Origin of the sequence: Xenophilus azovorans DSM 13620 (assembly GCF_000745855.1) — a bacterium.
Taxonomy (GTDB): domain Bacteria; phylum Pseudomonadota; class Gammaproteobacteria; order Burkholderiales; family Burkholderiaceae_C; genus Xenophilus; species Xenophilus azovorans.
Genome location: NZ_JQKD01000003.1, coordinates 225,201 through 280,530, shown reverse-complemented (window position 1 = coordinate 280,530; position 55,330 = coordinate 225,201). Strand labels below are relative to the sequence as shown.

The following is a 55,330-nucleotide window of genomic DNA, read 5'->3' as shown; positions in this document are numbered from 1 at the left end:
CCGCGCCGGCCGGGCGCCGAGCGCTGCGCGCGAAGCTCTCCGACGGCCTGGCCGCCGGCAGCACGCAGCAGGCCGCGTGGGCCCAGGCGCTGGTGCCGCAGGCCGACTGCGAGTACACCGTGCCCTGCCGCGTCGGCGACTACACCGACTTCTACACCGGCATCCACCACGCCACCACCATCGGCAAGCTGTTCCGTCCCGACCAGCCGCTGATGCCCAACTACAAGTGGGTGCCCATCGGCTACCACGGCCGCGCCAGCTCCATCGTCGTCAGCGGCACGCCCTTCAAGCGCCCGCAGGGCCAGACCAAGGCGCCCGATGCGGCCGAGCCGAGCTTCGGCCCCTGCAAGCGGCTGGATTACGAGCTGGAACTGGGCTTCTACGTCGGCCAGGGCAACGCGCTGGGGCAGCCCGTCGGCATCGACGACGCGGAAGCGCACCTGTTCGGCGTGGGCCTGTTCAACGACTGGTCGGCGCGCGACCTGCAGGCCTGGGAATACCAGCCGCTGGGCCCCTTCCTGGCGAAGAACTTCGCCTCCACCGTCTCGCCGTGGATCGTGACGATGGAGGCGCTGGCGCCCTTCCGCGCGCCCTTCACCCGGCCCGCGGGCGACCCGCAGCCGCTGCCGTACCTCGACGGCGCCGCCAACCGCGAAGGCGGCCAGCTCGACATCACGCTGGAGGTGCTGGTCCAGACCGCGAAGATGCGCGAGCAGGGCGAGGCGCCCGCGCGCCTCACGCACGGGCTGGTGAAGGAAGCCGCCTACTGGACCGCCGCGCAGCTCCTGGCGCACCACACCGTCAACGGCTGCAACCTGCAGCCGGGCGACCTGCTGGGCTCGGGCACGCTGTCGGGCCCCACGCCCGACGCGGCCGGCTCGCTGATGGAACTGACGCTGGGCGGCAAGCAGCCCATCACGCTGCCGGGCGGAGAGCAGCGCACCTTCCTGCAGGACGGCGATACGCTGGTGCTGCGCGGCTGGTGCGAGCGCGCGGGCGCGGTGCGCATCGGCTTCGGCGAGGCCAGCGGGACGGTGCTGGCGTAGGCGCACGCCGACAGCCCGGCGCGGCGCCCGCGCAAGAAGTGCGTGAAAAATGCCTCATTCACGCACCGTTCATCCTCTTACGACAGTCAGAACCGGCGTCGTCCTACCGGATGCGGCAGGGCGCTGCTGGCACAACTGCCAGCGCACCAACACTTCGGAGTGGTGATCTGGAGATGCGCCAATGACATCCATCAGGAAGAGGAAGCTTTTTGTAGCGGCCGCCATCGCGCTCGGCGTGGGCGGCACGGCCTTCGCCCAGGGCGTCGAGCCGACGCTGCTGCCCGCCAACCCGGCCCTCGCGGCCGGCCAGCAGCTCATGTCGCCCTACGGCTCCACGCCGATGGGCGAGACGGGCATCTCGGCCCGCGAGCCCTGGCAGCCCGCGCCGCCCGTGGTCGTGGCCCCGCCACCGCCGCCGCCGCCCCCGCCGCCGGTCGTGGCACCCCCGCCACCACCGCCGCCGCCTCCGCCGCCCCCGCCGCCGAGGCCGCCGCGTTCCGACCGCAACTGACGGCCTTCGGCCGACCATCGCATCCCCTCGAAGAGGGGCTGTGAGACACTGGAGAGCCGGGTCGCCCCGGCTCTTTTTTCCGCCCCCGTCCGTTCGTCCACACCGCACGCCGCCGGCCATGCACCCACTGCTTTCCGCCACCGCGCCCGTGCTGCTCGCATGCAGCCTGGCCTTCGCGCCGCTGGCGCATGCACGCAGCACGGCCGGCAAACCCGTGCCGCCCGAACTGCGCGCCGCGACGGTGCAGGCCTCCCCCGAGGCGCTGGACCTGGCGGCTCGCGTCATCCGCGCCCGCAACAACGAGGGCAAGGCCTTCGCCGTCGTCGACAAGCCGCATGCGGCGGTGTCGGTGTTCGACGAACAGGGCCGCTTGCTGGGCACCTCGCCCGTGCTGCTCGGGCTGGCCAAGGGCGACGATTCGGTGCCGGGCATCGGCGAGCGGCCGATGCGCCTCATCAAGCCGCACGAGCGCACCACGCCGGCCGGCCGCTTCGTCGGCGAGCCGGGGCGCAACGCCAAGCGCGAGGACATCGTGTGGGTGGACTACAGCGTCGCCGTGTCGATGCACCGCGTGCGGCCGCTGGTGAAGGCCGAGCGCCGCCTGGAGCGCCTGGCCTCGGACACCAGCGAGGACAACCGCATCTCCTACGGCTGCATCAACGTGCCGGCCGACTTCTACGACGCGTGGGTCAAGCCCAACCTGAGCGACCGCGTCGGCATCATCTACGTCATGCCCGACCAGAAGCGCCTGGCGGAGGTGTTCGACTTCCTCCAGACGCCGCAGGCGGCGTCCGGGCAGTGAGCGCCGGCGGCGCTCATTGGAAGCCTTCGCGCTGACGCGCTGCGGTGCGAGCGCCTTCGGGCGGCCGGGCGGCGCTCAGGCCGCCGCCAGGAAGCGCTCCGCCAGCAGCACCCAGTAGGCGGCGCCCAGCGCGACGTTGTCGTCGTTGAAGTCGTAGCCCGGGTTGTGCACCATGCAGGCACCCGCGCTGTCGCCGTCACCGTTGCCGATCAGCAGGTAGCTGCCGGGCACCTTCTCCAGCATGAAGGCGAAGTCCTCGCTGCCGGTGAGCGGCGGCGCCTGCAGCGTGACGCGCTCGGCGCCCACCAGGTCGAGCGCCACCTGGCGCGCGAAGTCGGTTTCCTCCGGCGTGTTGACCAGCACCGCGTAGCCCTTGCGCCAGTCGACCTGCGCGCTGCAGCCGAAGCTCTCGGCCTGCGCGGCGACGATGGCCTTGATGCGCTGCTCCAGCAGCGCGCGCACCTCGCGGTCGAGCGCGCGCACGCTGATCTCCAGCGTGGCGGCGGCCGGGATCACGTTGTTGGCCTGGCCGGCATGCAGGGCGCCCACCGTCACCACCGCCGTGTGCAGCGGATCGACGTTGCGCGACACCACCGTCTGCAGCGCCATCACGATGCTGGCGGCCGCCACCACCGGGTCGGCGGCGCGGTGCGGTATCGCGCCGTGGCCGCCGATGCCGGCGACCGTCACCGTCGCGTAGTCCGACGAGGCCATGGTCGGGCCGTCGCGCAGCGCGAAGCGGCCTTGCGCCAGTCCGGGCATGTTGTGCATGGCGAACACGGCGTCGCAGGGGTACTTGTCGAACAGGCCGTCGTCGATCATGCGCACGGCGCCGCCGCCGCCTTCCTCGGCCGGCTGGAAGATCAGGTGCAGCGTGCCGCTGAAGCGCCCGCGCGCGGCCAGGTGGTGCGCCGCGGCCAGCAGCATGGCGGTGTGGCCGTCGTGGCCGCAGGCGTGCATCACGCCGTGGTGGCAGCTCGCGTAGGGCAGGCCGGTGGCCTCCTCGATCGGCAGAGCGTCCATGTCGGCGCGCAGGCCCAGGCGCCGCCGGCCGCCGCCGCGCACCAGCCGGCCGACCAGGCCGGTGCCGCCCAGGCCGGTCTCCACCTCGTAGCCCCAGGCCCGCAGCTTCTCGGCCACCAGCGCCGCGGTGCGGTGCTCGCCGAAGGCCAGCTCCGGATGGCGGTGGATGTCGCGGCGGATGTCGACGAAGGGCGCCGCCTCGCGCCGCAGGTCTTCCAGCAGGGGGTTCATGGCAGGATCCTCATTGCGGCTGCAGGTTGACGGATTTCGCGATCGCGCGGTAGCGGGCGATCTCGCCATCGTAGAACGCTGCCGACTCGGCCAGCGTCATCGGCGGCGCTGCCAGCGAGGTCTGCGCCGCGAGCTGCGCGCGCACCTCCGGGTCCTTGAGCGTCGTGCCGATGGCCTGGTGCAGGCGCTGCACGACGGCCTCGGGCGTGTTCTTCGGAACCATGAAGCCAGCCCAGATCTTGTACGAGAAGTCTTTCAACTCCTTGCCCTCGCTGACCGCGGGCACGTTCTTCAGCAACTCGGAGCGCTGCGCACCGAGCTGGCCGATCACCTTGATCCGGCCCTGCTCGGCCATCGCGCCCATCGCCGCGCTGTAGACCAGCACCGCGAAATCGACGCTGCCGCCGGCCAGGTCGTTCAGCAGCGGCGCATTGCCCTTGTAGGGCGCATGCAGCATCTTCGTGCCCGTGCGCTGCTGCACGTCTTCCAGGATCAGGTGGTAGAGCGAGCCGATGCCGACGCTGCCGTAGGTCAGCGGCTTGTCGCCCGACTTGCGCGCCAGCGCGATCAGCTCGTCGACGCTGTTGACCGGCAGATCCTTGCGGGTGAGGAAGACCATCACCGCGTCGGTGATCGGGTGCACCAGGCGGAAATCCTCGGCCTTGAGCTTCACGGCCGCGTTGGCCAGCGGCGCCAGGATCACTTCGTTGGGCGAGCCCTGGAAGATGTAGTGGCCGTCGGCCGGCGCCGCCAGCACCTTCTGCGCGGCCAGGGCGCCGCTCACGCCGCCGAGGTTGTCCACGATCACCGTCTGCCCCAGCGCCTTGCCCAGCGGCGTCGCGAAGATGCGCGCCATGGCGTCGGAGGGGCCGCCCGCCGGGTACGGGACCATCAGCGTGACCGGCTTGGCCGGATAGCCCTGCGCAAGGGCCAGGCCGGCTGCCGCCAGCAGGCCGGCGCCGAGGACCGCGACGCGCAGGGGCCGCAGCAGGTGCTTCATCATGGTGTCGTCTCCTGTGTCTTTGCTTCGGGAAAAAAGCGGCCCGGAGCCGGGCTGCGGGCGCATCCTAGGAGCCGCCGGATGCAAGGTCCAATGCATTGTTCTTTGATTTAGCATGAGTCGAATGCAGCTTTTCCCGGCCTGTCGCCCATGACCCTGGTCCAGCTCCGGCACCTGATCTCGCTCGCCCAGACCGGCTCCTTCAGCAAGTCGGCGCAGGCGCTGCACCTGACGCAGCCGGCGCTCAGCCGCAGCATCCGCGCGCTGGAGGACGAACTGGGCGTGCCGCTGTTCGACCGCATCGGCCGCCGCAACGAACTCACCCCCTTCGGGCACGAGGTGCTGCAGCGGGCGCAGCGCCTGGTGCTCGATGCCGGCGAGCTGCGCGACAGCGGCCGCCAGCTCCGCCAGGCCGAGGGCGGCGAGCTGCGCGTCGGCATGGGCTCCGGCCCCGGCGCCATGCTGATGACGCCGCTGCTGCTGCGCATGGCGACGCGCCATCCGGGGGTGCGGGTGGTGGTGGCGCGCGGCGGCACCGAGCAGCTCGTGCAGGCACTGCGCGCCGGCACGCTGGACGCGCTGGTGCTGGATGCGCTGTCGCTGCGGCCCGCGCCCGACCTGCGCCTGGCGATGGCGCGCGAGATGCGCGGCGTCTTCATGTGCCGGCCGGGCCATCCGCTGGCCCGGCTGCGCCGGGGCGTGCGCTTCGAGCAGGTGCAGCGCTACCCGATCGCCTCCACGCCGTTGAGCGACGAGGTGGCGCGCGCGCTGGTGGAGGCCTACGGCCCGCAGGCGCACCCGGCCGCCTGCGTCACCCTGCAGTGCGAGGAGGTGCCCAGCCTGGTCGACGTGGCGCGGCACAGCGACGCGGTGCTGCTGGCCATCCGCGCCGCGGCGCCGGACCTGGTCGAGCTGGACATGCGCCCGGCGCTGCGCCGCGTGGCGCGCTTCGCGCTGGTGACGCTGGAGCGGCGCACCGAGGCGCCGGCGATCGGCATCCTCGGCGAGCTGATCGACGCGCTGCTGAAGGATTGAGCCTTCTCATGCGACAGCGCGTTCGATCCACAAGAACCGTTCGGGCTGAGCTTGTCGAAGCCTCGCGCGGCGCTTCGACCCTTCGTCAGGCCCAGGACAGGCCAAGCTCAGCCTGAACGGTTGCCGGCATGCACGCGCTCACTCCTCGCGCCGGAACTGCGCCGCATCCAGCCCCTGCCGCTTGAGCTTGTCGTACAGCGTCGCCTTGGGAATGCCCAGGTCCTTCGCCGCCTGGCCCACGTCGCCGTGCCGGCGCCGCAGCGACTCGGCCAGCAGGGTGCGCTCGATCTGCTCCATGTGCTCCGGCAGCGAGACGCCCCGGCCGCCGGCGCCCAGCGCGTCCGAGAACGACTCGCCCAGCAGCCCGAGCACGAAGCGGTCGGCCACGTTGCGCAGCTCGCGCACGTTGCCCGGCCACGCATGGCCGAGCAGCGCCGACAGCGCCTGCGTGTCGGGCACCGGCGCGCTCTGCCCGTAGCGCTGCGCCGCCTGCAGCGTGAAGTGCTCGAACAGCAGCGGGATGTCCTCGCGCCGCTCGCGCAGCGGCGGCAGCTCGATGAAGGCCACGCCCAGGCGGTAGTACAGGTCGGCGCGGAAGCGCCCCGCCTCGCTGGCCTCGCGCAGGTCGGTCTTGCTGGCGGCGACCACGCGGCAGTCCACCGGCACGGCCTGGTTGGAGCCGACCCGCTCGATGCTGCGCTCCTGCAGCGCGCGCAGCAGCTTGACCTGCACCGCCAGCGGCATGCTCTCGATCTCGTCGAGGAACAGCGTGCCGCCGTCGGCGTGCTCGAACTTGCCGATGCGGCGCTTGAGCGCGCCGGTGAAGGCGCCGGCCTCGTGGCCGAAGAGTTCGCTGTCGACCAGGTTCTCGGGCAGGCCGCCGCAGTTGACGGGCACGAAGTGGCCGTCGCGCCGGCGGCTGCGCTCGTGCAGGCAGCGCGCCACCAGGTCCTTGCCGGTGCCGGTCTCGCCGTAGATCACCACGTCGGCCGGCGTGGCGGCCAGCGTGCGCACCGCCTGGCGCACGCGCTCCATGGCGGCGGAGCGGCCGATCAGCGCGGCCTGGATGCCGCTCCAGTCGTCCAGCTGCCGCCGCAGCGACGCCACTTCCAGCGCCAGCCGGCGCTGCTCGGCGGCGCGCCGCACCACCGCCACCAGGCGCTCGGAGGCGAAGGGCTTCTCGATGAAGTCGTAGGCGCCGTCGCGCATGGCCTGCACCGCCATCGCGATGTCGCCGTGGCCGGTGGCGAGGATGACGGGCAGCTGCCCGTCGAGCCGGTGCAGCTCGGCCAGCCATTCGGTGCCGCTCTTGCCGGGCAGCTTCACGTCGCACACGACGACGACCGGCGCGCCCTCGGCGACGGCGGCGCGCGCGGGCTCGACGGCGCCGAAGGCCTCGACCGCGAAGCCGGCCAGGTCCAGCGCCTGCGCGGCGCCCACGCGCACGTCCTCGTCGTCCTCGACCAGGATCACGCGGATGGGGTGCGGTGCGTCGGCGGCCATGTGGCGCTCATTCTGCCGCCGGCAGGTCCACCAGGAAGGCGGCGCCCATGCCGGGCGGCAGCTCCTCGCCGCGCGCCGGTCGTAGCGCGCCGCCGAAGGCCTGCACGATGTGCGCCGAGATCATCAGCCCCAGGCCCAGCCCGCGCCCGGCCGGCTTGGTGGTGAAGAAGGGCTCGAACAGGCGCGCCGCGACCTCGGGCGGGATCGGCGGGCCGCTGTTGGCGACGACGATGCGGCAGGGCGCGCCGGGCGGCGGCGCCGCGGCCTCGACGGCGATGCGCCGCGGCCTGTCCGGTGCGTGGGGCGCGCCCTCGGCCATCGCGTCCAGCGCATTGCCCAGCAGGTTGCCCAGCACCTGCACCAGCCGCGTCTCCTCGGCCAGCACGGCCAGCGTGGGCGGGTGCAGCGCCACGGCCACCGCCACGCCCATGTCGCGCACGCGCTGGGCGTGCAGCGCCAGCGCCTCGCGCACCGCCTGGTCCAGCGGCACCGGCTCGGGCGGCTCGGTGCGCTTGTGCGCGAACACCTTGAGCTGCGCGGTGAGCCGGCCCAGGCGCTGCACGAGCTGCGCGATGCGGCCCAGGTTGGCGCCGGCCTCCCCGGCGCGGCCGCGCTCCAGCAGCAGCACGGCGTTGTCGGAGAGGGTGCGCAGCGCCGCCAGCGGCTGGTTCAGCTCGTGCACCATGCCGGCCGACATCTGGCCCAGCACGGCGAGCTGGCCGGCGTGCACCAGCTCGGCCTGCGCGGCGCGCAGCTCGGCGGTGCGCTCCTGCACGCGGCGCTCCAGCGAGTCGTGCGCGGCCTGCAGCGCGGCGCGGCTGGCGAGCTGCTCGCGCACCATGCGCCGGCGCTGGCGCAGCACCAGCGCCGCCAGCAGCAGCACGGCGGTCAGCAGCGCGGCGCTGGCGGCGGCGCCGCGGGCGGCGGCGCGCACCGGCGCCTCGTCGCTCAGCAGCAGCAGGCGCCAGCGGCCGTCGTCGGCGGCGTGGCCGGTGGCGACGTAGGCCCGGCCCTCGAAGCGCACGCGCAAGGAGTGCGCGTCCAGCCGCTGCAGCTCGCGCCAGGCCAGCGGCGTGAGCGGCGCATCGCCGTAGCGCCGGGCCTGGGCCACCTCCTGCCGCGCGGCGTCGTCCAGCGGTGCGAGCGGGCGGTATTTCCAGTCGGTGTGCGAGGCCAGCACCACCACGCCGCGCGTATCCACCAGCAGCAGCTCGCCCTGCATCTGCGACCAGGCCTGCTCGGTGCGCCGCAGGTCCACCTTCACCGTCGCCACGCCGCGCAGCGGGCCGCCGCGCGGCAGCGCGTAGGCCAGGTAGTCGCCGGGCACGCCGCTGGTCACGCCCAGGCCGTAGAAGCGGCCGCGGCCGGTGGCCAGCGCGTCGCGGAAGTAGGGGCGGTAGGACAGGTCGCGCCCGGCCGGCGTGCCGGGCTGGCCGTCGTCGCTGGAAGCGGCGACGTAGCCGGTGGGGTCGAGCACGTAGAGGATCTCGGCGCCAGCGATGGCGTTGAGCGCGTGCAGGTAGCGGCTGGCCTCGGCGCGGCGCGCGGCGTCGCGCGGGGCGGCCAGCAGCGCCAGCACCTGGGGCGAGGTCTCCAGCAGCGCGGGCAGGAACTCGAAGCGCGCCAGCTCGCCTTCGAGCCGCGTGGCCTCCACGTCCAGCCGGTGGCTGGCCGCCTCGCCCAGCCGCGCCAGGCCGGCGCGCAGGGCCACGGCGTGGGCGGCCCAGGCCGCCAGGGCCACCAGCGCGAGCATGCCGGCCGCGCCGCCCAGCCGGCGCAGCCAGCGCCGGCCGCCTGCAGGGAAAGGCGGCGGGGCCGGCGCCGCGCCCCCGGTCGCTGCTGTCGTCGTTGCTGCTGCCACCGCCGCAGTATGGCTATGTGGCGCAGGCATGGGTGTCAGTCTTCCATGGCGCTGCGCGCCGCCCGCAGCCTGCAAGGCAGAACGCCCTTCCCCGCTCCGAAGGCCGCGGAGCAGGCCATGCCAGGGCACCCGAGGAACTGGCTTGGCCAGGCCTCCGGGTGCGCCCCCCTCCCGCCGAAGGCGAGAGAGGGGGGAGCGGCGAAGCCGCTTGGGGGGTGCTTCATTTCAACCGGCGGCGTGCGGCTGCGCCGGGAAGCGCTGGTCCACCGCGTCGAGCACGCGCTCCGGCTCGTCGGCCTCGGCGGCCGTCTCGTGCGAGAGGACTTCCTTCATGCGGCTGGTGTCCAGGTCGCCCGTCCAGCGGCCCACCACCACGGTGGCCACGGCGTTGCCGATCAGGTTGGTCAGCGCGCGCGCCTCGCTCATGAAGCGGTCGATGCCGAGGATGAGCGCGAGGCCCGCCACCGGCACGTGGCCCACCGCCGAGAGCGTGGCCGCCAGCACGATGAAGCCGCTGCCGGTGACGCCGGCCGCGCCCTTGGAGGTGAGCAGCAGCACCAGCAGCAGCGTGACCTGGTGCGTGATGTCCAGCGGCGTGTTGGTGGCCTGGGCGATGAACACGGCCGCCATCGTGAGGTAGATCGAGGTGCCGTCCAGGTTGAACGAGTAGCCGGTGGGCACCACCAGGCCGACGGTGGACTTGCGCACGCCCAGGTTCTCCAGCTTGGCCATCAGGCGCGGCAGCGCGGCCTCGGAGCTGCTGGTGCCCAGCACGATCAGCAGTTCCTCCTTGATGTACTTGACGAGCTTCCACACCGAGAAGCCGTGCACGCGCGCGACGATGCCCAGCACCACGAAGATGAACAGCAGGCAGGTGGCGTAGAAGGTGCCCATCAGCAGCGCCAGCGACTTGAGCGAGCCCACGCCGTACTTGCCGATGGTGAAGGCCATCGCGCCGAAGGCGCCGATGGGCGCGACCTTCATGATGTAGCCGACGATGACGAACAGCACGTGCGAGGTCTTCTCGATCATGTCGAACACCAGCGTGCCGCGGCCGCCGAAGCGGTGCAGCGCGAAGCCGAACATCACCGCCACCAGCAGCACCTGCAGCATCTCGCCCTTGGCGAAGGCGTCGACGATGGTGCTGGGGATGATCGCCAGCAGGAAGTCCACCGTGCCCTGCATCTTGCCGGGCGCGGTGTAGGCGGCGATGGCCTGGGTGTCGAGCGTGGCCGGGTCCACGTTCATGCCGGCGCCGGGCTTGACCAGGTTGACGATGACCAGGCCCAGGACCAGCGCCACCGTGCTGCCGATCTCGAAGTACAGCAGCGCGTAGCCGCCGGTCTTGCCGACCTTCTTCATGTCCTCCATGCCCGCGATGCCGACCACCACGGTGCAGAAGATGATCGGCGCGATGATCATCTTGATGAGCTTGATGAAGGCGTCGCCCAGCGGCTTCATGTCGGTGCCGAGCGACGGGTAGAAGTGGCCGAGCAGCACGCCCAGCACGATGGCCGTCAGCACCTGGAAGTACAGCGACCGGTAGAAGGGTTTGGAAGAGGAGGAGGGCGGGGAAATGTCGTCGTGTGCCATGGCGCAGCCGCTTGTCTCTGGAAGGAAAAGGGCTGTCTCCTGGGCAAGGACGATGCCAGCGCCGCCGGCCCGCCGGACGCGCGCAAGTGCTTGATTTGCAAGGGAATGCGGCCGGCCGCCCGGGGCCGCCGCCGGCGGTGCCGGAATCCCGCCCGGCCCCGCGTCGAACCGGCCGGACGCGAATGCCCGGGAAAACCCTGGGTCAGCCCGTGGCGCTGCCCATGCCGAAGGCCTCGTGCCGCGCGGCCACCGCGTCCACGTCGTGGCTGAGCACCACCAGGTCGTGCATGGCGCCGTGGCGGTCGGCCACGTGGCGGTGCAGCAGCGCCTCGGGCCGGAAGCCCAGGTCCTCGAAGATGGCGATGGCGCCGCGCTGGGCGATGGTCATCTGCGCCACCAGCTTCTTCAGGCCCAGCTCCAGCGCCTGCGCGAAGCACTCCTGGATCAGCGCGCGCCCCAGCCCCTTGCCGCGGCCGGCCGGCGACACCAGCACGCGCAGCTCGCCCACGTGGCGCGACCAGCTCAGCCGGTCGATGGCGATGGCCGTGCAGCCGACCATGGTGCCGCCGTCGCGCGCGGCGAGGCTGGCCAGGTGGCCCTTGTCCAGCGCGCGCATCCAGGCATCGATCACCTTGGGGTGGCTGATGTCGCGCGGCACGAAGAGCAGGTCGTCGGCCGGCAGTCCGGCCACGAAGGTGACCAGCGCCTCGCGGTCGCCGCTGGTCATGCGGTCGATCTCGATCGGCGTGCCGCCGCAGTCGATGCGGCGCGGGTAGGTGCGGATGTCGGTGTCGGTCATAGGGAGCGCCCCTCCAGCCAGGCGTCGAGCTTGGGCCACATGCGCTTGACGGCGTTGGGCCCGGCGGCGATGCTGACGTGGCCGCCCGGCAGGACGACCTCCTCCTTGTCGGCCGAGCCGACGCGCTGCACCAGCGGCGCCGCGCAGGCCGGCGGCACGATGTGGTCGTACTGCGCCACCACGTGCAGCAGCGGCACGGTGATGTCGCCCAGGTCGACCGGGCGCCCGCCGATGCGCAGCGTGCCTTCGTACAGCGCGTTGCGGCGCAGCAGCTCCTGGGTGGTCTGGCGGAAGTAGCCGCCGGGCAGCGGCAGCGTCTCGTTGCCCCAGCGCTCCATCATGCGGAAGCCCTTGACGAACTGGTCGTTCCAGAGGTTGTCCCACAGCCGGATCTGCCCGGCGACGCGGCTGGCCGGCCGCAGCGCCTCGAAGCCGCCGGCGACGAAGTCGGCGGGCACGATGCCGTTCTTCTCGACGAAGCGGTCCACGTCGAAGCTCTTCTCGTCCGCCATGGCGCGGAACAGCTCCATCTGCGAGAAGTCGACGGGCGTGGTGAAGCAGGCCAGGTTCCTCACCGGCCCGTCGGCGTGCAGCGACTGGTAGATCACCGACAGCATGCCGCCCGCGCAGTAGCCGATCAGGTTGATGTCCTCCTCGCCCGAGTCCTGCTGTACCCGGCGGATGCAGTCGGGGATGAAGTCCAGCGCGTAGTCGTCGATCTTCAGGTCGCGTTCGCGCGGCGAGGGCGCGTGCCAGTCGATCATGTAGACGTCGTAGCCGCGCTGCAGCAGGAACTCGATCAGGCTCTGGCCCGGCGCCAGGTCAAGGATGTAGCCCTTGTTGGTGGGCGCCATCACGATCAGCAGCGGGATGCGGTAGACCTCGTCCGTCACCGCGTGGTAGTGCACCAGCTCCAGCGTGCCGCGGCGGTGCAGCGAGGTCTTGGGCGTGCGCCCGACGGTGGGCGGCGGCGCGCCGAGCAGCTCGATGCCCTTGAGGCTGCGCTGCACCGCGCGCTCGACCTCCAGCCGCAGGCGCTCGGCCAGGGCGGGGTCGTCCTGGCGCGCGGGGGCGGTTTGGGTGGCCATGGCTCAGCGCTTCGAGGTGCGGCGCGCCGCGGTGGTCTTCCCGGCCGGGGCCCTGGCGGCGCGGCGCGCGGGCTGCGGCGCAGGTTCGGGCGTGGTGGCGGGCGCGGCCGCCGCGGTCTGCGGCCTGCGCGTGCGGGCCGGCCGGGGCACGCTCTCCTGCGCGGGCAGCAGGCGGTCGAGCTTCTCCTCGACGCGCTGCAGCGCGGCCATCACCTCCGCCAGGTCCTTGCGGCTGGGCAGCTGGGCGCGCCGCAGGTAGGCCTCGACCATCTTCTCGAACACCTGCTGCATGCCGGTGCCGACGGTCGTGGCGTGCTGCAGCGAGCGCATCAGCTCGGGCGACTTCATGCCGCCGGCGGCCAGCGCGTTGGCATCGTTCTCCAGCCGGGCCAGCGCATCGCGCCACATCTGCAGCGGGTCGGGGAACAGCGAGGACGCCATCTCGGGTCTCCTTGTCTTCTTCTGCCGCCGGCCGGCGAAGCTGCCCGGCCGCCGCGGCGCATGGCCGCCCCCGCAATGTAGCGGCTCATCCGGGCGGCGTGGGCAGGGTCTTCAGCCGGCCTGCACCGCATGCGCGCCGATCGCGTCCACGATCGGCGCCCAGGTGGACTGCGGCAGGGCGTGGCCCATGTGCGGGATCGTCACCATGCGCGCGCCCGGCACGCTGCGCGCCACGTCGCGGCCGCATTCGATCGGCACCAGCGGATCGGCGTCGCCGTGGATCACCAGCGTGGGCGCGCGCACCGAGGCCAGGCGCTCGCGCCGGCTGCCCGAGGCGAGGATGGCCGCGAGCTGGCGCGCGTAGCCGGCCGGGTTGAGCCCGCGCGCATAGGCGCGCTCGGCGCGCGGCGCGTCCAGCGCCTCCTCGTGCGTGTCGCTGCCGGCGCGCAGCACCTTCATCACCTGCTGGTGGCGCGTGACGTAGCCGGCGCGGTCGGTGGGGGTGGGCGTCATCAGCACCTGCAGCGCCTCCGGCCGCGGCGGCGGCAGGTCGGGCGCGCCGCTGGTGGCCATGATCGACACCAGCGTGCGCACCCGCTGCGGGTGCCGCAGCGCGATCTCCTGCGCGATGGCGCCGCCCATGGAGGCGCCGACCACGTGCGCGCCGTCGATGCCCAGCGCGTCGAGCAGGGCCACCGTGTCCTGCGCCATGTCGGCCAGCGTGTAGGGCACGCTGGCGGGGTCGATGGGCAGGCCGGCCAGCGCCTGCCCGAGCAGCTTGCCGATGTCGGGCAGGCCGGCGGCGGCGAGGTGGGTCGACTGGCCGATGTCGCGGTTGTCGAAGCGGATCACGCGAAAGCCGCGCGCGGCCAGTTGCCCGCAGAAGGCCTCGTCCCACGCGATCATCTGGGTGCCCAGGCCCATGATGAGCACCAGCGGCGGCGCCGCCGGGTCGCCGAAGCTGTCGTAGGCCAGCGTCATGCCGTTGCAGGCGGCGAAGAGGGTCGGGGGTGGATCGCGGTGCATGGTGGTGAGGGTGATGGCCTGTCTTGTTCCGGCCGTCTTGTCGCACACGAGGCGCCGCGGCCGAAAGGTTCGATCAGACCACGCGGCGGTGAGTTTGGGCCAGACCTGCGCACGTGGGGAATCTCCCCGTATCTGCGCGGGCCGGCCGTTCGTTATCCTCGCGGCCCCATGTGCGGCAGACGTCGCGGTGTCGACGTCCCGAGGGAGAAAGAACCGTGCACCGCTCGCCACCCGACTTCGAGCCGCGCGTCTATACGCCCCAGCGGATCGCCGCCGTCGTCGCCACGCTGGCGGAGGACGGCGTCGCCGCGGCCGAGGTGCTGCGCGGCAGCGGCGTCGGCGAGGCCGAGCTGCATACGCCGGCGACGCGCATCTCCTACGCTCAGGTCGTCACCGTGTTCCGCAACGCGCTGCGGCTCTCGCGGGACCCCGCGGTGGCGCTGCGCGCCGGCGCGCGCATGCACATCACCGCCTACGGCATCTGGGGCTACGCGCTGCTGAGCAGCCGCACCTGCGCCGAGATGCTGGAGTTCGCGGTCAAGTACCGCCGCGTCATCGGCCCGATGGCCGACATGCGCTACGACCACGCCGCCGATCCCTCGGTCTGCGCCTTCGAGGCGGTGCTCACGCCCGACCCGCGCGACGAGCTCCACCGCTTCGCCATCGAGTTCACCTACGCCGCGCACCAGACGCTCAGCCGCGACATCTACGGCGACGGCTTCGGCTTCTCGGCGGTGCGCGTGGCCTACCCGGAGCCGGCCCATGCGCAGGCGTGCCGCGCCTTCTTCGGCTGCCCCGTGCACTTCGGCCAGCCGTGCAACGAGCTGCAGTTCGACGCCGCGTGGAGCACGCGCCCGCCCAGCACGCACGACCCGATCACCCACGCGATGACGCGCGAGATGTGCCAGCAGTTCCTGTCCGAGTTGGCGCACGCGGGCGGCACCGCGGCCAGGGTGCGGCAGGCGCTGACGCAGCAGATGCCCTGGCGCTTCCCCAGCATCGAGTCGATGGCCCGCGAGATCGACATGGAGCCGCGCACCCTGCGCCGCCGGCTGGAGATGCAGGGCACCTCGTACCGCCAGATCCTGGCGGACGTGCGGCGCGCGCTGGCCATCGAGTACCTGCGCAAGACGCGCATGACCACCGAGGAGATCGCCAGCCGGCTGGGCTACAGCGACGCGGCGAACTTCCGGCATGCCTTCGCGCGCTGGACGGGCAAGACCCCGCAGGCCTACCGCCAGCGCTGACGCGCGCGGCCGGCGCCGCCCGGCCTGAAATCACCGGGAAGCGGGCTGATCGCACCTTTTCATGTCGCGGCGCGCGCGGAAAGATGGCCGCACGCCGACGCCGCGTGCCATGGATGCAGGGCACGGCGACGACGCACACAAGCGCCGGCCGGGCCCGTCCCGCCACGGCGCGAAGGAGACGACATGAAGGCACCGGGCCCCAGGCACCGGGACGCCCGGGCACGCCTGCCCGGGCCCGAGGAAACCACGCTGTCACGCACATCGCGCCCCGCGCGCGGGCGGCCCTTCGCGCGCCGGCCCGGCCAAGCATCACTTCCTGGAGACGAACGATGAACGACAAGCCCTGGCTGGCTTCCTACCCCGACGGCGTGCGCTGGGACGCCGACATCCGGCCCACGCCCGTGCAGCAGATCCTGGCCGACGCCGTCGCCGGCTTCCCCGACCGGCCGGCCATCGACTTCATGGGCCGGCGGCTGAGCTACCGCGAGCTGGGCGCGCTGGCGGACCGCGCCGCCGCGGGCCTGCAGAAGCTGGGCGTCGGCCCCGGCGTGCACGTGGGCCTGTTCCTGCCCAACACGCCGCACTACCTGATCGCCGTCTTCGGCGTGCTGCAGGCCGGCGGCACGGTGGTCAACTATTCGCCGCTGGACGCCGCCAAGGTGCTGCAGCACAAGATCGAGGACAGCCGCACCGACTTCCTCCTCACCCTGGACCTGGCCGCCCTGTACCCGCAGATGGCCGCCATGCTCGGCAGGACGCGGCTGAAGAAGCTCATCGTCGGCAGCGTGGCCGAGATGACCGGCGCGCCCGAGGCGGTGGCCGCGCAGATGAAGGCGAAGAACGAGACCGTCGAGCTGCCGGCCGACGACCGCCACCTGCGCTTCGCCGAGCTGATCGACAACGACGGCCGGTACACGCCCCACCCGGTGGGCGACCCGCGTGAGGCGCTGGCCGTCCTGCAGTACACCGGCGGCACCACCGGGCTGCCCAAGGGCGCGATGCTCACGCACGCCAACCTGTCCTCGGCCGTCGAGCAGGTGGTGATCACGCAGTTCGGCACGCCGCCGGTGCTGGCGATGGGGCAGGAGAAGCTGCTGGCCGTGCTGCCGCCCTTCCACATCTACGCGCTCACGGTGAACCTGCTGCTGGGCGTGCGCCTGGCCGCCGAGATCGTGCAGCACGTGCGCTTCGACCCCAAGGCCGCGCTGCGCGACATCGCCGAGAAGAAGCTCACCACCTTCTGCGGCGTGCCCACCATGTTCACCGCCGTCATCGGCGACCCCGACACGCCGAAGCACGACCTGCACTCGCTCAAGCTGTGCAACTCCGGCGGCGCGCCGCTGCCGGTGGAGGTGGGCGAGCGCTTCAAGGCCGTGACCGGCACTTGGCTGGCCGAAGGCTGGGGCATGACGGAGACCTCGCCCACCGGCACCTTCTCGCCGGCGCACGGCAAGCGCAAGGCCGGCTCCTGCGGCATCCCGCACCCGGGCGTGACCATCCGGATGCTCGACTTGGAGAACCCGACCCGCTACGTGCCCCTGGGCGAGAAAGGCGAGATGTGCATCCAGGGCCCGAACGTGATGAAGGGCTACTGGAACAAGCCCGAAGCCACGGCCGAGAGCACCACCTTCGACGGCCTGTTCCGCACCGGCGACGTCGCCTACATGGACGAGGACGGCTTCGTCTTCATCGTCGACCGCTGCAAGGACATGCTGCTGTGCAGCGGCTACAACGTCTACCCGCGCGTGCTGGAGGAGGCGATCTACCAGCACCCTGCCGTGCACGAGGTGGCGGTGATCGGCGTGCCCGACGCCTACCGCGGCCAGTCGCCCAAGGCCTTCGTCACGCTCAAGCCGGGCGCCGCGCCCTTCACGCTGGAGCAGTTGCAGGCCTTCCTGAAGGACCGGCTGGGCAAGCACGAGATGGTGCACGGCCTGGAGATCCGCGACGCCCTGCCGAAGACGCCGGTGGGCAAGCTGTCGAAGAAGGACCTGGTCGAGGAAGAGGCGCGCCGGCGCGAGGCCGCCTGAAGCGGCGCGGCCGCGCCTCGTCCCCTTCTTCCCTTCCCCCGTTCCCCGGCGGCGCGCCGGGGCCGTCTCTTTTCCAACCAGGGCATTCGCCATGCACCACCTCAGCGGCCTCGACGCCTCCTTCCTGCACTTCGAAACCCCCGAGACGCCGATGCACGTCGGCAGCCTGATGCTGCTGGAGCTGCCGCCCGGCTACGACGGCGACTACTACGAGGACGTGAAGGCGATGGTCGGCGCGCGCCTGCACCTGGCCTCGGTGCTGGCGCGCAAGCTGGCGCCGATGCCCTTCGAGCTGGCCGAGCCGGTGTGGATCGACGACGACGACATCGACCTGGACTACCACGTGCGCAGCCTGACGCTGCGCCGGCCGGGCTCCATGGAGCAGCTGCACCACCTCGTCGCGCGGCTGCACTCCAGCCTGCTGGACCGCAGCCGCCCGCTGTGGGAGATGTACGTCATCGAGGGCCTGCAGGACGGGCGGGTGGCCTTCTACACCAAGGCGCACCACAGCGGCGTGGACGGCAAGGCCGGCACCGAGCTGGCCAAGGTCATGTACGACGTCTCGCCGAAGATCCGCGAGGTGCCGCCGCCGCGGCGGCGCGCCGGCGGCAGCGGCGGCTACCAGCTCGGCGTGGCCGAGCTGCTGCGCGCGGCGGTCTCCAACACGGCGCTGCAGTACCGCAAGCTGGCCGAGCTGCTGCCCACCGCCGCGCGCGCGCTCACCGCCGCCGGCAGCGTGCTGGCCAGCCAGCAGACGGGCCGCGGCGAACGCCCGCTGACCCTGGGCCTGGCGCCCAAGGCCATGTTCAACGACTCCATCACCAACCAGCGTTCGTACAGCACGCTGTCGCTGCCCTTCGACGAGCTGAAGGCGCTGGGCAAGCGGGTCGGCGGCACCGTCAACACCATCGTGATGGCGATGTGCAGCGAGGCGCTGCGCCGCTTCATGAAAGAGCGCGGCCTGCTGCCCAGGGAGGCGCTGATCGCCGGCGTGCCGGTGAGCCTGCGCACCGAGGGGGACGACGCGATGAACAACCAGGTCTCGATGGTGCGGGTGGACCTGGCGACCGACATCGCCGACGCGGGCGAGCGCTTCAAGGCGATCCACGCCTCCTCCGAGGCGGCCAAGGCCGTGGTGCGCGAGCTGCGGCCGGTGCTCGGGGTGGACGTGCCGGTCACCGGATCGCCGTGGCTGATGACCAGCCTGGCCTCGCTGTACGGCCGCTCCAACCTGGCGCGGCGGCTGCCGCCGGTGGCCAACGTGCTGATCTCCAACGTGCCCGGGCCGGCCGTGCCGCTGTACGTGGCGGGCGCGCGGATGATGCACTTCTACCCGGTGTCGATCCCCTACCACGGCACGGCGCTGAACATCACGGTGCAGAGCTATGCCGGCTCGCTGGACTTCGGCCTCACCGCCTGCCGCCGCATCCTGTCGCAGGAGGAGTCGTACGAGCTGATCGGCCACCTGCGCGACGCGCTGGAGCAGATCCGGCAGCTGCCCGGCGTCGACGGCGCGGCCGCGCCCGCCGAGCCGGCCGCCGCGCCCCCCGCCACCGCGCGGAAGCCGCGCACGCCGCGCGCCGCCCCCGCCGGCAAGGCCGCCGCGGCGCCGCGGCGCAAGCCGGCCACGGCCGCCCGGCGCGGCGGCCGTCCGTCCGCCTGATTTCCTTCCCGCATCCCTTCCACGGCAAAGACAGGAGACGACACCATGAACCCGGCCCAGGCGCGCAGCGGCGCGCACGCAAGCTACGACGCGCAGGACGAGGCGCTGTTCTCCAAGGTGAGCTGGCACCTGCTGCCATTGCTGGTCATCTGCTACATCGTCGCCTTCATCGACCGCATCAACATCGGCTTCGCCCAGCTCCAGATGAAGCAGACGCTGAGCTTCAGCGACGAGGCCTATGCGCTGGGCGCGGGCATCTTCTTCATCGGCTACTTCCTGTTCGAGGTGCCGAGCCACCTCGTGCTCGAGAAGATCGGCGCGCGCAAGACGCTGCTGCGCATCATGTTCTGCTGGGGCATCGTGGCCTCGGCCATGATGTTCGTGCAGACGCCGACGCAGTTCTACGTGCTGCGCTTCCTGCTGGGCGCCTTCGAGGCGGGCTTCTTCCCCGGCGTCATCCTGTACCTCACCTACTGGTACCCCTCGGCGCGGCGCGGCAAGGTGATCTCGATCTTCATGACGGCCACCGCGATCGGCTACCTGATCGCCGGCCCGCTCTCGGGCGCGATCATGAAGTACATGGACGGCCTGGGCGGCCACCACGGCTGGCAGTGGCTGTTCGTGGTGCAGGGCCTGCCCGCGTCCGTGCTGGGCATCGCCGCCTTCTTCTGGCTGAAGGACCGGCCGGAGGACGCGGGCTGGCTCGCGCCGGCCGAGAAGCTGCTGCTGCGCGAGCACCTGGAGAACGACGCGCACACCGTCGAGGTCGCCTCGCACGGCTCCTTCTGGGCGCTGCTGCGCGACCCGAAGGTCTTCACCATGGCGCTGGTGTATTTCCTGTTCCTGGGCGCCAACTACACGCTGGTGTTCTTCATGCCGACGCTGATCAGGAGCTGGGGCGTTGCCGACGTGTTCGTGATCGGCCTGCTGGCCGCCATCCCGGCGGTGGTGGGCGCCATCGGCATGGTGTTCGTGGGGCGCAGCTCCGACCAGCGCCTGGAGCGCCGGCGGCACTTCTTCTTCTGCGTGGTGCTGGCCGCGGCGGGGCTGCTGGTGGCCGCGCTCGCGCAGGGCAACATGGTGCTGGGCCTGGCCGGGCTGGCCGTCATGGCGATCGGCCAGTCGGCCAACACGCCGATCTTCTTCGCCGCGGTCAGCGAGTACCTGCCCCGCGCTTCGGCCGCCGGCGGCATCGCCCTGATCAGCAGCCTGGGCAACCTGGGCCCGTCGGTGATGCCGCCGCTCACCGCCTGGATCAACACCAGCACCGGCAGCCCGGCCGCCAGCATGTATTTGACGATGGGCCTCTGGCTGCTGGCCGGCGTCATCCTGATGCGGGCCATCCGGCCGGCGGCGGCGCCGGCCGTGCGCCTCGTGCCGGCCTGAGGCGGATCAGCCCACCGAGGCGGCCTGCCGGGCCGCCTCCAGGTGGACGCGCGCGCGCTCGGCCAGCGCCATCTCGCCCGGGGTGCTGGGCGTGAAGGCGTCCACCGGCAGCGGGCGGCCGTGCGAGTCGACGGCGACGAAGACGATCAGGCACTCGGTCGTCTTGGTCATCTGGCCGCCCTTCATGTCGCCGCTGCGCACCTCCACGGCGATGTTCATGCTGGTGCTGCCGGTGTAGGCCAGCCGGGCCTCCACCTCCACCAGGTCGCCGATCATGATCGGCCGGTGGAAGCGGATGCTGCCGATGAACACCGTCACGCAGTAGTTGTGCGACCAGGTCGTGGCACAGGCGTAGCCGGCCTCGTCGATCCACTTCATGACGGTGCCGCCGTGGACCTTGCCGCCGAAGTTGACGGTGCTCGGCTCGGCGAGAAAACGCAGGGTGATCGACGACATGGGCAACCTCGGCGGGCCGTGGGGAGGCGGCGATTATGCGAGCGCCGGCGCCTTTTCGGCGGCCGCCCGTCGGGGCGTGCGCGGCTTCCAGCGCAGCGCGTGTTTTTCCACCCCGTGCCACGAGGCGAAGGCCAGCGCCATCGTGCCGGCGATGGCCAGCAGCAGCACCGCGCCCCAGGGCAGCCGGTCCTTGTAGAGCCAGATCATCAGCTGCTGGGTGGGGAAGGCGTAGATGTACAGCCCGTAGGAGACGTCGCCGAAGCGCCCCAGGCGCCGCACCACCGGCCAGGAGGAGGTGCCCACCCACACCGCGGTGAGCGGCACCCACAGCACCAGCGCCAGCACCTGCTGGTGCGCGGCATAGGCCACCGCGCCGGCGCCCCACGCCGCGGCCAGCAGCGGCCAGGCGCCCGGCCCGGTGGTGCGCGGGCGGTGGTAGTGGCACAGCATGCCGAAGGCGAAGCACAGCATGAATTCGAGCGGCATGTCGCGCCGCACGATCCAGCCGTAGCGCCACGGCGCCGGCCACAGGTAGCCGACGGCCACCGCCACCAGCAGCACGGCCAGCAGCGGGCGCCAGCGCGGGCGCAGCAGGCCCAGGGCGCCGACCACCGCCAGCGCCACGTAGCACTTCATCTCGATCGGGATGGTCCACAGCGAGCCGTTGATCACCCGGCCCAGCACGTTGCCCTCGAAGCCGGTGGGCAGGAAGAGCTGGTTGGAGAAGCGCAGGATCTTGAAGTAGCGCCGGAACAGCGGGTCGTGCACGTAGTCGCGCCAGGGCATCGAGCCGATCAGCGGCCCCAGCACGCAGGCCGTCAGCACCACCGCCACCGCCAGCGCGGGCCACACCCGCAGCAGCCGGCGCGCCATGAAGGCGTGCGGGCGCGGATCGTTGTCCCAGCTCTGCGCCACCAGGAAGCCGCTGATCGAGAAGAACACCAGCACGGCCACGCCGCCCCAGGAGTGCACCTCGAACAGGCCGGCCTCGCCGTGGCCGGTGAGCGAGAACTGGTGCGACACCAGCACGGTGAGCGCCGCCACCATGCGTACGGCGTCGAAGTTGTTGAGGCGGTGGGCGGGCAGGGCGGGCGGCATCGGGTCGGGGCGGAGGGCGCCCCGGATTATTGACGCCGCCGCGCGGCGCTCAGGGAGACGGCGACAGGCCCGCCGCCTTCAGCACGCGGGCGTAGCGGTCGGCCTCGCTGCGCACGTAGTCGGCGAACTGGGCGGGCGGGCGGGTGTCCGGCTCCGCGCCCATGTCCTTCAGCCGGGCCGCCATCTCCGGCGACTTCATGATCGCCGCCATCTCCGAGGACAGCCGCTGCGCCGCCTCGCGGGGGATGCGGGCGGGCGCGAAAAGGGCGAACCATGCGCTCACCTCGAAGCCCGGCAGCCCGCCCTCGGCCACCGTCGGCACCTCGGGCAGGAGGGCGTTGCGCTGGCGGGACGTGACGGCCAGCGCGCGCAGCTTGCCCTGGGCGACGTTGGGCATCGCGGTGCTCTGCAGGTCGAACATCACCGGCACGTGGCCGGCCAGCACGTCGGCCAGCGCCGGCGCGCTGCCGCGGTAGGGCACGTGCAGCAGCTTGACGCCGGCGTCCGAGGCGAGCATCTCGCCGGCCAGGTGGTTCGACGTGCCGGGGCCGGCCGAGGCGTAGCTGACGGAGCCGGGCTGCGTCCGGGCCGCCTGGAGCAGGTCGGCCAGCGTCCGGTACGGCGACTGCGGGTTGGCCACCAGCACGAAGGGGATGGAGGCCAGCGGCGCGATCGTCACGAAGTCCTTCACCGGGTCGTAGCCCACCTTGCTCATCGCCGGGTTGATGGCGTGCGAGCTGACCGTGCCCAGCAGCAGCGTGTAGCCGTCCGGCGCCGCCTCGGCCACGAAGCGCGTGCCGATGGCCGTGCCGGCGCCGGCCTTGTTCTCGACCACCACGGTCTGCCCGAGCCGCTCGCCCAGCTTCTGGCCGACGCTGCGCGCCAGGATGTCGGCGGTGCCGCCGGGCGGGTAGGGCACCACCAGCGTTACAGGCCGGGCGGGATAGGTCTGCGCCTGGACGGCGAGGCCGGCCGAGGCCAGTGCGAGGGCGGCCACGGGCAGCGCGAGGCGGCGGATCGGAAGAGGCAGGAACTTCATCGTCGTGGGGACTCCGCGAAACGGGGGGACGGACATCCGAGGCTCGGCGGCCTCTGCCGCGCATGATGTGAAGCCGGCCGGCGGCTTGTCCAATACCGAGTGAGGGCCCGCGTGATTCGTCCGTCGAATCACCGATCCGGTTTGCCCTAGCGGCGGGCCGTGCGCAGCGCGATCGAGACGAAGGCCTGGATCACCGGGTTGTCGTTGCCCGGCGCGTAGGCGAGCACGAGCTCGTAGGTGCGCGGCGGCCGCCGGTCGGCGATCTCGAGCAGCACCACGTCCTCCATGTGCAGCCGGGCCATCGAGGCCGGCACCAGGGCCACGCCCAGCCCACCGGCCACCAGCGTGAGGATGGCCTGCATCTGCGAGGCCTCCTGCACCACGCGCGGCAGGAAGCCGGCCTCCTGGCAGACCGACAGCACGGCGGCGGCGAAGCCCGCGCCTTCCGCGCTCGGGAAGCCGACGAAGGACTCGGCCGCCAGCTCGCGCAGCCGCACGCGCTCGCGGCCCGCCAGCGGGTGGCTGGCCGGCACCGCGAGCGCGAAGGGCTGCGCCTTCAGCCGCACCAGTTGCAGGCCGCCGGCGTCGAAGACCGGGCCGACCACCAGCGCCAGGTCGATCTCGCCGCTGCGCAGGCCCTCCAGCTGGCGCGTGGTGGTCTCGGCAGTGAGCTGCAGGTGCACCGTCGGATAGTCGTGGCGGAAGCGCTTGAACACGCCGGGCAGCAGGTCCAGCGCCGCGCTGGGCACGAAGGACAGGCGCAGCGTGCCCTCCTGGCCCAGGCCGGTGCGCCGCGCGCGGTCCGCGGCCATCGCCGCCAGCTGCAGCAGCCGCACCGCGTCCTTGTGGAAGGCCACGCCGGCGGGTGTGAGGCGCACGTGGTGCCTGCTGCGGTCCAGCAGGCGCGTGCCCAGCGTGCTTTCCAGGTTCTGCATGGCCACCGACAGCGGCGGCTGCGACATGTGCAGCCGCTGGGCGGCGCGGCGGAAGTTCAGCTCCTCGGCCACCACCACGTACTGGCGCAACTGGCGGAATTCGAACATCGTGGCTTCTCCTTCCCGGCGCGGCTGGATGGAGAGATACATCCGGCGAATCACGCGGTCCGGTCAATAGTATTGGATGTATCAGGGTCGAATGCCTAGCATGGCCGCATTCCCCACCCGCACCACGGCCAGCCGAAGGACACCGCCAGCCATGCAAGCCTCCCTGCTCGAAGAGATCGTCACCGTCCCCAACCCCTACCCGGTGGTCGCCTCGGTCGAATACCCCGAGGTCTGGCGCCTGTGCACCCAGGCGCGCGAACTGGCCTGGGACCCGATGGCGATCGACCACGCCGACCTGCAGGCGGCGGACCTGCCGCCCGAGGTGCGCCGCGCCGGCGCCGAGTGGTGGAGCCTGCGCGCCTGGATGGAGCACGGCGCCACGCCCTACGGCGCCGAGCGCCTGCGCGAGGCGATCTTCGACCACCAGCCCTTCGAGGTGAAGCAGCACATCACCAACTTCATCGCCGAGGAGTTCCGCCACCACGAGGCGAGCTTCCGCATCGCGCAGGCGCTGGGCGGCTACGAGCCGACGCCGCGGGCCGACTACTTCAAGGACATCATCCCGAAGTTCCACGACGAGTCCGACGAGAAGGCGATGAGCTTCTTCGCCGGCCTGTCGGTCAACACGCTGTTCGAGCAGCTCTCGGGCGAGCTGCTGCAGGCGCGCTACGAGAACGCCCGCTTCGAGTCGATCCGCGAGGCGTGCCGGCTGATCCTGCGCGACGAGGCGCGCCACATCCAGTTCGGCCGCATCATCATGCGCCGCTTCTTCGACGAGCTGCCGGCCGCGGAGAAGCAGACCATCGGCGCCAAGGTGGCCAAGAAGCTGCGCGGCAGCCTGCTCAACGGCGTCTATGCGGTGGTGAACCTGCCCGCCGACGAGCGCGCGCGCTCCGGCCGCAACCGCGCGCTGGCGGCCGAGCACGGGCTGGGCGCCACCCACCCGGACGAGGAGATGGACATCATCCGGCGCGGCGTGAACCAGATCCGCGAGGACGTCGGCGTCTACGGCGTCGAGATCCCGCGCATCCCCGAACTCGACGATGCCGCCGCCGTGCACTGAGCGCGGGAGCGCCTGCCGATGAACGCGAGCACCGCGAACCGCATCGTCAGCCCGGAGGGCATCGCGCCGCCGCTGGGGGCCTACAGCCACGGCATCGCCGCGGCCGGCCCGGGGCAGTGGCTGCACATCGCGGGGCAGGTCGGCGTGGCGCCCGACGGCACGCTGGCGCAGGGCTTCGAAGCGCAGGCGCGCCAGGCCTGGGCCAACCTCGCGGCGGTGCTGCGCGAAGCCGGCATGGACGCGCGCCACCTGGTCCGCGTGGGCTCCTTCCTGGTCGACCCGGCGCACCTGCCGCTGCTGGGGCCGGTGCGCCAGCCCTTCCTCGGCGAGGCGCGGCCCGCCTCCACCGTGCTGGTGGTGCGCGCCCTGGCGCGGCCCGAGTGGCTGTTCGAGGTCGAGGCCACCGCCTTCCGGCGGGAATGAGCCCGGTGTCGCGCTCGGCCCATTCCGCCGAAGCCCGGCCGCCGGCGCTGACGGCCCGGCTGCGCGAGATCGGCCCGCGCTGGCACCTGGGCATCCGCGCGGCGAGCGAAGAGACGAAGGCGCTGTACGAGCCGCTGCTGGAAGCCGCCTGTGCGGCGCCGGACGGCGTGCAGGTGACGCGCGACATCGCCTACGGCAGCCACCCGCGGCAGACCCTCGACGTGTACCGCCCGGCCGGCGCCCGCGGTGCGCCGGTGGTGGTGTTCGTGCACGGGGGCGCCTTCGTGCGCGGCGCCAAGGACGCCACCGTGCAGATGTGGGGCAACGTGCTGCGCTGGTTCGCGCGCCGGGGCTGCGTCGGCATCAACGTCGAGTACCGGCTGGCCGGCGAGGCGCCGTACCCCGGCGGCGCGCAGGACGTGGCGCTGGCCTGCGACTGGGTGGCGCGGCACGCTGGCGCGCACGGCGGCGATCCGCGGCGCGTCTGCCTCGTCGGCCATTCGGCCGGCGGCACGCACGCGGCCGCCTACGCCTGCGATCCGCTGCTGGGCCTGGCCCCGAAGGCGCACGCGCTGGTGCTGGTGTCGGCGCGGCTGCGCGCCGACGTGCGCCGCGACAACCCCAACGCCGCCGGCGTGCGCGCCTACCACGGCGAGAACGAGGGCCGGCTGGCGCTGCTCTCGCCGGTGGCGCACGCCGCGCGGCTGCAGCTGCCGGTGCTGGTGGTCAACGCGGAGTACGAGAACCCCTGGCTGGACGTCTACGGGCTGGAGTTCGCGCACGCCGTCGGCCAGGCGCGCGGCCGGGCGCCGCTGCACATCGCCCTGCCCGACCACAACCACATCTCGGTCGTGGCGCACTTCAATTCGGGCGAGTCATGGCTGGGCGAGCAGGTCCTGGCCTTCTTCGAGCAGGCCTGCGCGCGGGGCGGCTGAGCGGCGCTGCTCAGGGCGCCGGCCTGCGCCCGCCGAAGAGCTGCGCCAGCGTGCGCCGCAGCCAGGCGTTGCCGTCGTCGGCGTGGAAGCGCGCGTGCCAGTGCTGCTTGACGGCGTAGTCGGGCAGGGCGAAGGGCGGCTCCACCAGGCGCACCGGCTCTTGCGTGGACAGGATTTCGCCCAGGATGCGCGGCACCACCGCCAGCAGCTGCGTCTGCGCCACGATGCGCGCCACGCCCAGGAAGCTCGACAGCCGCACCGCCACCCGGCGCTCGATGCCGGCACGGGCGATGGTCTTGTCGACGATCGCGTGGCCGGTGCCGGAGGAGGCGATGAGCGCGTGCGACTCCGCCGAGAAGGCCTTCTTCGTGAGGCGCGCGCCGATGCGCGGATGGTCCTGCGCCACCAGGCACACGAAGTTCTGCCAGAAGAGGGTCTGTCCGTAGAAGCCGGCGTCCAGCTGCGGCATGAAGCCGACCGCCAGGTCGATCTCGCCGTCCTCCAGGCGGCGCGAGCTGGCGCCGGAGATGATCTCCGTTTCGATCTGCACGCCGGGCGCCGCGCGGCCGAGGTGGTCGAGCAGGCGCGGCAGCAGCACCACCTCGCTGATGTCCGTCAGGCAGATGCGGAAGCGCCGCGTCGCCCGCTCGGGCACGAAGGCCTCGCGGCTGGCGCGGGCGCGCTCGATCTGCGCCAGCGCCTCGCGCAGGGCGGGCTGGATCTTCTGCGCGTGCGGCGTGGGCTGCATGCCCAGTGCGGTGCGCTCGAACAGGCGGTCGTCGAAGTGCGCGCGCAGCTTGTTCAGCGCCGTGCTGGCGGCCGCCTGCGCGATGCCCAGGCGCTCGGCCGCCTTGGAGACGCTGGCCGTCTGCCACACCTCGTCGAAGACCTTCAGCCATTCCAGGTCGAGCTTGGACATGCCGTCTCTCCATCTATTGAAAAACGAGATACGAAGTATCCTCCATGGCGCTTGATGCAATAGTGGTGGCCGCGAACAATCCACGCCATTGACAGACATCAAGAGCCAGGAGAGCGTATGGCGAACACGAACCCCACGACTTCCTCCCAGTCGGTGCTGGTGGCGGGCGGCGGCATCGGCGGCGTGGCTGCCGCGCTGGCGCTGGTGCGCCGCGGCTTCGACGTGCTGGTGCTGGAGCAGGCCGCGCAGCTCGGCGAGATCGGCGCCGGCATCCAGCTCGGCCCCAACGCTTTTGCCGCCTTCGACGCGCTGGGCATCGGCGAGATCGCCCGCGCCCGCGCCGTCTACACCGACGAGATGGTGATGCACGACGCGCTGGACGAATACTGCGTCGGCCGCATCCCCACCGGCGAGGCCTTCCGCAAGCGCTTCGGCAACCCCTATGCGGTGATCCACCGCGCCGACGTGCACGGCTCGCTGCTGGAGGGCGCGCACGCCACCGGCCGCATCGAGATCGCCACCGGCGCCCAGGTGCAGCGCGTCGAGCAGGACGATGCCGGCGTGACCGTGGTGACCGGCGACGGCCGGCGCTTCCGCGGCGCGGCGCTGGTCGGCGCCGACGGCGTGAAGTCGGCCGTGCGCCGCCAGTACGTGGGCGACGAGGCGCGTGTCTCCGGCCACGTGGTCTACCGCGCGGTGGTGGACCGTGCCGACTTCCCCGTCGACCTGCAGTGGAATGCCGCCAGCATCTGGGTCGGCCCCAACTGCCACCTGGTGCACTACCCGCTGCGCGGCGGCGAGCAGTACAACGTGGTCGTCACCTTCCACAGCCGCGACCAGGAAGAGTGGAGCGTGCGCGAGGGCAGCCGCGAGGAGGTGCTGAGCTACTTCGAGGGCATCTGCGCCAGGGCGCGCCAGCTCATCGAGCTGCCCAGGGACTGGAAGCGCTGGGCCACCGCCGACCGCGAGCCGATCGGCCAGTGGGTGTTCGGCCCCAGTTTCCGTGTGGTGCTGCTGGGCGACGCGGCGCACCCGACGCTGCAGTACATGGCGCAGGGCGCCTGCATGGCGATGGAGGACGCGGTGACGCTGGGCGAGGCCCTGCGCGCCACGGACAACCAGTTCGACAAGGCCTTCGCCCTCTACCAGAAGTCGCGCGTGGCGCGCACCGCGCGCGTGGTGCTGTCCTCGCGCGAGATGGGCCGCATCTTCCACGCCAGGGGCGTGGAGCGGCTGGTGCGCAACGAGCTGTGGAAGGGCCGCACGCCCGAGCGCTTCTACGACGCGATGGAATGGCTCTACGGCTGGACCGTGGACACCTGCCTGGCCAAGGACTGAACGAACCCAAGGAACGAACCGACATGACCGACTACCTCTGGACCCCGCCCCCCGTCGCCAGCGTGCCCGTGCGCGGCGAATCGCGGCGCCTGCCCGTGCAGCGCCTGTTCTTCGTCGGCCGCAACTACCACGCGCATGCGGTGGAGATGGGCCGGCCGGTCGACAAGTCCGTCGAGCAGCCCTTCTACTTCACCAAGAGCCCGTCCACGCTGGTCGAGTCGGGGGCCACCGTGGCCTATCCGCCGGGCACGCAGAACTACCACTTCGAGATGGAGCTGGTCGTCGCCATCGGCGCGCCGGGCTTCCGTGTCGCGCGCGCCGACGCCGGCCGGCTGATCTACGGCTACGCCTGCGGCCTGGACATGACGCGCCGCGACCTGCAGCTCGCCGCGCGCGACAAGGGCCGGCCCTGGGACCTGGGCAAGGACGTGGAGCAGTCCTCCGTCATCTCCGAGATCGTGCCGATGCCCGGCACCGTGCTGGAACGCGGCGCGATCGCGCTGGCCGTCAACGGCCAGGTGAAGCAGCAGTCCGACCTCGACAAGCTCATCTGGAACATCCCCGAGCTGATCGAGGACCTCTCGAAGTACTACCACCTGCAGCCCGGCGACCTGATCTACACCGGCACGCCCGAGGGCGTGGGCGCGCTGCAGCCCGGCGACCGCGTCACGGGCCAGGTGGACGGCGTGGGCGAGATTGCCCTCACCGTCGCGCCGGCCGAGTGAAGCCCGCAGAATCGTCGCCATTCCGACAAGGAGACACACGATGGCCGCCGTGATCGACGTTCCCCCCTCGCCCGTGCGCCTGAAGGCCGTGGCCGCCCCCGGCCAGCCCGAGCCCACGCCCGCGCTCGAACAGCTCTACCGCGGCTTCGAGCAGGAGCTGCTGGTGCCGCTGTGGACCGAGATCGGCGACCTGATGCCGCCGCAGCCGCGCAGCAAGGCGGCGGCCCACCTGTGGCGCTGGGAGCGCCTGAAGCAGCTCGCTGGCGAGGCCGGCCGCATCGTGCCCGTGGGCCGCGGCGGCGAGCGCCGCGCCATCGCGCTGGCCAACCCGGCGCTGGGCGGCCGGCCCTTCGCCACGCCCACGCTGTGGGCCGCCATCCAGTACCTGATGCCGGGCGAGAACGCGCCCGAGCACCGCCACACGCAGCACGCCTTCCGCTTCGTGGTCGAGGGCGAGGGCGTGTGGACGGTGGTGGGCGGCGACGCGGTGCGCATGTCGCGCGGCGACTTCCTGCCGCAGGCCGGCTGGAACTGGCACGCGCACCACAACGCCGCCACCGAGCCGATGGCCTGGATCGACGGGCTGGACATCCCCTTCGCGTACATGACCGAGTCGCAGTTCTTCGAGCACGGGCGCGACGCCATCAGCGAGGCCGAGCAGGGCACGCCCGAGCGCTCGCGCTCCGAGCGGCTGTGGGGCCACCCCGGCCTGCGCCCGCTCTCGCAGCCGGCCGACACGGCGGGCTCGCCGCTCCTGGCCTACCGCTGGGCCGACACCGACCGCGCGCTGGCCGACCAGCTCGCGCTGGAGGACGAGGGCCACCCCGGCGTGGTCAGCGCCGGCCACGCGGCCGTGCGCTTCACGCACCCCGGCACCGGCCGCGACGTGATGCCCACCATCCGCTGCGAGATGCACCGCGTGCGTCGCGGCGGCCGCACCCGCGCCTGGCGCGAAGTGGGATCTTCCGTGTACCAGGTGTTCGACGGCACCGGCAGCGTGCGCGTCGGCGGCCAGTCGTGGCGCGTGCAGCGCGGCGACCTGTTCGTCGTGCCCTCGTGGGTGCCCTTCCAGGCGCAGTGCGACGCCGGCGCCCCCTCGCTCGACCTGTTCCGCTTCGGCGATGCGCCGATCTTCGAGGCGCTGCACCAGCACCGCGTGCAGGTCGATGCCGACTGACCGTTCCGATCAACGACACCACTAGGAGACAAGCACCTTGAAACGCCTTCTCGCGGCCCTCGCCGCCGCCGCCCTCGTGCCCGCCGCCCTGGCGCAGGGCGCGGCCGACTTCCCGACCAAGCCGGTGACCATCGTCACCCCCTTCGCCGCCGGCAGCGGCCCCGACGCCGTGCTGCGCCTGGTCAGCGACAAGCTGGGCAAGCTGTGGAACCAGCGCGTCACCATCGACAACAAGCCCGGCGGCGGCGGCTTCATCGCCATCGAAGCCGCGCGCCGCGCCGCGCCCGACGGCTACACGCTGATCCAGTTCGACAGCGAGCACATCGCCGCGCTGCCGCACCTGTACAAGTCGAAGAACTTCGTGACGCTGCAGCACTTCGACCCGGTGGCCTCGCTGTTCCGCACGCCCTTCTTCGTGGCGGTGAGCAGCCAGTCGAAGTGGAACAGCATGAAGGACCTGATCGCCGAGGCCAAGGCCAAGCCCGGCCAGATCACCTACGGCTCGTGGGGCGTGGGCAGCCCCGGCCACCTGGGCGGCCAGCAGCTCGACGCGCTGGCCGGCCTGCAGATGAACCACGCGCCCTACCGCGAGGTCTCGCAGCTGTACGCCAACGTCGGCACCGGCGACGTGCCCTGGGCCTTCGCCAGCATCCCCTCCAGCCAGGGCATCTACAAGGCCGGCAAGCTCAAGTACATCGCCGTGGCCGCGACCAAGCGCGTGCCGCAGATGCCCGACGTGCCGACCATGGCCGAGTCGGGCGGCCCGGCCGGGCTGGAAGTGAACTCCTTCGTCTCCCTGCTCGCGCCCAAGGGCGTGCCCGAGGCCGTCAAGAAGAAGATCAACGCCGACGTGGCCAAGGCCATCGCCGACCCGGAGATCCGCGCCCGCTTCGACACCTTCGCCTTCGAGCCGCTGGCCTGGTCGCCCGAGGAGATCACGCGCCAGGCCGAGATCAAGTCGAAGATCTACGGCGACCTGGTCAAGCGCGGCAACATCAGTCTGGACTAGGCCCACCCCCAGCCTGCGCGGACTGCGTTCCGCTCCGGCACCCCCCTCCAGGGGGCGCACCCGGCGGCCTGGCCGAGCCAGTTCCGCGGGTGCCCTGGCATGGCCCGCTCCGCGGCCTTCGGATCAAGCCCGTTTCGGTGTGCGATGGTGGGCCCCGGGGCCTGCACGGTGTCGGTACGGCGAGTCGGGTCGTAGACTCGTACATTTCGTCACTCAAGACGCGCTTTCACGCGCACCTCCGCCATGCCTGCATCCCTGAACAAACGCCACGTCCTCCTGGCCGCCGCAGCGGCACTCGCCTGCGCCGCGCTGCCCGCGCAGGCCCAGGGCACCGCCTGGCCCACCAAGCCGATCCGGCTGCTGGTGGGCTTCCCCGGCGGCTCCACGCCCGACATCGCCGCGCGCTCCATCGCCGAACCGCTGGCCAAGGTGCTGGGCCAGCCGGTGGTGGTGGACAACAAGCCCGGCGCCTCCGGCAACATCGCCGCCGACATCGTGGCCAAGGCCACCGACGACCACACGCTGGGCATCGTCATCAACGGCAACCTCACGTCGTCGAAGATGCTCTACCCCAAGCTGCCGTACGACCCGGCGAAGGACTTCACGTACCTCTCGCTGATCGCCACCGCCCCGCTGGTGCTGGTGGCCTCCAACGACATCCCCGGCGGCAAGGACTTCGTCGCCGCCGCCAAGGCCTCGGGCGACAAGTGGAACTACGGCTCGGTGGGCGTCGGCTCGGTCGGCCACCTGGGCATGGAACTGCTCAAGAGCCGCATCCCTGGCCTGCAGGCGCAGCACGTGCCCTACCAGGGCAACCCGCAGGTGGTGACCGCGATGGTGGGCGGCCAGGTGCAGATGGCGCTGGTGCCGCCCGGCATCGCCATCCCGCAGGCCAAGGCCGGCAAGCTCAAGGCCGTCGGCCTGACCAGCGGCCGCAGCACGCTGGCGCCCGACTACGCGCCGCTGGCCGACATGGGCGTGCGCGACCTCAACCTGGAGGTGTGGACCGCGCTGCTGGGCCCCGCCAGCCTCTCGCCGGCGGCAAGCGCGCGCATCACCGAGGCGGTGGCGCAGGTCATGAAGATGCCCGAGGTGCGCCAGAGCCTGTTCGACCGCGGCTGGCAGCCGGTGGGCACCTCGCCCGAGGGCATGCGCCTGCGCGTGCAGGACGAGGCGGCGATCATGAAGAAGATCATCCAGACGCGAGGCATCAAGCTCCAGTGACGGCAGCAACGGCAACGATGCACGAGGCGGCGCGCGCGCTGCCGGTCTTCGGCGAGTACGACGTGGTGGTGGCCGGCGGCGGGCCCGCCGGCATCGCCGCAGCGGTGAGCGCGGCGCGCCACGGCGCGCGCACGCTGCTGGTGGAACGCTACGGCTTCCTCGGCGGCATGGGCACCGCCGGCGGCGTGACCAACTTCGCGGGCCTGTACGGCCGCCGCGGCGGCGAGATGCAACTGCTGGTGCGCGGCGTGGCCGACGAGCTGCTGGCGCGCATCGACGCGATGGGCGGCCTCAACAAGCCGCAGGACGGCATGGGCGGGCGCATCCGCGTGCGCTCCTACGACACCTCCGTCTACAAGTGCGCCGCCGACCAGATGCTGGAGGCGGCGGGCGTCGAGCTGCTGTTCCACGCCTGGGCCGCGGCCGTGCTGATGGAAGGGCCGCGCATCGCCGCGCTGGTGGTGGAAACCAAGTCCGGCCGCCAGGCGATCCGCGCGCGCGCCTTCGTCGACGCCAGCGGCGATGCCGACGTGGCTGCCTTCGCCGGCGTGCCCTTCGAAGTGGGCGACGGCCACGGCAGCGGCCTCTTTCCCACCACCATGTTCCGCGTCGGCCAGGTCGATGCCGCGCCGGCGCTGGAAGCGGTGGGCGAGTTCAAGGCCATCAACGACTGGATCGAGAAGGTCAAGGCCGCCAAGCCCGGCGCCTACCGCTTCGCGCGCGAAGGCGCCATCCTGCGGCCCAACATCGACCCGCGCGAATGGCGCGTCAACGTCACGCAGATCCGCAATGCCGAGGGCAGGGCGATGAACGGCGTCGACGCGCGCGAGCTGAGCGCGGGCGAGCTGGAAGGCCGGCGCCAGATCGCCGAGTTCTTCCGCTTCCTCAAGGCCGAGATCCCGGGATTCGCAGAGGCGGCCATCGTCGAGATCGCGCCGCAGGTGGGCATCCGCGAGACACGGCGCATCCAGGGCCTGTACGCGCTGGCGGGCGAGGACATCCTCTCGTCGGCGCGCTTCGGCGACACCATCGGCCTGAACGCCTGGCCGATGGAGCTGCATGCAGAGGGCCGCGTGGACTGGGCCTTCCCGCGCGATGCCGGCAACGCCTTCAACCAGCTGCCCTGGCGCATGCTGGTGCCGCAGGGCGTGGACAACCTGCTGGTGGCCGGCCGCTGCGCCAGCATGACGCACGAAGGCCAGTCCGCGGCGCGCGCCAGCGGTGCCTGCTTCGCGATGGGCCAGGCGGCCGGCACCGCCGCCGCGCGCCTGGGCGACGGCGGCCGCTTCGCCGAGGTGGACGTGTCCGCGCTGCAGGCCGTGCTGCGCGCGGACGGCGCCGACCTGGACGACGCGGCGCGCTGACCCGGGCAGCGCCCGATGCGCTGCCTGGATTTCCCCGAGCGCACGTCGCTTGCCCCCGCCGGGACTTCAGCTGAACACGGCCTCCAGGTCGATCTCGCCGTCTTGCGGCATCTCGAGGCGCAGGGTCTTCTCCACGTGGTTCAGGTGTTCCACCATCAGCGATGCCGCCTTGCCTGCATCGCCTGCCTCCAGCGCATCGACGATGCCGTCGTGCTCATGAAATGGGCATGCCGGCGTGCCGGGTGCGTCGTAGAGGGCGATCACCAGGCAGGTGAGCGAACACAGCTCCCGCATGTACTTCTCGAGGAATGCGTTGTTCGCGGCCTGCGCCAGCAGCACGTGGAACTGCCCTGACAGCCGGATACTGGCGCGCCGGTCATCGCGCTCCCGCGCATCCGCTTCCAACGCGATGTTCTTGCGCAGACGCGCGAGCTGCTCGCGGCCGAGCTGGCCTGCCACCTGATGGATCAGCGCGGACTCGACCACGCGCCGGGCGTCGAACACCTGACGGGCCTGGGGCACCGAGGGGCTCGAAACGAACGTGCCGCGGTTGGGCTCAACGGTCAGGATGCTGTCATGTGACAGGCGGGCCAGGGCCAGCCGGATCTTCGTGCGGCTGACCTTGAAGACGGCAGCCAGCTTCTCTTCGACCAGTTTCGTCCCGGGCGGCAAGCGGTGCTCCCAGATCGCGCCCAGGATGCGTTCGCTGATGTCTTCCACGCTGGCGATCGCGTCGGCGTCTTCGGGACTCTTTGCGGTTGCGTTGCCCATCGTCAGAATTCCTTGCACATCACTTGGATTGAAATTGTATGGCGGTTATGCGGCCAATCTCAGGGAAAGGTGTGATGTCCTGCACCAGAACCGGCCATCGGCGCACCGTTGATGCGCAGGATAGGGGTTTCTACTAGAAAGAGTGCACCATACAAATACATTGCTACCGAAATACAAAATATCTCTTGCTTGTATGGCGGATGTCTTCTATCTTCCGCCCGTACCGCGCCAGACGCGGCACCACCCCTCATGCGGAGAACTGCCCATGCAAGCGTCCATGCCCTTGAATGCCAGCACCGATCGGGCCGCTGGCCCTTCGTCCACCCGTCGCGTCGCGGCCGCCAGCCTGGCGGGCACGACGCTGGAGTTCTACGACCACTTCATCTACGGGGCGGCGGCGGCACTCGTTTTTCCCAAGCTGTTTTTTCCGCAAAGCGAGCCGTTGGTGGCCATGCTGCTTTCGCTGGCCAGCTATGGCGTGGCCTTCGTGGCCCGCCCGCTGGGCGCCGCGGTCTTCGGCCACTTCGGCGACAAGCTGGGGCGCAAGTCGATCCTGTTCATCACCTTGCTCATGATGGGCCTGGCGACCTTCCTGATCGGATGCCTGCCCACTTTCGCGCAGGTGGGCATGCTCGCGCCGGTGCTGCTGGTGCTGCTGCGCATCGTGCAAGGCCTTGCGCTGGGCGGCGAATGGGGCGGCGCGGCCATCATGGTCAACGAGCTCGACCCCTCGGGCAAGCGCCGGGGCCTTCTCGGCGCGGTGGTGCAGATCGCTGCGCCCATCGGTCTGCTGCTGGCCAACGGCGTGTTCGCCCTGGTGACCTGGCAGGTGTCCGAAGAAGCCTTCCTGAGCTGGGGCTGGCGCGTGCCCTTCCTGCTCAGCGCCGTGCTGGTTGGCGTGGGCCTGTACATCCGCATGAAAGTGCAGGAATCCCAGGTGTTCGAGAAGGAGGCCAAGGGCCGGGAGGAACACGCGCCCATCATGGAAGTGCTGCGCCACTACAAGCCGCAGCTGGCCATTGCCTTCTTCGCGCGCCTGGGCGGCGACATTGCCTTCTACATCTTCACCCTGTTCCTGCTGTACTACGTGCCGGCCAAGATGGGGCTGCCCAAGAGCATTGCCCTCAATGCAGTGCTGTTCGGCGCGGTGGCCCAGATCCTGTTCATCCCGGTGGCCGGCTGGCTGGCCGACCGCATCGGCCGCCGTCCCACGCTGATGATCGGCGGCATCGGCGGAGCGATCTGGGCCTTCGTGTTCATGCAGATGGTGCAAAGCGGCAGCCCCGCGGCCATCATGACGGCATCCTTCGTCGGGATGGTGCTGGTGTCGTTCATGTTCTCGCCGCTCGCTTCGTTCCTGCCCGAGCTGTTCGCCACCCGGGTTCGGGTGACCGGTGCGTCGCTGGGCTTCCAATTCGCCGGCGTGTTCGGCGGCGCCCTGGCCCCGCTGATCGCCACCGGGCTGGTGGCGCGTTTCGACAGCCTGACGCCGGTCGCCATCTACCTGGCCATCGTGAGCGCGCTGATCGCCGTTGCCGCCTTCGCGGCACGCGAGACGGCCCACATCGATCTGAAGGATGCCGGGCGTTGATCCGCCGGTGCGCCCAGGGAGGAGCGGCATGAGCACATTCGACACCGTGATCCGCAACGGCACCGTGGCCACCGCCAGCGACACCATGCAGGCCGACGTCGGCATCCGGGACGGGCGCATCGTGGCGCTGGGCCAGGCGCTTTCGCCGGGCCGCGAGGAGATCGACGCGCGCGGCCGTCTGGTGCTGCCCGGCGGCATCGATGCCCATTGCCACCTGGACCAGCCCATGGGCGATGGGCTGCGCATGGCGGACGACTTCCTCACCGGCACGCGCTCCGCCGCGTGCGGCGGCACCACGACCGTCATCCCGTTCGCAGCGCAGGAAAAGGGCCAGTCGCTGCGCGCCGCGGTCGAGGACTACCACCGCCGCGCCGAGGGCAAGTCCTTCGTGGACCATGCCTTCCACATGATCGTCACCGATCCGACGCCCGCGGTCCTGAAGGACGAACTCCCCGCGCTCATCGAGGCGGGCTACACCTCCTTCAAGATCTACATGACCTACGAGGACATGCGGCTCGACGACCGGCAGATCCTGAGCCTGCTCGCGGTGGCGCGAAGGCACGGCGCCCTGGCCATGGTTCATGCGGAGAATGCCGACTGCATCGCCTGGCTGACCGAGGCGCTGGAAGAGGCCGGCCAGGTGGCGCCCAAATACCACGCGCATGCCCGGCCGATGGCTGTCGAGCGCGAGGCCACGCACCGGGCCATCGCGCTGTCCGAGGTCGTGGACGTACCGATCCTGATCGTGCACGTGTCGGGCCGCGAAGCCATCGACCAGATCCGGTGGGCGCACGCGCACGGCCTGCGCATCTACGCGGAGACCTGTCCGCAATACCTCCTGCTGACCTCCAGCCATCTGGACGAAGGATACGAAGGAGCCAAATGCGTATGCAGCCCGCCGCCGCGCGACCGGGCCAACCAGCGTGTGGTGTGGGACGCCCTGGCGGACGGCCTGTTCACCATCGTCTCGTCCGACCATGCGCCCTTCCGCTTCGACGACCCGCAGGGAAAGAAGCCGGGCGGCCGCGAAGTGAACTTCCAGTACATCCCCAACGGCATCCCCGGGTTGGAGACGCGGCTGCCCTTGCTGTTCTCCGAAGGCGTTCGCACCGGCCGCATCACGCTCAACCAGTTCGTGGCATTGACGTCCACCAACCCCGCCAAGCTCTACGGCCTGGCGCCGCGCAAGGGCGCCATTGCCATCGGCGCCGACGCCGACATCGCCATCTGGGATCCGGACCGCCAGGTGACCATTGCCAACGGCATGCTGCACCACGCAGTGGACTACACGCCCTACGAAGGCCTGCAGGTCACCGGCTGGCCGGTGAGCACGTTCGTCCGTGGCCGCCGGGTCTGGGATGACGGCCAGGTGCAGGGACGGCCGGGCGACGGCATGTTCCTGCCGTGCGGCCGCCCCGAGATGGCACGGCCCAAGGTGCGGGACACGGTGCCCGCCGGCAACTATGTGGGCGACCGGCCCGACGCCCTGGGCCGGATCGTTCGCCCCGAAGCCGCGAATGCGCGGGAAGCCAGCAAGCGCCATGCTCCCTGAACTGCTCGACGCGAGGCAGATCGCTGCCGCCTGCCGCGACGGCCGCCTGGACCCGGCCGACGTGCTTCGGGCCTTCCGGCAGCGCATGCACGAGCGCAACCCCGCGATCAATGCGGTGGTGGGCGACCCACCCGCCGACCTGCCGGCGCAACTCGAACACTTGCGGCGCCGCCTGGCCGCCCGGGAACCTCTGCCCTTGGCCGGCGTTCCCGTCCTGGTCAAGGACGTGATCTGGGTGGCAGGGCAGCGCGTGACGCAGGGCTCGCGCCTGTTTGCGGACTTCGTGGCGCCGCGCGATGCCTTGGCCGTGGAGCGGCTTCGCCGGGCCGGCGCGTTGATCGTGGGCATGGCCAACAGTTCCGAGTTCGCCTGCAAGGGTTTGACGACCAACCACGTCTATGGCCTGACCCGGCATCCGCAAGACCTGTCGCTGACGCCCGGCGGCTCCTCCGGAGGTTGCGCGGCTGCGGTGGCCGCCGGCCTGGCGCCGCTGGCCCTGGGCACGGACGGAGGCGGCTCCAGCCGCCGCCCGCCGTCGCATGTGGGCGTGGTGGGATTCAAGCCCTCCTTCGGCGCCATCGCCGATCCGTTCGGCTTCGCGCATGCCTTCATCGGCCTGCAGACCCTGGCGCCCATCGCCCGCACCGTGGCCGACGCCCGCCTCATGTTCGACGCCATGGCAGGCGTGGACGTGCGCGACCCGCAGACCATCGAGCTGCAACCCGCCGCCGATGCCGATGTGCGCCGGCTGCGCATCGCCTTCAGCCCGCGCCTGGGGCTGGATGTGCCCGTGGATCCGGACGTGTCGGCGTGCATGGAGGCCGCCGTGGAGCGGCTGCGCGGCGCGGGCCTGCCGATCGAGCGCGCGGACCCCTCCTGGCCCCAGGGCGCCAGTGAAGAGGCCCTGATGCCGCTTCAACACGTCGGCCTCGCAAGCCTGTTCGAGAGCGACTGGCGGCGCGATCCGGATGTCTTCGATCCGGACATCGCCCGCCAGATCGAGCGTGGACTGAAGTGGCGTGGCGCCGACGTCGCCCGCGCTCGCGAGGCCGGCTTGCGCATTGCGTTGACGCTCGGCGACTTCCTGCAGCACCACGACTTGCTGGTGTGTCCCACCACGCCGTGCGTGGCGTGGCCCAACGACCGGCCAGGCCCCCGGATCATCGAAGGGCAGTCCGTCGAGCCGCGTGCGCATGCCGTCTTTACGCCATTCATGAACCATGCGATGGTGCCGGCGATTTCCATTCCGTGCGGCTTGGGGCGCGATGCGCTGCCCGTAGGTTTGCAGGTCGTGGCGGCCCGGGGGCGCGACCACCTGCTTCTGGCCGCGGCCGAGCTTTTCGAAGCCGCGTTGCGCCCGCTCACGGCGCGCGGCTAGCTTTTCCCCTCGTCGCGACGATCGCATTCACCACGGAACCACGAGCACGGCCATGCGGATCCTGATCCTCAATCCCAACACGACCCAGGGCATCACCGACCGGCTGATGGGGGCGGCGCAGGCCGTTGCGGCATCCGGAACGGAGCTGGTGTCCATGACGGCACCACGCGGCTTTCCCTACATCGCCACGCGGGCCGAAGCGCAGATCGGTGGCGCGATCGCTCTGGAGATGCTGGCTCGGCAGCACAAGCATGTCGACGCGGCGGTGATTGCGGCATTCGGCGACCCCGGCCTGTTTGCCGCGCGGGAGCTCTTCGACATTCCTGTCGTCGGCATGGCCGAGGCCGCCATGCTCACGGCCTGCATGCTGGGCCGGCGCTTTGCCATCGTGACCTTCGCGCAGGCGCTGGGCCCCTGGTATCAGGAGTGCGTCGAATCCCATGGCCTGACAGGGCGGCTGGCGGGCATCCACATGCTCGATGGCGCCTTCGCGTCCGTGGCGGATGTGCAGGACGAGAAGGAGGAACTGCTGGTCAAGCTCGCCAACGCGGCCGTGCACGAGAGCGAGGCCGACGTGGTCATCCTGGCCGGTGCTCCCCTCGCAGGCCTCGCCAGCAAGGTCAAGCACCGCATTCCGGTGCCGGTGGTCGACCAGATGGCCGCAGCGGTCAAGCAGGCCGAAGTGCTCGCCGCATTGCGCGTGCGCAAGGCGGCCGCCGGAACCTTCCGCCGCCCCAGCGCAAAGGCGACCCTCGGGCTGGCGCCGGAGGTTGCCGTTCAGTTCACGCCGGAAGGCGGTGCGCCCTGACACGGCGACGATCCGCTTGAAGCGGCCCTCTCTTTCAGCGCGTCCCCGGCTCGTTCGCGTTGTGGATGATCCAGATCAGGTAGCCGTTGCTGAAGTCACCCACGCTGCCGCCCGCGAAGATCAGCCGCCCCTGGCCCTTGTAGACCATCTCGAAGCGGTGGCGGTCGGAGCCGAAGTAGAAGGGGATCCAGGCCTTGCCGGTGATGTAGGCGCCCTGGTCGCTCGGCGGGCCGATCTGGCTGGTGACCTGGAAGGCCGACATGCCGATCTGCAGCTTGGCGAACTTGCTGCCCGGCGCGGGGTTGCCGGTGATCTCGCCCTCGTAGTCGTTCAGGCCCTTCACGGTGCGGCCGCTGCCGGCCTCGACCTTCGATGAATCCACCACGTTGCCGCGCGCGTCCATGCCCGGCTTGCCGGCGCCCACGGTGCCCGCGCCGGCGGCGGCCGCCGCAGGTGCGGCTGCAGGCGCTGCGGCCGGTGCAGCCGCTGCGGCGGGCGCTGCTTCGGCGGCTGCCGCGCAGCGCGCCAGGTCCACGGTGCGCTGCTTGCCGGCCACGCGCACGGCGCGCACCTCGGTGGTGACGGCGCCGCCGCGGAAGCCCTTGTCCGTGGCCAGGCAGCGGAAGCTCACCGCGTCGCCCTCGGCCGAGACCCAGGTGTTGGCCGGCGCCCTGCGGTTGGCCGGGCGCTGCAGGTCCAGCGCCACGGTGCTGCCCACCAACTGCTGGCGCACCTGCGCCAGGCTGGCGCCCTCGAAGGCGCCCGCCACCTCGGCGTAGCCGGGCGTCGGCGGGGGCGCGGGCGGTGCCGGGGGCGCGCTGGCGGCGGGCGCGGGGGCCGCCGCCGGGGCGCCGGCAGCGCCGCCGCCGGAGGTGGAGCCGCAGCCGGCCAGGAAGACGGCGCCGGCCGCCGCCAGGGCCAGGACGGACAGGGAGGGCGAGGAGCAAGGTGTCTGCATGATGGGCAGGAAGGAAGGGCCGAAGGGACGGCGCGCCCGGCAGGCACGGCCGCGGTGGAGTGCGGCATTGTGCCCAAGCAGGCGCGTTCTGCGTGCCCCCAAAAGGCCGGACTGCGCCCAGCCCGCCCCCTCGAGGGGGCAAGAAAACCCGGGGTGGCCCGGCGCTTCCTGAGCGAGTGCGTGACAGCGCGCCGGCACCACCTTTGCTATGTTCCAGGGTTTCCCCGAATCCGCCGCACCGATGACCGACGCCCCCACCACCGCCTGCCTCGTCGACGACCTCGTCGCCCTGATGCGCCTCGCGCCCGCCGGCGAGGACCGCTTCCGAGGGCGGAGCGAGGACATCGGCACGCCCAACGTCTTCGGCGGCCAGGTGCTGGGCCAGGCGCTGATGGCCGCCAGCCTCACCGTGGCGCCGCAGCGGCCGGTGCACTCGATGCACGCCTACTTCCTGCTGCCGGGTGAGCACGCGCCCATCGACTACAGCGTGGACCGCGTGCGCGACGGCCGCAGCTTCACCACCCGCCACGTGCTGGCGCGGCAGAACGGCCGGATCATCTTCGAGATGGCCGCCTCCTTCCAGACGCGCGACCCGGGCGTGGAGCATCAGGAGCCGATGCCCGCCGTGGCCGGCCCCGAGGGCCTGCCCAGCGAGCTGGAACGCCGCGTGGAGGCCGGCGACCGCCTGCCCGAGCCCTTCCGCGTGAAGGCCACGGTGCCGCACGGCATCGAGTACCGCACGGTGGAACAGGACGACCTGCTCGCCCCCGCGCCGCGCGAGGGCGGCTGTGCCATCTGGATGCGCGCCGTCGCCCCGCTGCCGGACGACCCGGTCGTGCACCGCGCCCTGCTGGCCTACGCTTCCGACCACGGCCTGCTGCGCGCCGCCGCCGTGCGCCACGGCCTGAGCTTCCTGGCCGGCCATGTGCGCGCCGCCAGCCTCGACCACGCCATGTGGTTCCACCGCGACTTCCGCTTCGACGACTGGCTGCTGTACGTGGTGGATTCGCCCAGCGCCAGCGGCGCGCGCGGCCTGTGCTTCGGCCGGGTCTACACGCGCGATGGCCGCCTGGTGGCCTCCGCCGCGCAGGAGGGCATGCTGCGCGTCACCGACCTCGCGCCGGCCGGCGCGCGGGCGTCCGTCATCGTCACTTGAACGGGCTGGCCGTCGCGAACCACAGGCCCACGCCGGTGGCGATGATGAAGGCGCCGTCCGTCACGCCGGCGGCCAGGAAGAACTTGCCCTGCAGCTCCTGCATCAGGTCCGGCTGGCGGGCCGAGCCCTCGATCAGCTTGCTGCCCAGGAGCGCGATGCCGATGCACGAGCCCACCGCGCTCATGCCGATCAGCAGCGCGACGGCCAGGGGGAGGATGTCGAAGCCGGTGCCCATGATGCTGTTCTCCTTCGGGGTTGTTGACGTTGCACCGACTGTCGCGCGGCGGCGGCAGCGCGTCGATGACCCCGAAGGTCATGGGCGGGGCGCTCAGCCGGCCGGCGCCGGCGCGCCCCGCGCGGGCGCCAGCACCGCCGCGATGGCCACCATCATCAGCAGCACGGACGCCCAGTCCTGCCAGTGCAGCACCTCGCCCAGCCACAGCGCGCCGCTGAACACGCCCAGCACCGGGATCAGCATCACGCTCAGCGTCGAGGCGATGGGCGGCAGGCCGCGCGCCAGCGCGAACCAGGCCGCCTGCGCGAAGCCGAAGATCAGCACCGCGTTGTAGAGGATGGCGCTCCAGGCGGCCGCGTCGGGCACCTGCCACTGGTCGCGCTCCAGCAGCGCCGACAGCAGCGTCATCACCACCGCTGTCAGCGCGATCATCCAGAAGGTGACGGTCAGCGTGGGCACCGGCAGCTGCGAGCGCCGCAGCAGTTGCGTGCCCAGCGCCCACACCGCGGCCGCCACCAGGGCCAGCGCCAGGTAGCCGGGCCGCCCGGCCATGCCCGCGATCTCGTGCCACAGCAGCAGCCCCACGCCCAGCGCGGCCGCGCCCACGCCGAGCCAGCCGCGCGCGCTCAACCGCGTGCCGTAGAGCAGGGCGCCGATCAGCGCCGAGAAGATCGGCATCGTGTAGCCCAGGATGGCCGCGCGCCCGCTCGACAGGTGCTTGAGCGCGAGGATCATGCAAGCGTGCCAGACGAACATGTTGGTGGCGCTCAGCCACAGCAGCTCGCCCCAGTGCTGCCGCGGCACGCGGAAGGACACCCGCCCGGCCAGCAGGATCGCCGCCAGCACCGGCACGCCGAGCCACAGCGACATCGCCCGGAAACTCAGCGGCGGGAAGTCGGCGATGCCCAGTTTCATCACCGGCCAGTTCAGGCCCCAGATGAGGGTGAGCGGGACGAGCAGCGCCCATTGGCGCGGGGTCAGTTTCTGCATGGCGTCGGGCATTGTGGCGGCTGGCCGCCAGGGCTGCCGGCGCAGGGGCAATGCGCGCCTCGTGCGCTCAGGCCGCCGGCGGTTCGCCCAGCGCGTCCTCCAGCAGCGGCAGCGCCCGCTCCACCGCCGCCTCGCCCTGCGCGATGGCCAGGGCCGCGCGGTGGAAGTCCATCGCGGCGATGTCCGACAGCCGTGGGCGGATCACCACGTCGGCCGGCTCGCCCGCCAGCCGGCTCTGCGTGATGCGCACCTGCATGATGTTCAGGCTGGTGGTCAGCACGTCCAGCATCGAAGGAGCCTGCCGCGCCCGGCCCGCCGCGGCGCGCGGCAGCGGCCGCAGGCGCGCGAGCAGGGCAGCGATCGGCGACGTCGCTGCCGGGGGCGCGTCGGCTTCGTCCGTGCCGCTGCCTTCGGTCTGCACCTCGGCGCGGGCGCGTCGGCCGATCAGGTCCCAGTTCAGGTCCACCGCGATCACCACCTCGGCGCCCATGGCGCGGCACAGCGACACCGGCACGGGGTTGACCAGCCCGCCGTCGACCAGCAGCCGGTCGTCCAGCTGCGTGGGCGTGAACAGGCCGGGCAGCGCGATCGAGGCGCGCACCGCGTCGATCACCGGCCCCTCGCGCAGCCACACCTCGCGGCCCGTGCCCAGCTCGGTGGCGACACAGGCGAAGGGCAGCGGCAGGTGCTCGATGCCCTCGTCGCGGAAATGCTGGCGGAAGAAGCCGGTCAGGCGCGAGCCCTCGATCAGCCCGCCGCCCATGCGGAAGTCGAGCATCGCCACCACGCCGGGCCACGTGAGCCGGCGCACCCAGTCCTCCAGCCAGTCCAGCCGGCCGGCGGCATGCACCGCGCCCACCAGCGCGCCGATCGAGGTGCCGCAGACGATGTCGGGCGCATGGCCCGCGCGCTCCAGCGCGCGGATCACGCCGATGTGCGACCAGCCGCGCGCGGAGCCGCTGCCGAGGGCCAGGCCGATGCGGGGGCGGGAGGAAGACATCGGGTGCAGGATAGCGGACGCGGATGCCGCAGCGCCGACATGGCTTCGGCGGCTGCGCTGCATGAAAGCCGCCAGGCCGCCGGCGGGCGGCCTGATGCTCCTGCATGCGGCGCCCGCCTCAATCCACGGTCGGCACCTCGCGCCAGTTCAGCAGCCGCAGGCCCATGATGCCGGGCAGGTTGATGGGCGTGTTGCGCATCGTGCCCTGGTTGTCGCCGCTGACCAGGCGCACCTTGCCGTCCACGCTCAGGAAGCGCAGGTCGGTGATGGCGGCGTTCACGCTCTGGAAGGGCGAGCCGTCGGCCAGCACGGTCTTGCCTGCGCCGAAGTCCAGCGCATAGATGCGGCTGCTGCCTGAGGGGCTGCAGGCGTCGCCCGCCGTCTTCAGAGTGGTGAAGGCGACCACGCCGCTATAGGAGGTGGCGGAGGAGGTCATGCGCCAGGCCACGTTGTCATCCACGCCCAGGTCCACGAACCAGCCCAGGTCGCCGTTGCCCAGGGCCACGCCCTCCGTCAGGTCGCTCACGGCTTCCAGGTCGGCGCGGCGGATGGGGTAGGTGGTGCCGGCCACGCCGAAGGTGGCGGCGTTGCCGTCGATGATGGCGTAGTAGCTCTGCACGTCGCTCGACTGGATGTCGCTCGCATCCAGCAGCCGGCCGGTACCCACCAGCACGAAGCGCTTCTTGGTGTTGGGCTGGATCTCGATCAGCGGCTGCGTGGTCACGGGCTGCGCCTTGCCGCTGGCGTCGGCCAACAGCGCGATGCGCTGGCCTTCGGGATAGCCGCCGGTGCTGCCCTTGGCGGCCGTGAGGTCGAAGCGCCAGATCTGGCCGTCCAGGTCGCCTGCGTACACGGCGTCGGCCGTGCCATCGCTGAAGTCCTGCACGTAGGCCGAGGCCTGGGCCATGCCGCTGGCGGCGGTGGCGGTCTCGATCTTCTGGATGAGCGAGCCGTCGCGCGGGTTCACCACGTACAGGTAGCCCTTGGTGCCGGCGCTGTTGTAGCCGCCGGTGAAGAGCACGACCCAGCCGTACTTCCTGGTCTTCACCACCACGGGCGCGCCGTAGCTGAAGCCCATGTCGGCGTCGGTGAACTCCCACAGCACCTTGCCGGCGACGCTGGTCTCGGAGTTCATGGCGTCCGGGTCCGTCACGTCGATCGCATAGAAGCCCTTGCCGCCCTTGCCCAGGCCACCGATCAGCACGGTGCGCCAGTCGGCGTTGGCCGCGTTGGTGGTGGTGAAGGTGCCGCCCGCGTGGTTGAAGTCGATGTCGAAGGCCAGCGGGGTGCCGTCCACGTAGAAGCGGTGTTCGTAGTTGGGGTCGCCCAGCCTGGCCAGCAGGCCGTCGCCGGTGTCCTGGCCCGCCGGGCGGCCGAACAGGAAGCTGGGCACGTAGGCGAAACGTTCCTTGCCCGCGTTGGTGCCTTCCAGGGCGCCGTCGAACGCGTGCAGCATGCCGTCGTTGGCACCCGCATACACCACCACGGGGCGGTCTGCATGAGCGGTCTTGAAGGCGGCATAGCCTGGGTTCACCGCGTCGGAGAAGCTCATCGACGGCGGCCCCACGGGCGTGACCTTGGCGTTGACGATGTCGCCCAGCAGCAGGCTGCGCGTGCGGTACGGTGCCGTCGGGCTGGTGGTGCTTCGCTCGTTCGTTCGGTCGCCGCGCAGCCAGTTGAGGTAGTTGGCTCCGTCATTGCCGGCGCCATAGCTCGTATCGAGCCAACCCTGCTGATCGCTCGACAGGCTGTCGTACCGGAACGGGATGCCGGCCGACCCGCTGAAGGTGGCCACGATGCGGCCCGTGTTCCATCCGCTGCCCGCGAGTTGGGTCTGCAGCGTGGTGCCGGTGCTCCACACCTGGGTGGACGTGGGATTGCCATCGCTGTCGAAGGTGATGCGATTGGCGGAGATCCGGCCGGTCCAGTCCTTGGAGTCGTATTGCGCCGCATAGGAGGCCGCGCCCAGCGACGAGACCTGCGCGCTCGACAGCGAGAAGGACGTGGTGTACGCCTGGATCGAGTTGGCGATCCGGCGGAAGGCGTTGCTCAGGCCCTCGACCATCGCGTCAGGACTGCCGGCAGTAAAGTAGTTGTCGGGGCGCCGCTGCGTGTTGCTGCCCGTACCGACCGTATCCGCCGTGGTGGACCACCAGTCCAGAGGGATGTCACCCGCAAAGGTGTAGGGGTCGAAGTTGGCGGGCAGCTTGCTCTGATCCAGACCGCCGAACTTGGCCGCCAGGTAGAACTGATTGTTCTTCTCGAACGGTGCCTCGAGCACGTCGACCCAGTAGGTCTGCACGGTCTGCTTGCCGATGGTCTGCGGCGACTGTGCATTGTCGGGCCGGATGTCGCGCGTGTTGGCGTCGAAAGCCAGGCCGATCATGGTGTAGCGGTTGCTGCGGCCGGAACTGTAGGTGCCCAGGCCGGAACCCCAGATCTGCGTCCTGGGTGGTCCCTCGTCATACAGCCGGCCTGCCTGTTCGGTGACGGTCGGGCCATTGAAATGCTTGTCGTCCTTGACCTTCTGCGGCACGCTGCTGCCGGTGACACCCGCCACGTTGGCGTCGTCGTGGGTGTAGATGTCGCCGATACCCAGCACGAAGTTGCGCTGGCAGGAGTGCTGGATGGGGTCGTCCCAGCTCGTGAGCACCGGAAAGCCGTCGAGCCGCTTGCGCTTGGTGGCGTTGTCCGTCGTGTTCAGGTTGGACCACTCAGGCACATTGCCAAGATTGGCGAAATAGCGCAGGGTGGCGTAATACAACTCGCCCACGGGGTCGTTGCCCTTGTAGTACTCGCTGGGCATGCTCGTGCCGGTGGGCAGCAGGATCTGGCCGAACTTGTTCAGGTAGTTCATGACCCCGCTGTCGATTACCCGGTTGTCGTCCGTGAGGCCCGCCGATGTGTTGGTGGCTGTGGCATCCGCGCTGTCGGGGTTGCGCACCATGATCCCGGTGGTGGGGTCCCATTCGCGGAGGCTGTTGTTGGCAGCGGCCTGGCCGGGCACCGGCTGTGTCGGGGCCACGAACTTCTGCCGTGCGCGCAGCACGCCGCCGTCGCGCTGGTTGCCGGTTTCGTTCAGATAGCCGAAGGCGCTGAAGCGCATCTTCTGCGAGTATTCCTGGATCAGGCCTTCCGGCTTCCAGTTGCCCTCGCCGTACTGCACGCAGTTGGTCTCCACGCCGCCGCTGCCGGGGGAAGGATCGCAGACCTTGACGCGGACGGTGTAGTTCTGTGCCCCCGACACCGATTCGCTGAAGGCCGAGAAGCTGGAGGCCGATGGCGTGCGCCACGAGAACTGCATGACGGCGCCGCCTCCCTTCTCGTAGTAGCGGATGCGGATGTTGAAGTTCTGGCCTGCGGTGAGATAGACGCTGCCGGATTGGTTGAGGGTGGGCGCGTGGTCCGTCCAGTTGTCGATGACCCGGTTGCTGTTGTCGAAGGTGTTGGTGCCGGAAGTGTTGACCCACACGCGGACGCCATCATCCGAGTTGGTCTGGAAGATGTAGTTGCCGGTTTCGGGCGCCGTGAAGGAGCCCAGGTATTCCACGGCGAAGTTGTCCTTGTTGACCCCGCTGACCGGCCTGTCTTCGCCCCAATCCGAATAGGCGTTGTGGCCGGTGCCCGTGGCAACGGGGGTGCCCGCAAAGATGCTATCGCCCGGCGTGCCGGAGAAATGGAAGTAGCGCACGTCGAAGGTGCGCGAGCGGCCGCCCTGCAGATCGACCTGCATCATGTAGCCCAGGCCGTTGACGGCCACGCTCAGCGAGGTCACGGCGTTGCCGAAGGGCGTGGCGCCCGCCACTTCCGACAGCGGGATCTTGCCCTCGGTGCGGTCGGTCTGGTTGCGCGTCGGGAAGTAGCTGCCCTGTCCGGAATGCCAGCCCTTCTCGATGATCGTGTTGCCGACCTCGTCTACCACGCGCCGACCACCGGTCATGGCCCAGCGGAAGGGGTCGATGGCGGTCAGCGTGGCCCAGTTCAGGAAGTTGCCGCTCCAGCGGCCCGAGCAGGTGCGATTGGTGGCGAGCCCCACGGGCTGGAAGTAGCTGGAGTCGCCCCATTTCGTGGCGAGGGTGCCGCCGCCAGGGCTGGTGACCGCCGTCGTGTTCTTGACGTAGGCGTAGCACTTGTTGGGGTCGAAGTAGCCGAGGAAGCTGCGCGTGCTGGTGTAGTTGGCCACGTGGGCCACCCGCGTGACGGTCGGAAATTCAACCGACAGCGCCAGCGCCAGGTTGCCCGGCACCTCCGAGGTCGAGAAGATCGGCTGGTTGGCCAGCGGCGTGGTGGCGGCCAGCGCGGGAGCGTTCGGCAGCAGCAGCGCGCCGGTGAGCGCCATGCACAGGCCGCGGCGCAGACGGGGAAAGCGATGAAGAAGGGTCATGGCGATGCCTTGGTCTGGCGCTTATTGGTCCGGCCGCGCGAACGAGGCCTGCAGGAAGACCTGCGTGTCGCGCGGGCCGGTCACCCGCATGCTGAGGCGGTAGGTGATGGACGGCGGCGGCGGGATGCGCGTGCCCATTTCCTGGCTGCTGCCGCCGCGCACGTCGCTGTTGGAGGGAGGGAACACGCAGCCGGCCGCGCCCAGCACGCCCGATGCGCCCGTGGCACTGCACAGGCGGTCGATCACGTAGCGGATGTGGAGTTGGGCGTCTTCGTCCTCGATGTCGTTGCTGCTCTGGCCCACGGCGTTGAAGGCGCTGTCGCTCAGCAGGGCCAGGGGCACGCCCTGGTCATTGGTCTGGAGCGCGGTGGCGCTGTAGTTGGCGGCCTTGAGATGGCCCTGCCGCGTCGCGGCCTGCGCCAGCGCGCCGCTGCCGTCGAAGGTGGCCAGCACGCGGGCCACGGCGCGTTCGCCCTGGTTGACCAGATCGCGCTTGAAGGCGAGGTTGCCGGCGCTGCTGAGCGAGGCGTTCATGGAGCGCACCACCGCCACGCCGCCGGCCAGCAGGATCACCAGCACGATCAGTGCGAACAGCAGGACCACGCCGCGCTGCCGCGCGCGGACGGGGGAAAGGTGGATTCGGCGGGAGGGGCTCATGACGTGGGCAGCAGCAGCATGTTGCGCAGGGGCACGGTGAGGTCGACCACGCGGTGGCGGAACTGCCGGTCCTCGGTGGCGATGGTGTAGGTGCTGCGCTGGGCTTCGGGCAGGTCGCCGAACAGCGTCAGGCTGGCCGGCGAGACATATTCATCCTCGGCCGCGGGCTTCTCGAAATGCGTGCTGCGCAGCACCAGCGCCACGCGCACGGCCAGCACCTGGCGCGCGGTGGCGGGCGTGTCCATCAGCGACTGGATGTCGTAGCCCTCCTCGTCGGGCGCGGCCCAGCGGTCGCCGTCGGCGGTATTGAAGCGGCCGTCGCCGTTGGCGTCCAGCGCGTACACCGCGCGCAGCGTGACCACGCCGTCGGCCAGGGCCTGCACGGCAGCGCTGTCGCTGCCGGCGAAGTGCATCAGGTCGTAGTTCAGCAGGCGGCGCTCGCCGTCCACGCCGAACATCTGGAACTGCACGTTGTTGGCGCCGGCCCGGCCCACGGGCGAGAAGAAGGCGTTGCCGCCGTCCACCAGGGTGCTCAGGCTGGCCTCCTTGCCGGTGGTGGCGAGATAGGTGCCGCCCAGGGTCAGCAGGTCGTTGGGAGGCGTGGCGCCTTCTTCTTCACCCTCGGATTCGCTGCCGCCACCGCCGCTGGCGCCCGCGGCGCTCACCTGCTCGATCAGGCAGTCGTCCACGCCCTCGCGGCTGACCAAGCCGATGTCGCCGGCCTGCAGGCCGATCGTGTTGTTCAGGCGCAGGGAGTTCTCGTCGGCACCCGCCGAGAGGATGGGGCGCGGGATGTCGCCCGCCGCGGCATTGCCGCCCATCACCACCAGCACGTCGGAGTCGTCGCCGCGCTGGATCAGCACCGGCGCCATGTTCAGCGTCTGCGGCACGCTGGCGAAGGGCGCGGGAAAGGCCGCGGTGCGCGGCAGCAGGGCGCTGCCGCCGCGGCGGATGTTGAGGCGGCAGCCGAACACGCCCAGGTCCCACGCCTGCGTGAAGCCCGAGCCGGCGCTGCGCAGCGCACGGTCCAGCAGGTAGGCGGCGTAGCTGCCCGACTGGTTGGCGTCGTTGATGGCGGTGGTGGCGCGCTTGTGGTTCTCGCCCACGAGCACCACGCTGGTCACGGCCAGCGTGACGATCAGGCCGATGGCCATGGCCACCAGCAACTCGACCAGGGTCAGGCCTGCCTGGGCTTTGGGACGTCGGCGCGGGCTCATGGCAGCACCACCGTGGTCGTGAGCCGGCTAGGCGGGTCGTCTTCTTTGCGACCTGGTGGTTTCCAGGTAATGGTCACATCCACCTGGCGACGTCCGCCAGTGAGGGTGGCGATCTCATAGCCGCCGTCGCCGTCGGGCAGTCCACCTTGCGTGGCGTCGGCCACACGGTCTTCCCAAGCTGTCTTCTCGTCGGCCGTGATGTCGCTCGTGCCGCGCAGCCAGAGCATGCTGACCAGTTCGTTGGCCAGCAGCGAGGCGCGGTTGCGGTCCTCGGTGTCCATCGACACGGCGATGGCGCGCGACTGCAGGCCGATCAGGCCCAGCACGCCGATAGAGAAGATCAGGATGGCGACCAGGACCTCGATGAGGGCCACGCCGCGCTGGCGGCGGGAGGGTGTGCGGCGCTTGTTCATGGCGTGGAAGGGGCTTCGTCCTCGTCCGGCGGCGTCGAGCCGTCGGAAGGGCAGCCGTCGGGATGGGTGTTCGACAAGGTCTTGCGCGGATCGCACAGCCGCACCTGGCCGCCCAGTGCCACCAGCACGCGCAGCGTGAGGCCGCCTTCGATGCCGATCTCATAGGCGGCGTTGTCGGTGGCGGCGCAGGTCGCGCCGCCGGTCACGCCGGTCAGGGTGCTGGTGCTGTTGGCCACCACGCGGCCCAGCGAGTTGAAGCACAGGGCGGCCGGGCCGGTGATCGTCACGCCGGCGCCCACGTCGGTGAGCACGCCGCTGCCCACGAAGGCGCTGTTCTCGTCGGCCGTCATGGAGGGCAGGGTGTGGATCGCCCAATGGTTGCCGTCCTCCTTGGCCGTGACGTCCGTGTCGGTCGCCGTCGGCTTGTCGTCGGTGAGCGAGAACACCACCTGGCGGCTGCGGCGCAGGGCCTCGCTCTGCGCCTCGCGCAGGCCGGACTGCAGCGTTTCACTGACGGCGCGCACCTTGCTGTCGCGGACCCAGCCGAGCATGGGCGGCATGGCCAGGCCCAGCAGGATGGCCAGCAGGGTGATGGTGACCATCAGCTCCACCAGCGTGAAGCCGCCGGCGCGCGCGCGGGCGGATGGGCGCAGGGTCAGCACGCCTGCCCCTTCTTGAGCACCCAGGCGGAGTTGCAGTTGCCCCACGCGCTGGTGGTGGACGAGCGCACGTTCTGGTGCGTGAGCTTGTAGGTGAAACCGTTGGTGGGGCCGCTGCCGACGGCTTGCAGGGTATAGGCCGTGGCGGTGGGATCACCGTCGCAGGACAGTTGGAAACTGCCTACCTTGCGTCCGCTGGCAGGCGTCGTGGCGCAGGGCGTGGTCACGCCGTCAGCCGTGGCGTAGGTGCGGTGGTCCTGGTAGTGCCGCTCCATGTTGGCCTGCATGGCGGCCAGGCCGTTGGTGGCATCCACCACCTGGCCGCGCAGGACATAGTCGCGGTAGCTCGGGATGGCGATGGCAGCCAGGATGCCGATCACGGCCACCACGATCATGACCTCGATGAGCGTGAAGCCGCGGACGGCGCGGCGGCGGAAATGGATGGGGTGTTGCAAAGCCATGGCCCTTCGGAAGGAGAACGCCAGGTGCGTCGGCACCTTCCGGCGCGCGCACGAAGACACAATGGTCACAGAGTGTCTGCAATTGTTTTCAATTGCAAACCCGCTGATCCGTGCTTTCGTGCCATTCGTCGGCCGATGCTTCTGAGGCGGAAGCATTCGATCAGCCGACTTTCATCCACTTGCCGCTATAAGCGATAGTGAGTGCTTCCACCCATGATGCGAGTGAACTGTGGGTGTCGGGCCGAGCAGGCCCCGGCGGATCACCCGGTCCGGCCGCTCAGCCTGCCGCCACCCAGCTCCCCGACTTGCCCCCGTGCTTCTCCAGCACGCGCACGCCGGTGATGGCCATGCCCCGGTCCACCGCCTTGCACATGTCGTAGACCGTCAGCAGCGCCACCTGCACGCTGGTGAGCGCCTCCATCTCCACGCCGGTCGGGCCGACGGTCTCGACGGTGGCGGTGCAGCGCACGTGCGGCACGGGCGCGGCGGCGGTCTCGAAATCGACGGCCACCCGCGTCAGCGCCAGCGGGTGGCACAGCGGGACGAGGTCGCTGGTCTTCTTGGCGGCCTGGATGCCGGCGATGCGGGCCACGCCGAGCACGTCGCCCTTCTTCGCGCCGCCCGACTCGATCAGCGCCAGCGTCTCGGCGCGCATCTCGATGACGCCCGTGGCCACGGCCACCCGCCGGGTGGCGGGCTTGCCCGCCACGTCGACCATGTGGGCCTGGCCCTGGGCGTCGAAGTGGGTGAGGGAAGAGGCGGCGGCGGACGAACTCATGCTGAACGATCGGCGGTGTGGCGCATCATACGGGCCGGGTCCGGCGCCCGCCGCCGCCCGCACGCCCGACGAGAACCGCCGACCGATGCTTCGACCGCCTTCGCCCCCGCGTCCTCCTGCCTTCCGCCATGCACGCCCGCTGCTGGCCGCCCTGCTGATCGCCTCCCAGGCCTTGTGGCCGCTGCAGGGCCACGCCCAGGTGCAGCCGCTGCCCGGCCTGTCCGACGGCGCGGAGATGACCGCCACGGCCGAGCGCCAGCTGGGCGACCGCATCGCCCGCGAGCTGTACCGCGACCCGGACTACATCGACGACCCGGTGCTGGCGGACTACGTGCAGGACATCTGGCAGCGCCTGCTGGCCGCCGCCCGCACGCGCGGCGAGCTCACCCCCGAGTTGGACGAGCGCTACGCCTGGCAGGTGATGATCGGCCGCGACCGCACCGTCAACGCCTTTGCGCTGCCCGGCGGCTACCTGGGTCTGCACACGGGGCTGATCGCGATCACCGAGACCCGCGACGAGCTGGCCTCGGTGTTGGGGCACGAGCTATCGCACGTCACGCAGCGCCACATCTCGCGCATGCTGACCCAGCAGAGCCGCCAGGCCCCGCTGCTGCTGGCCGCCATGATCCTCGGCGGCCTGGCCGCGGCCAAGAGCAGGAGCGGCGGCGACCTGGGCATGGCGGCGATGGTCGGCGGCCAGGCGATGGCGATGCAGAAGCAGCTGGACTTCTCGCGCGACATGGAGCGCGAGGCCGACCGCATCGGCTTCGGCGTGATGACGCAGGCGGGCTTCTCGCCGCGCGGCGCGGCCGCGATGTTCGAGAAGCTGCAGTACGCCTCGCGGCTGAACGACAACGGCTCCTATCCCTACCTGCGCAGCCACCCGTTGACCGGCGAGCGCCTCACGGAGATGGAGGCGCGCTTCCAGTTCCGCACCGAGGCGGTTGCGCCGCTCGCGCCGCAGATGGAGCACGCCATGATCGCGGCCCGCGCGCGGGTGCTCAGCCGTCCGGGCGCCGACCTGCTGCGCCAGTGGCTGCAGGCGGTCGACAGCAGCGAGTTCGCCCGCGCCCGCCCGGCGCAGCAGGCCGGGATGCTCTATGCCGCCGCCCGCTCCGCCGTCGAACTGCGGGACCTGAAGGCCGCCCGCGCCCTGGCCGCGCGCCTGGCCGCCCGCGTGCAGGGCGACGCCCCGGCCGAGCGGCTGGCCCGGCTGCTGCAGGCGGAGGTGGAATTGGACGCCGGCAACGGCGCCGCCGCGGCGGCGCTGCTGGATCCGAAGGCGCATCCGAAGGACCGCGCGGAACTGGTGCTCGCGGCGCAGGCCGCCGTCGCCGCCCGCCAGCCGGACGGCGTGGCCGCGCCGCTGCGCGACTGGGTGGCGCTGCATCCGCGCGATGCGACCGCGTGGCGCACGCTGTCGGCGGTGTACGGGGTTCAGGGCGAGACGCTGCGCGCCATCCGCGCCGATGCCGAGGCCAACGTCGCGGTGCTCGACTACGTGGCCGCGCGCGACCGCTTCCGCGCCGCACAGGACTGGGTGCGCCAGGCCGGCCCCGGCACGAGGGTGGACCACTACGAGGCGTCGATCATCGACACCCGTGCGCGCGAGGTGGAGGCCAAGGCGAAGGAGCAACTCGCCGACAAGGACAAGCCGCTGCAGTAAATAGGCGGCGGCTGCCGGTTCAGCGCTTGCCCAGCAGCCCGCCCAGCGCCGCCTCGATCAGCACCCCGAGGATCGAGTACAGCAGCGAGCCCAGCACCGCCGCCCAGAAGCCGCTGACGTGGAAGCCCTGCAGCAGTCCCGAGGCGGCCCAGAACAGCAGGGCGTTGATGACGAAGAGGAACAGGCCCAGCGTGACGATGGTGACCGGAAAGGTGAGCACCACCAGCACCGGCCGCACGACCATGTTCAGCAGGCCGATCACCGCCGCGGCGATGAGCGCGCTGCCGAAGCTTGCTACCTGCACGCCGCCATAGAGATAGGCCACCGCCAGCAGCGCCACGGCGCTGAGCAGCCATTTGAGGATCAGACGCATGGCCGCAGCATAGCGGCAATGCCGTCGCCGAGGTGAGGCCTATTCCGCCAGTTCGTTGGCCAGCACCAGCAGCGCACCCATGCCGGCCACCGCGCCGGGCAGCGCCCAGCCGGACTGCGCCGGCTGCTGGCCCACCGCCACCGGCTCCATGTCCACGCCCACCTTCGGGCGGCGGGCATCGACGA

At 71.3% G+C, this 55,330-nt stretch carries 51 protein-coding genes (2 of these 51 only partly in view); 23 read left to right on the top strand and 28 right to left on the bottom strand.

The genetic code is table 11. The annotated features are described in order from the left end of the window. The 3 genes from fahA to Q392_RS01225 all read left to right on the top strand — a co-directional run. On the top strand, window positions 1-1,046 hold the 3' portion of the coding sequence (fahA, locus tag Q392_RS01235; RefSeq protein ID WP_038200417.1) for a fumarylacetoacetase. It extends 223 nt beyond the left edge of the window; 1,046 of the gene's 1,269 nt are visible here — the last part of the coding sequence; the start codon falls outside the window, past its left edge; the stop codon is at window positions 1,044-1,046. A 181-nt stretch (window positions 1,047-1,227) separates the two neighbouring features. Then, the gene (locus Q392_RS32550) at window positions 1,228-1,557 is read left to right on the top strand and encodes a hypothetical protein (protein ID WP_157007681.1); all 330 of its coding nucleotides are present in this window, start codon (window positions 1,228-1,230) and stop codon (window positions 1,555-1,557) included. 118 nt (window positions 1,558-1,675) lie between these two features. Then, a complete protein-coding gene (locus Q392_RS01225) occupies window positions 1,676-2,359 on the top strand; it encodes a hypothetical protein (protein WP_038200547.1) in 684 nt (227 codons plus the stop codon). Window positions 2,360-2,434: 75 nt separating this feature from the next. Here the strand turns inward: Q392_RS01225 and Q392_RS01220 are convergent, their stop codons facing one another. Next, complete coding sequence (locus Q392_RS01220) at window positions 2,435-3,613, bottom strand: M20 aminoacylase family protein (RefSeq protein WP_038200416.1); 1,179 nt, start codon at window positions 3,611-3,613, stop codon at window positions 2,435-2,437. A gap of 10 nt (window positions 3,614-3,623) precedes the next feature. Beyond that, window positions 3,624-4,613, bottom strand: coding sequence for a tripartite tricarboxylate transporter substrate binding protein (locus Q392_RS01215; protein ID WP_038200546.1), 990 nt, complete (start codon window positions 4,611-4,613; stop codon window positions 3,624-3,626). A gap of 150 nt (window positions 4,614-4,763) precedes the next feature. On the opposite strand from Q392_RS01215, the gene Q392_RS01210 reads away from it, so the two are divergent. Then, the gene (locus tag Q392_RS01210; RefSeq protein ID WP_038200415.1) at window positions 4,764-5,648 is read left to right on the top strand and encodes a LysR family transcriptional regulator; all 885 of its coding nucleotides are present in this window, start codon (window positions 4,764-4,766) and stop codon (window positions 5,646-5,648) included. A gap of 138 nt (window positions 5,649-5,786) precedes the next feature. Here Q392_RS01210 and Q392_RS01205 read toward each other — a convergent pair whose 3' ends face one another. The 7 genes from Q392_RS01205 to Q392_RS01175 form a co-directional block, all read right to left on the bottom strand. Beyond that, entirely contained in the window at window positions 5,787-7,151 is a 1,365-nt protein-coding gene (locus Q392_RS01205) for a sigma-54-dependent transcriptional regulator (protein WP_038200414.1), read from the bottom strand. Window positions 7,152-7,158: 7 nt separating this feature from the next. Further along, window positions 7,159-9,042 carry a sensor histidine kinase gene (locus Q392_RS01200; protein ID WP_084216753.1) on the bottom strand — a complete coding sequence of 628 codons (1,884 nt, stop codon included), beginning with the start codon at window positions 9,040-9,042 and terminating at the stop codon, window positions 7,159-7,161. 195 nt (window positions 9,043-9,237) lie between these two features. Then, on the bottom strand, window positions 9,238-10,605 hold the full coding sequence (locus Q392_RS01195; protein WP_038200413.1) for a dicarboxylate/amino acid:cation symporter: 1,368 nt from the start codon (window positions 10,603-10,605) through the stop codon (window positions 9,238-9,240). Between the two features lie 202 nt (window positions 10,606-10,807). Then, the gene (locus tag Q392_RS01190) at window positions 10,808-11,404 is read right to left on the bottom strand and encodes a GNAT family N-acetyltransferase (RefSeq protein ID WP_038200412.1); all 597 of its coding nucleotides are present in this window, start codon (window positions 11,402-11,404) and stop codon (window positions 10,808-10,810) included. Continuing rightward, a complete protein-coding gene (locus tag Q392_RS01185) occupies window positions 11,401-12,492 on the bottom strand; it encodes a PHA/PHB synthase family protein (protein ID WP_038200411.1) in 1,092 nt (363 codons plus the stop codon). Before Q392_RS01185 ends, Q392_RS01190 begins: the two co-directional genes overlap by 4 nt. A 3-nt stretch (window positions 12,493-12,495) precedes the next feature. After that, a complete protein-coding gene (locus Q392_RS01180; protein WP_038200410.1) occupies window positions 12,496-12,933 on the bottom strand; it encodes a hypothetical protein in 438 nt (145 codons plus the stop codon). Between the two features lie 111 nt (window positions 12,934-13,044). Beyond that, the gene (locus Q392_RS01175) at window positions 13,045-14,007 is read right to left on the bottom strand and encodes an alpha/beta fold hydrolase (RefSeq protein ID WP_245610610.1); all 963 of its coding nucleotides are present in this window, start codon (window positions 14,005-14,007) and stop codon (window positions 13,045-13,047) included. A gap of 167 nt (window positions 14,008-14,174) precedes the next feature. Between Q392_RS01175 and Q392_RS01170 the strand changes: the two genes are divergently transcribed. The 4 genes from Q392_RS01170 to Q392_RS01155 all read left to right on the top strand — a co-directional run bounded on the left by Q392_RS01170 (window position 14,175) and on the right by Q392_RS01155 (window position 20,285). Beyond that, entirely contained in the window at window positions 14,175-15,206 is a 1,032-nt protein-coding gene (locus tag Q392_RS01170) for an AraC family transcriptional regulator (RefSeq protein WP_211260187.1), read from the top strand. A gap of 329 nt (window positions 15,207-15,535) precedes the next feature. Continuing rightward, window positions 15,536-17,236, top strand: coding sequence for a long-chain-fatty-acid--CoA ligase (locus Q392_RS01165; protein WP_038200408.1), 1,701 nt, complete (start codon window positions 15,536-15,538; stop codon window positions 17,234-17,236). Window positions 17,237-17,327: 91 nt separating this feature from the next. Continuing rightward, window positions 17,328-18,899: a WS/DGAT/MGAT family O-acyltransferase gene (locus tag Q392_RS01160; RefSeq protein WP_084216751.1), complete on the top strand. Its 1,572-nt coding sequence runs from the start codon at window positions 17,328-17,330 to the stop codon at window positions 18,897-18,899. A 45-nt stretch (window positions 18,900-18,944) separates the two neighbouring features. After that, window positions 18,945-20,285, top strand: a complete 1,341-nt coding sequence (locus tag Q392_RS01155; protein WP_038200407.1) for an MFS transporter — start codon at window positions 18,945-18,947, stop codon at window positions 20,283-20,285. A 6-nt stretch (window positions 20,286-20,291) separates the two neighbouring features. Here the strand turns inward: Q392_RS01155 and Q392_RS01150 are convergent, their stop codons facing one another. From Q392_RS01150 to Q392_RS01135, 4 genes are all read right to left on the bottom strand, one after another. Further along, a complete protein-coding gene (locus tag Q392_RS01150) occupies window positions 20,292-20,741 on the bottom strand; it encodes an acyl-CoA thioesterase (RefSeq protein ID WP_038200406.1) in 450 nt (149 codons plus the stop codon). A 33-nt stretch (window positions 20,742-20,774) separates the two neighbouring features. Next, window positions 20,775-21,839 carry an acyltransferase family protein gene (locus Q392_RS01145; RefSeq protein ID WP_038200405.1) on the bottom strand — a complete coding sequence of 355 codons (1,065 nt, stop codon included), beginning with the start codon at window positions 21,837-21,839 and terminating at the stop codon, window positions 20,775-20,777. A 49-nt stretch (window positions 21,840-21,888) separates the two neighbouring features. Further along, complete coding sequence (locus Q392_RS01140) at window positions 21,889-22,878, bottom strand: Bug family tripartite tricarboxylate transporter substrate binding protein (RefSeq protein WP_038200404.1); 990 nt, start codon at window positions 22,876-22,878, stop codon at window positions 21,889-21,891. Between the two features lie 146 nt (window positions 22,879-23,024). Then, complete coding sequence (locus Q392_RS01135; RefSeq protein ID WP_038200403.1) at window positions 23,025-23,921, bottom strand: LysR family transcriptional regulator; 897 nt, start codon at window positions 23,919-23,921, stop codon at window positions 23,025-23,027. A 151-nt stretch (window positions 23,922-24,072) separates the two neighbouring features. Between Q392_RS01135 and Q392_RS01130 the strand changes: the two genes are divergently transcribed. Genes Q392_RS01130 through Q392_RS01120 form a run of 3 tightly spaced genes read left to right on the top strand, consistent with a single transcriptional unit; the run spans window position 24,073 to window position 26,342 of the window. Further along, window positions 24,073-24,984, top strand: a complete 912-nt coding sequence (locus Q392_RS01130; RefSeq protein ID WP_038200402.1) for a ferritin family protein — start codon at window positions 24,073-24,075, stop codon at window positions 24,982-24,984. 18 nt (window positions 24,985-25,002) lie between these two features. Beyond that, window positions 25,003-25,407, top strand: coding sequence for a RidA family protein (locus Q392_RS01125; RefSeq protein WP_038200401.1), 405 nt, complete (start codon window positions 25,003-25,005; stop codon window positions 25,405-25,407). Further along, complete coding sequence (locus Q392_RS01120) at window positions 25,404-26,342, top strand: alpha/beta hydrolase (RefSeq protein ID WP_084216749.1); 939 nt, start codon at window positions 25,404-25,406, stop codon at window positions 26,340-26,342. Before Q392_RS01125 ends, Q392_RS01120 begins: the two co-directional genes overlap by 4 nt. 10 nt (window positions 26,343-26,352) lie before the next feature. Here Q392_RS01120 and Q392_RS01115 read toward each other — a convergent pair whose 3' ends face one another. Continuing rightward, the gene (locus Q392_RS01115; protein WP_038200400.1) at window positions 26,353-27,261 is read right to left on the bottom strand and encodes a LysR family transcriptional regulator; all 909 of its coding nucleotides are present in this window, start codon (window positions 27,259-27,261) and stop codon (window positions 26,353-26,355) included. A gap of 117 nt (window positions 27,262-27,378) precedes the next feature. On the opposite strand from Q392_RS01115, the gene Q392_RS01110 reads away from it, so the two are divergent. The 6 genes from Q392_RS01110 (at window position 27,379) to Q392_RS01085 (ending at window position 34,098) form a co-directional block, all read left to right on the top strand. Beyond that, entirely contained in the window at window positions 27,379-28,599 is a 1,221-nt protein-coding gene (locus Q392_RS01110) for a 3-hydroxybenzoate 6-monooxygenase (RefSeq protein ID WP_038200399.1), read from the top strand. Between the two features lie 23 nt (window positions 28,600-28,622). After that, window positions 28,623-29,324 (top strand): fumarylacetoacetate hydrolase family protein, encoded by a 702-nt coding sequence (locus tag Q392_RS01105; RefSeq protein ID WP_038200398.1) that lies wholly within the window; start codon window positions 28,623-28,625, stop codon window positions 29,322-29,324. A 40-nt stretch (window positions 29,325-29,364) separates the two neighbouring features. Next, the gene (locus Q392_RS01100; protein ID WP_038200397.1) at window positions 29,365-30,501 is read left to right on the top strand and encodes a cupin domain-containing protein; all 1,137 of its coding nucleotides are present in this window, start codon (window positions 29,365-29,367) and stop codon (window positions 30,499-30,501) included. A gap of 37 nt (window positions 30,502-30,538) precedes the next feature. Beyond that, window positions 30,539-31,510: a tripartite tricarboxylate transporter substrate-binding protein gene (locus Q392_RS01095; RefSeq protein WP_038200396.1), complete on the top strand. Its 972-nt coding sequence runs from the start codon at window positions 30,539-30,541 to the stop codon at window positions 31,508-31,510. A gap of 243 nt (window positions 31,511-31,753) precedes the next feature. Next, entirely contained in the window at window positions 31,754-32,734 is a 981-nt protein-coding gene (locus tag Q392_RS01090; RefSeq protein WP_038200395.1) for a Bug family tripartite tricarboxylate transporter substrate binding protein, read from the top strand. A gap of 17 nt (window positions 32,735-32,751) precedes the next feature. Beyond that, window positions 32,752-34,098 carry an FAD-dependent oxidoreductase gene (locus Q392_RS01085; protein ID WP_038200394.1) on the top strand — a complete coding sequence of 449 codons (1,347 nt, stop codon included), beginning with the start codon at window positions 32,752-32,754 and terminating at the stop codon, window positions 34,096-34,098. Between the two features lie 66 nt (window positions 34,099-34,164). Here Q392_RS01085 and Q392_RS01080 read toward each other — a convergent pair whose 3' ends face one another. Next, window positions 34,165-34,869 carry a GntR family transcriptional regulator gene (locus tag Q392_RS01080; RefSeq protein WP_038200393.1) on the bottom strand — a complete coding sequence of 235 codons (705 nt, stop codon included), beginning with the start codon at window positions 34,867-34,869 and terminating at the stop codon, window positions 34,165-34,167. Between the two features lie 265 nt (window positions 34,870-35,134). Here Q392_RS01080 and Q392_RS01075 point away from each other — a divergent pair, with 265 nt between their 5' ends. From Q392_RS01075 to Q392_RS01060, 4 genes are read left to right on the top strand one after another with little or no spacing between them, the layout of a single operon-like run. After that, window positions 35,135-36,460: an MFS transporter gene (locus Q392_RS01075; RefSeq protein WP_038200392.1), complete on the top strand. Its 1,326-nt coding sequence runs from the start codon at window positions 35,135-35,137 to the stop codon at window positions 36,458-36,460. 28 nt (window positions 36,461-36,488) lie between these two features. Then, on the top strand, window positions 36,489-38,012 hold the full coding sequence (gene hydA / locus Q392_RS01070; protein WP_084216746.1) for a dihydropyrimidinase: 1,524 nt from the start codon (window positions 36,489-36,491) through the stop codon (window positions 38,010-38,012). Beyond that, entirely contained in the window at window positions 38,002-39,390 is a 1,389-nt protein-coding gene (locus Q392_RS01065) for an amidase (RefSeq protein ID WP_038200391.1), read from the top strand. The genes hydA and Q392_RS01065 overlap by 11 nt, the downstream gene beginning before the upstream one ends. Before the next feature lie 52 nt (window positions 39,391-39,442). Beyond that, window positions 39,443-40,198: an aspartate/glutamate racemase family protein gene (locus Q392_RS01060; protein WP_038200390.1), complete on the top strand. Its 756-nt coding sequence runs from the start codon at window positions 39,443-39,445 to the stop codon at window positions 40,196-40,198. Window positions 40,199-40,232: 34 nt separating this feature from the next. Here Q392_RS01060 and Q392_RS33750 read toward each other — a convergent pair whose 3' ends face one another. Then, a complete protein-coding gene (locus tag Q392_RS33750) occupies window positions 40,233-41,156 on the bottom strand; it encodes a hypothetical protein (protein ID WP_245610609.1) in 924 nt (307 codons plus the stop codon). A gap of 241 nt (window positions 41,157-41,397) precedes the next feature. Between Q392_RS33750 and Q392_RS01050 the strand changes: the two genes are divergently transcribed. Then, window positions 41,398-42,312, top strand: a complete 915-nt coding sequence (locus Q392_RS01050) for an acyl-CoA thioesterase (protein WP_038200534.1) — start codon at window positions 41,398-41,400, stop codon at window positions 42,310-42,312. Here Q392_RS01050 and atpE read toward each other — a convergent pair. From atpE to moaC, 10 genes are all read right to left on the bottom strand, one after another. After that, window positions 42,305-42,547 carry a F0F1 ATP synthase subunit C gene (gene atpE / locus Q392_RS01045; protein ID WP_038200389.1) on the bottom strand — a complete coding sequence of 81 codons (243 nt, stop codon included), beginning with the start codon at window positions 42,545-42,547 and terminating at the stop codon, window positions 42,305-42,307. The genes Q392_RS01050 and atpE overlap by 8 nt on opposite strands. 93 nt (window positions 42,548-42,640) lie before the next feature. Further along, window positions 42,641-43,537: a DMT family transporter gene (locus Q392_RS01040; protein ID WP_038200533.1), complete on the bottom strand. Its 897-nt coding sequence runs from the start codon at window positions 43,535-43,537 to the stop codon at window positions 42,641-42,643. A 67-nt stretch (window positions 43,538-43,604) separates the two neighbouring features. Further along, the gene (locus Q392_RS01035) at window positions 43,605-44,537 is read right to left on the bottom strand and encodes a patatin-like phospholipase family protein (protein WP_038200388.1); all 933 of its coding nucleotides are present in this window, start codon (window positions 44,535-44,537) and stop codon (window positions 43,605-43,607) included. A gap of 118 nt (window positions 44,538-44,655) precedes the next feature. After that, the gene (locus Q392_RS01030) at window positions 44,656-48,921 is read right to left on the bottom strand and encodes a PilC/PilY family type IV pilus protein (RefSeq protein WP_051952622.1); all 4,266 of its coding nucleotides are present in this window, start codon (window positions 48,919-48,921) and stop codon (window positions 44,656-44,658) included. A gap of 21 nt (window positions 48,922-48,942) precedes the next feature. After that, window positions 48,943-49,578: a pilus assembly PilX family protein gene (locus Q392_RS01025; RefSeq protein WP_038200387.1), complete on the bottom strand. Its 636-nt coding sequence runs from the start codon at window positions 49,576-49,578 to the stop codon at window positions 48,943-48,945. After that, on the bottom strand, window positions 49,575-50,795 hold the full coding sequence (locus Q392_RS01020; RefSeq protein WP_084216769.1) for a PilW family protein: 1,221 nt from the start codon (window positions 50,793-50,795) through the stop codon (window positions 49,575-49,577). The genes Q392_RS01025 and Q392_RS01020 overlap by 4 nt, the downstream gene beginning before the upstream one ends. Beyond that, window positions 50,792-51,208, bottom strand: a complete 417-nt coding sequence (pilV, locus tag Q392_RS01015; protein ID WP_038200385.1) for a type IV pilus modification protein PilV — start codon at window positions 51,206-51,208, stop codon at window positions 50,792-50,794. Before pilV ends, Q392_RS01020 begins: the two co-directional genes overlap by 4 nt. Further along, window positions 51,205-51,870: a GspH/FimT family pseudopilin gene (locus Q392_RS01010; protein ID WP_051952618.1), complete on the bottom strand. Its 666-nt coding sequence runs from the start codon at window positions 51,868-51,870 to the stop codon at window positions 51,205-51,207. The genes pilV and Q392_RS01010 overlap by 4 nt, the downstream gene beginning before the upstream one ends. After that, complete coding sequence (locus Q392_RS01005; RefSeq protein ID WP_051952616.1) at window positions 51,864-52,328, bottom strand: type IV pilin protein; 465 nt, start codon at window positions 52,326-52,328, stop codon at window positions 51,864-51,866. The genes Q392_RS01010 and Q392_RS01005 overlap by 7 nt, the downstream gene beginning before the upstream one ends. A 277-nt stretch (window positions 52,329-52,605) precedes the next feature. After that, window positions 52,606-53,106, bottom strand: coding sequence for a cyclic pyranopterin monophosphate synthase MoaC (moaC, locus tag Q392_RS01000; RefSeq protein ID WP_038200384.1), 501 nt, complete (start codon window positions 53,104-53,106; stop codon window positions 52,606-52,608). An 85-nt stretch (window positions 53,107-53,191) separates the two neighbouring features. Here moaC and Q392_RS00995 point away from each other — a divergent pair, with 85 nt between their 5' ends. Further along, on the top strand, window positions 53,192-54,772 hold the full coding sequence (locus tag Q392_RS00995) for a M48 family metalloprotease (protein ID WP_051952615.1): 1,581 nt from the start codon (window positions 53,192-53,194) through the stop codon (window positions 54,770-54,772). Window positions 54,773-54,791: 19 nt separating this feature from the next. Here the strand turns inward: Q392_RS00995 and Q392_RS00990 are convergent, their stop codons facing one another. Together Q392_RS00990 and Q392_RS00985 are read right to left on the bottom strand one after the other, a co-directional pair. Next, a complete protein-coding gene (locus Q392_RS00990; RefSeq protein WP_038200383.1) occupies window positions 54,792-55,145 on the bottom strand; it encodes a phage holin family protein in 354 nt (117 codons plus the stop codon). Between the two features lie 39 nt (window positions 55,146-55,184). Beyond that, a protein-coding gene (locus Q392_RS00985; protein ID WP_038200382.1) for a hypothetical protein crosses the window boundary here: on the bottom strand, window positions 55,185-55,330 show its 3' end. The gene runs 319 nt beyond the window's last position; the window shows 146 of its 465 coding nt (coding positions 320-465); its start codon lies beyond the right edge, outside the window — the gene reads right to left on this strand; it ends in the stop codon at window positions 55,185-55,187.

What these genes read in the sequence shown, in the direction of transcription:
- Q392_RS32550 (WP_157007681.1), top strand. Translation starts at nt 1,228, where the DNA reads ATGACATCCATCAGGAAGAGGAAGCTTTTTGTAGCGGCCGCCATCGCG.
- Q392_RS01225 (WP_038200547.1), top strand. Translation starts at nt 1,676, where the DNA reads ATGCACCCACTGCTTTCCGCCACCGCGCCCGTGCTGCTCGCATGCAGC.
- Q392_RS01220 (WP_038200416.1), bottom strand. Translation starts at nt 3,613, where the DNA reads ATGAACCCCCTGCTGGAAGACCTGCGGCGCGAGGCGGCGCCCTTCGTC.
- Q392_RS01215 (WP_038200546.1), bottom strand. Translation starts at nt 4,613, where the DNA reads ATGAAGCACCTGCTGCGGCCCCTGCGCGTCGCGGTCCTCGGCGCCGGC.
- Q392_RS01210 (WP_038200415.1), top strand. Translation starts at nt 4,764, where the DNA reads ATGACCCTGGTCCAGCTCCGGCACCTGATCTCGCTCGCCCAGACCGGC.
- Q392_RS01205 (WP_038200414.1), bottom strand. Translation starts at nt 7,151, where the DNA reads ATGGCCGCCGACGCACCGCACCCCATCCGCGTGATCCTGGTCGAGGAC.
- Q392_RS01200 (WP_084216753.1), bottom strand. Translation starts at nt 9,042, where the DNA reads ATGCCTGCGCCACATAGCCATACTGCGGCGGTGGCAGCAGCAACGACG.
- Q392_RS01195 (WP_038200413.1), bottom strand. Translation starts at nt 10,605, where the DNA reads ATGGCACACGACGACATTTCCCCGCCCTCCTCCTCTTCCAAACCCTTC.
- Q392_RS01190 (WP_038200412.1), bottom strand. Translation starts at nt 11,404, where the DNA reads ATGACCGACACCGACATCCGCACCTACCCGCGCCGCATCGACTGCGGC.
- Q392_RS01185 (WP_038200411.1), bottom strand. Translation starts at nt 12,492, where the DNA reads ATGGCCACCCAAACCGCCCCCGCGCGCCAGGACGACCCCGCCCTGGCC.
- Q392_RS01180 (WP_038200410.1), bottom strand. Translation starts at nt 12,933, where the DNA reads ATGGCGTCCTCGCTGTTCCCCGACCCGCTGCAGATGTGGCGCGATGCG.
- Q392_RS01165 (WP_038200408.1), top strand. Translation starts at nt 15,536, where the DNA reads ATGAACGACAAGCCCTGGCTGGCTTCCTACCCCGACGGCGTGCGCTGG.
- Q392_RS01160 (WP_084216751.1), top strand. Translation starts at nt 17,328, where the DNA reads ATGCACCACCTCAGCGGCCTCGACGCCTCCTTCCTGCACTTCGAAACC.
- Q392_RS01155 (WP_038200407.1), top strand. Translation starts at nt 18,945, where the DNA reads ATGAACCCGGCCCAGGCGCGCAGCGGCGCGCACGCAAGCTACGACGCG.
- Q392_RS01150 (WP_038200406.1), bottom strand. Translation starts at nt 20,741, where the DNA reads ATGTCGTCGATCACCCTGCGTTTTCTCGCCGAGCCGAGCACCGTCAAC.
- Q392_RS01145 (WP_038200405.1), bottom strand. Translation starts at nt 21,839, where the DNA reads ATGCCGCCCGCCCTGCCCGCCCACCGCCTCAACAACTTCGACGCCGTA.
- Q392_RS01140 (WP_038200404.1), bottom strand. Translation starts at nt 22,878, where the DNA reads ATGAAGTTCCTGCCTCTTCCGATCCGCCGCCTCGCGCTGCCCGTGGCC.
- Q392_RS01135 (WP_038200403.1), bottom strand. Translation starts at nt 23,921, where the DNA reads ATGTTCGAATTCCGCCAGTTGCGCCAGTACGTGGTGGTGGCCGAGGAG.
- Q392_RS01130 (WP_038200402.1), top strand. Translation starts at nt 24,073, where the DNA reads ATGCAAGCCTCCCTGCTCGAAGAGATCGTCACCGTCCCCAACCCCTAC.
- Q392_RS01125 (WP_038200401.1), top strand. Translation starts at nt 25,003, where the DNA reads ATGAACGCGAGCACCGCGAACCGCATCGTCAGCCCGGAGGGCATCGCG.
- Q392_RS01120 (WP_084216749.1), top strand. Translation starts at nt 25,404, where the DNA reads ATGAGCCCGGTGTCGCGCTCGGCCCATTCCGCCGAAGCCCGGCCGCCG.
- Q392_RS01115 (WP_038200400.1), bottom strand. Translation starts at nt 27,261, where the DNA reads ATGTCCAAGCTCGACCTGGAATGGCTGAAGGTCTTCGACGAGGTGTGG.
- Q392_RS01110 (WP_038200399.1), top strand. Translation starts at nt 27,379, where the DNA reads ATGGCGAACACGAACCCCACGACTTCCTCCCAGTCGGTGCTGGTGGCG.
- Q392_RS01105 (WP_038200398.1), top strand. Translation starts at nt 28,623, where the DNA reads ATGACCGACTACCTCTGGACCCCGCCCCCCGTCGCCAGCGTGCCCGTG.
- Q392_RS01100 (WP_038200397.1), top strand. Translation starts at nt 29,365, where the DNA reads ATGGCCGCCGTGATCGACGTTCCCCCCTCGCCCGTGCGCCTGAAGGCC.
- Q392_RS01090 (WP_038200395.1), top strand. Translation starts at nt 31,754, where the DNA reads ATGCCTGCATCCCTGAACAAACGCCACGTCCTCCTGGCCGCCGCAGCG.
- Q392_RS01085 (WP_038200394.1), top strand. Translation starts at nt 32,752, where the DNA reads ATGCACGAGGCGGCGCGCGCGCTGCCGGTCTTCGGCGAGTACGACGTG.
- Q392_RS01080 (WP_038200393.1), bottom strand. Translation starts at nt 34,869, where the DNA reads ATGGGCAACGCAACCGCAAAGAGTCCCGAAGACGCCGACGCGATCGCC.
- Q392_RS01075 (WP_038200392.1), top strand. Translation starts at nt 35,135, where the DNA reads ATGCAAGCGTCCATGCCCTTGAATGCCAGCACCGATCGGGCCGCTGGC.
- hydA (WP_084216746.1), top strand. Translation starts at nt 36,489, where the DNA reads ATGAGCACATTCGACACCGTGATCCGCAACGGCACCGTGGCCACCGCC.
- Q392_RS01065 (WP_038200391.1), top strand. Translation starts at nt 38,002, where the DNA reads ATGCTCCCTGAACTGCTCGACGCGAGGCAGATCGCTGCCGCCTGCCGC.
- Q392_RS01060 (WP_038200390.1), top strand. Translation starts at nt 39,443, where the DNA reads ATGCGGATCCTGATCCTCAATCCCAACACGACCCAGGGCATCACCGAC.
- Q392_RS33750 (WP_245610609.1), bottom strand. Translation starts at nt 41,156, where the DNA reads ATGCAGACACCTTGCTCCTCGCCCTCCCTGTCCGTCCTGGCCCTGGCG.
- Q392_RS01050 (WP_038200534.1), top strand. Translation starts at nt 41,398, where the DNA reads ATGACCGACGCCCCCACCACCGCCTGCCTCGTCGACGACCTCGTCGCC.
- atpE (WP_038200389.1), bottom strand. Translation starts at nt 42,547, where the DNA reads ATGGGCACCGGCTTCGACATCCTCCCCCTGGCCGTCGCGCTGCTGATC.
- Q392_RS01040 (WP_038200533.1), bottom strand. Translation starts at nt 43,537, where the DNA reads ATGCAGAAACTGACCCCGCGCCAATGGGCGCTGCTCGTCCCGCTCACC.
- Q392_RS01035 (WP_038200388.1), bottom strand. Translation starts at nt 44,537, where the DNA reads ATGTCTTCCTCCCGCCCCCGCATCGGCCTGGCCCTCGGCAGCGGCTCC.
- Q392_RS01030 (WP_051952622.1), bottom strand. Translation starts at nt 48,921, where the DNA reads ATGACCCTTCTTCATCGCTTTCCCCGTCTGCGCCGCGGCCTGTGCATG.
- Q392_RS01025 (WP_038200387.1), bottom strand. Translation starts at nt 49,578, where the DNA reads ATGAGCCCCTCCCGCCGAATCCACCTTTCCCCCGTCCGCGCGCGGCAG.
- Q392_RS01020 (WP_084216769.1), bottom strand. Translation starts at nt 50,795, where the DNA reads ATGAGCCCGCGCCGACGTCCCAAAGCCCAGGCAGGCCTGACCCTGGTC.
- pilV (WP_038200385.1), bottom strand. Translation starts at nt 51,208, where the DNA reads ATGAACAAGCGCCGCACACCCTCCCGCCGCCAGCGCGGCGTGGCCCTC.
- Q392_RS01005 (WP_051952616.1), bottom strand. Translation starts at nt 52,328, where the DNA reads ATGGCTTTGCAACACCCCATCCATTTCCGCCGCCGCGCCGTCCGCGGC.
- moaC (WP_038200384.1), bottom strand. Translation starts at nt 53,106, where the DNA reads ATGAGTTCGTCCGCCGCCGCCTCTTCCCTCACCCACTTCGACGCCCAG.
- Q392_RS00995 (WP_051952615.1), top strand. Translation starts at nt 53,192, where the DNA reads ATGCTTCGACCGCCTTCGCCCCCGCGTCCTCCTGCCTTCCGCCATGCA.
- Q392_RS00990 (WP_038200383.1), bottom strand. Translation starts at nt 55,145, where the DNA reads ATGCGTCTGATCCTCAAATGGCTGCTCAGCGCCGTGGCGCTGCTGGCG.